Genomic DNA, 57,671 nt, shown 5'->3' with positions numbered 1-57,671 from the left:
TATCAAATGAATAGAAACAGCATATTAGGTATTCCTATTACATGTAGACAGTCAGATAAGGAGCGAGCTCTTAAACTTGCTAAGGATTTGAAGAAAAGAATAAAAAAAGGGGAATTTAAATTATAATATTATTTTATCCATTTATTTACATTATAACTATTTTTTATTATGGATTATATCCATTCATATATTTAGTTTTAAATTTCAAGAAATTACCTATTCATAATAACCCTGAAATATTACCAACATTGTATTTTTTACATTAATATATGATATTTTCATATATTTAGGTATTAATATATTACTAAATTATTTAATGAGTGTAATAATGATTTAAAATAGCAATTCTTAAATATAATATTATTAAAATAATAATTGTATTAGATTAATAAAAATAAAATGGTGGTAAAATGGTTGTAAAAATAGGAATTATTAAATGTGGAAATATTGGGATGTCTCCTGTAATTGATTTAGCATTGGATGAGAGAGCTGATAGAAAAGATATTGATGTTAGGGTTTTAGGTAGTGGGGCAAAGATGGGACCAGAACAAGTGGAAGAAGTAACTACAAAAATGGTTGAGGAAATAAAACCTGATTTTATAATATATATAGGACCAAACCCAACAGCACCAGGTCCAAAAAAAGCAAGAGAAATTTTAAGTGCATGTGATATTCCAGCAGTAATTATTGGCGATGCACCTGGTTTAAGGGCAAAAGATGAGATTGCTGAACAAGGACTTGGATATATTATTATAAAATGCGACCCAATGATTGGTGCAAGAAGACAGTTTTTAGACCCTGTTGAAATGGCTATGTTCAATTCCGATGTTTTAAGAGTATTGGCTGGTACAGGTGCATTAAGAGTTGTTCAAAATGCAATTGACGCTATGATTGAGTCAGTTAAAGAAGGAAAAGAAATTGAATTACCAAAAATAGTCATAAATGAAACAAAAGCAGTAGAAGCTATGGAATTTACAAACCCCTATGCAAAGGCAAAAGCAATGGCAGCATTTGTAATAGCTGAAAAGGTTGCAGATATAGATGTTAAAGGATGTTTCATGACAAAAGAGATGGAAAAATACATCCCAATTGTAGCCTCTGCTCATGAAATGATAAGATATGCGGCTAAATTAGTAGATGAAGCAAGAGAGTTAGAAAAAGCTATGGATGCTGTAAGCAGAAAACCCCATGCAGCAGATGGAAAAATATTAAGTAAAACAAGATTAATGGAAAAACCAGAATAAAATAATTTATTTTTTAATCATTTATTTTTTTATTTTTATTTATTTTACTCCTATCTTTTTATTTTATCTTATTTTTTTAAAGATTTTAAAATATTCATAAATTCCTCAATGGCTTCCTTTACTGTGTTTTTATCTGTTTTAATCAATATCTTTTATAAGCAATAAATAATGTCAATATGGCACTAATTACCATGACCTTTTTTCCTTTTTCAATATCCACTTTTTCACTATTAAAAAACTTAATAATAACTATTAAATAATAGTATATTAATTTTTAATTTATGAAAAATATTCTATTACTTTAAATTATCAATAAATTATCAATTTATTACAACATTATTTAATTATTACTACGGTGATTAATTTGATTTTAAGCATAGATATTGGTTCAACCACGACAAAAATGGTTTTAATGGACGATAAAAACAATATAAAAGATTATACAATAAAAAATATAGGTGTGATTATTGAAGAGAATGATATTCTAAATATAGTTAAAGAATTTGAGAAAAACTACGATATAGATAAAATGGTGGCAACAGGCTATGGGAGGCATAAGTTATCCTTTGTAGATAAAGTAGTTCCAGAGGTCATAGCACTTGGAAAGGGAGCCCACTATTTTTTTGAAGGAGCTCAGGGTGTCATAGACATAGGGGGTCAGGACAGCAAGGTATTAAAAATAAACGATAAAGGAGATGTTTTAGATTTTATACTCTCTGATAAATGTGCCGCAGGAACTGGAAAATTCTTGGAAAAATGTATCGATATTTTAAAAATAGAAGATGATATAAACAAATACAAATCAGACAGTGTGGCAAAAATATCTTCAATGTGTGCAGTCTTTGCAGAAAGTGAAATAATTTCCTTACTATCTAAAAAAACCCCAAAGGAAGATATATTAATGGGAGTTTATGAGAGCATCTCAAACAGGATTGTCCCAATGGTCAATAAATTAAATCTAAATAATATAGTATTTAGTGGAGGTGTTGCGAAAAACAGAGTGTTGATTGAATCCTTAGAAAAAAGATTAAATAAAAAGCTATTGGTTCCAAAAGAACCCCAAATAGTTTGTTGCGTTGGTGCTGGTTTAATGGTTTAATGAAAATATACTAAAAATAATAAAAATATAATCCAAAACTTTATATTTTATTATACCATATCCTTAATTATAGTAATTTTTATATGCTTTATTTAATTCATACTTTAATTCATACTTTACTTTTTTTGGTGTTAAAATGGAATATATATCCAATTTAAAGAGAGCTGTTAAGACCCTTCGAAAAAACAGAAAAAACAATATATTAATATATACACATATAGATACTGATGGTATCACTTCGAGGGTTATATTGGAGGAACTCCTAAACAGGTTAAACATAGAGGCAGAATTTAGATTTTTAAAACAGCTTGGTGTTAATTCCATTGAGGATATTCCATTTAAAGACTATGATTTAATAATTTTTGCAGATTTGGGAAGCGGGCAGATTAATCTTATAAAAGAAAAAATGGAAGAATACAATCTATTGGACAGAAAGGATAAAAATATAATCATTTTAGACCACCATATTCCTGCAAATACAGATATTCCAGAAAATATAATAAATGTGAATCCTTGGAACAACAATATCGACGGAGGAAAGGAAATTTGCGGTGCTGGTGTATCCTATTTATTTGCGAAAATGTGCAACCCCCGAAATATCGACTTGGCAAAATATGCCGTTCTTGGTGCAGTTGGAGATATTCAAAATTTAGAGGGCAAATTCACAGGATTTAATAGAATCATATTAAATGATGCAGTAGAGGCAGGAGATATTGTAGCATTTCCAGACCTTCAATTTTACGGAAAGCACACAAAACCTATTTTTGCATCTATTAAGTATTTCACAGATGTAAGAACAGATTTAATGAACAACGATTCGAGGATTATAAATTTTATAAACAATATAAATAGAAAATACAACCTAAACATCATACCAAAAGAAAGCCTATGCGATTTGTCCTTTGAGGAAAAGAGAATTCTTGGAAGCGAATTTTTAAATAAATGCAATAGATATGTTCCTTCCAATTGGGCAAGATTTCTCCCAAAGGTAATATTTGGGGAAAGCTATGAATTTAAAAAAGAGGAAATAAAAACTCCATTTAGAAATTTAGAGGAGTTTTCGACCTGTATAAATGCCTGTTCCAGATATGAAGACTACGAAACCCCCCTTAAAGTTTTAAAAGGAGATAGGGAAAAATATTACGATAAAATGAAATCACGACTAAATGCCCATAAAAGAAATCTATCAAAATCTCTCCAATATATTAAAGATAATGTTGAAATAATCCAAAAAGATAAATTCCAATACTTTGAAGTGGAAACAGGCACGATAGAAGGTAGCATAATTGGAATTGTGGCGGGAATGAGCTATTCTATAGAAGAGGTAAATTGGAAAAAGCCCATATTTGCATTAGGGGAAATGGATAATGGCTATAAAGTATCTGCCAGATGTCCAAAGCTCTTATCATTTGCCGAAGACATAAACCTTGCCGATGCCATAAGCTACGCATCTAAAAAAGTTGGAGGAAGTGGAGGAGGACATAAATTTGCCTGCGGTGCATACATTCCAGAAAAAAAGGATTTTATAAAGTATCTTGAAAATAAATTACAATATAAAAAAATAAAAAATAATATTTAAAAGTGATTTTATGTATAAAGGCGATAAATTTAAAAATACATTTAAAGAGGATACGAAATTTGCATCAAAGTATGAAATTGATGTAATTAATAGATTAACTGGTTTAAATTTTGATTATGATGATTTGATACTGCTTGAAAAACTTGCAGGAGATGATTACAGAAAAAGGGTTTATTTAGATGAAATACAAATCGGAATCCTTGAATTTGATTTAATTGATTTAGATTGGAAATTTACTCCATCCCCTTATTATTATCAGTTGGTAGATGAAAAAAAAATAATACTAAAACCTACAAAAAGAAGGTTAAAGGGGAAGTATCTGAAAGAGGAATATATCGAAAATATTGATGAATACAAAAGTATAGTGGAAAATACAGACTATTTTGTCGGTATTGACATGGGGGCATTTTTAGGAGTTGGAATAAAAAGAAACGATAAAATAAAATTGAAGGACTTAAAAAGGAAAAAAGAAGAAATCAATATCAAAAAAATAGAGGATTATTTAAAAGAAAATAAAAAAAGAATGGATTATCTTGTAAAATTGTCAAAAAACATTCTTAAAAAATATATCAACAAATATAAAAACAAAGGATATGTCATAAATGTGTCATTTAGTGGAGGAAAGGATAGTGCAGTTTCCACACTTTTGGCAAAAGAGATGATAGATGATATTGATGTTTTATTTATCGACACAGGTTTAGAGTATCCTGAAACAATGAAATATGTTAAAGATTTTGCAAAAAAATACGATTTGAATCTACACACCATAAACGGCGATTACTTCTGGGATAAACTGGATAATGAAGGCGTCCCTACAAAAGATAACAGATGGTGCAACAGCGTTTGTAAGCTGATGCCATTGAAGAACTTCTTTATGGAAAATTATCCAAATAAGAAGATATTAACAATTGATGGTTCAAGAAAATTCGAGAGCTTTGCACGGGCAAACTTGGATTATACTAGAAAAAGTGGGTTTATAGACTTTCAAGCAAATGTATTTCCAATACTTGATTGGAATGCCCTTGATGTGTGGAGTTATCTTTATTTAAATGATGTTCTTTACAATCCGATGTACGATAAAGGGTTTGAAAGGATAGGATGTTATATGTGTCCAGCCGCACTTAACAGTGAGTTTTTAAGAGTAAGAGAGCTCCACCCAAACCTATGGGAAAGATGGGCAAACTATTTAAAAAAATACTACTCAGAAGATGATATATTAAGAGGATTTTGGAGATGGGATGAGCTCCCCCCAAAGATGGTAGAAATTAAGAAAAATTTAAAATAGAATAAAAATAAATGTAATAAAAATTAATAATAAATAAAGAGAATAGGGCAATAACTAACAATAATGGTTAATAACTGGTGATATTGTGGATAAAAAAATAACAATCGTTGGAGCAGGTCCTGGAGACCCTGAGTTGATAACATTAAAAGGAAAAAAAGCCATAGAAAACGCAGATATATTAATATATGCTGGTTCTCTCGTTAATAGGGAGGTTTTAAACTACAACAAAAAGAATGCAAAGATATACAACAGTGCTACAATGGATTTGGGGGAAATTATTCAGGTAATTGTTGATGGTGTAGAAAATGGATTAAATGTAGTAAGGGTGCATACAGGAGACCCATCCATATACGGAGCAATAAAAGAACAAATTGATGAATTAAAAAAACACGATATTGATGTAGATATTATTCCCGGAGTAACTTCTTTATTTGCAGCAACCAGTTCATTGAAAGCGGAATTAACTCTTCCAGAAGTTTCCCAAACTATAATAATTACAAGACCCGAGGGAAGAACTCCAAAACCTAAAAAAGAAAAAATAAAAGATTTGGCAAAACATCAAGCCACCATGGCAATATATTTGGGCGTAGGTATGATTGATAAAGTTGTAAATGACTTAATTGAAGGTGGGTATAATGAAGATACCCCTGTTGCTGTGGTTTATCACGCATCATGGGAGGATGAAAAGATTATAAAAGGAACTTTAAACGACATATCTGAAAAGGTTAAAAATGCAGGCATTACAAAAACGGCATTGATTATTGTAGGGGATGTTTTAGACCCAAAACACTATGAATATTCAAAATTATATGATAAAGATTTTGAGACAGAGTATAGAAAAAAACATAAATAAAGTCTCTATTATTTAACCTATTTTATCCAATATTATTTTTATATCTGTCTTTCTTGTAATATTTTTTTCTGTTTCAAGTAGTTTATTTAATCTGTTTTTTAAATCTTCAATATTATTGGATTTATCTATCAGTTCTTTCAAAAATTCTATATCAGAAACATAAGCTCCAACTTCCATCAATATAGCATTTTTTTCATCTATATTCATAATTTCACCTTTTTTTCTTTTTTCTCCCTTTCTATTATTGCTATTTCTCTTACAACTGTTGTTATTTCCCTTTCAATATTTTCCATCTTAACATATATTCTATATATTAAATAAAATAATACGATAATTGCAAGATATATCAGAACATCTACGCCCCTACCAACACCAGTTAAGATTGCCAGATATCCAAGAGTATTTGGGAACACAACCGCTAAAATCACGGCTATCCATATAAATAGCCAAAATATAGCAGAATCCCTACTCATGGCATTTGCCCTTACCTGTAATATTACCCTCGATATTGCAAAGACTGCAAAAATAATTGCAAGTATTTGAATTAGTTGCATAATTCACCCCTATTATCAATAATATTAAAATTATTAAGAATATATAAAACTATTTATATATATTTAATTATTTAATATATATTATTTTGGTGATTTAATGAAAATTAAACATTTGATATCTATAAAAGATATTGGAAAAAAAGAAATTTTAAAGATATTGGATGAATCGGAAAAAATGGAAGAATTACTAAAATCCAAAAAAGTAATAGATATTATGGATGGAAAAATACTTGCCACTTTATTTTATGAACCCTCCACACGAACAAGATTATCCTTTGAAACTGCAATGAAGAGGCTTGGGGGAACTGTAATAGGATTTACAGATATAAAAAATACATCTGTTATGAAAGGAGAAAGCTTAATGGATACCATACGAGTTATTAGCGAGTATGCTGACATAATTGCCATACGGCATCCATTCGAAGGCTCTGCAAGGTTGGCAAGTGAGTATGCAACAGTTCCCGTAATAAATGCAGGAGATGGTTCAAACCAGCACCCCACTCAAACACTCCTTGATTTATATACCATAAAACGAGAAATAGGAAAAATAGATGGAATAAAGATTGCATTTATTGGAGATTTAAAATATGGAAGAACAGTTCATTCATTATGTTATGCACTCTCCCTATTTGATGATGTGGAAATAGTGTTTATTTCACCAGAAGAACTTAAAATACCAAAAGAAATAATAGAAGATTTAAAGAAAAAAGGAAATGTTAAATTTTCTGAAAAATGCCATATAGATCTAACAGATGTTGATGTAGTGTATATGACGCGAATTCAGAAAGAGAGATTTCCAGATTTAAATGAATACCAAAAGGTAAAAGGAATATACAAACTTACAAAAGAGCATATATATGATAAAAATTTAATTGTTATGCACCCTCTTCCAAGAGTTGATGAAATTGATATTTCTGTTGATGGGCTCCCGCAGGCTAAATATTTTAAACAGTCTTTTTATGGAGTTCCCGTTAGAATGGCAATCTTAAAAATGCTTTTGGAAAATGAATGATGATAAATAAAATTAAAATAATAGATATCAAAAATTGTATATTAATAGTTAATTTTTTATATTATTAACTATATTAAATAAATGCTCGCATGGCCTCTCGCTTTTTCTTAATTATTAGGGGATATAAAAACTTAAATAATATAATTAAAATAATAAAAATTAAAAAATTATAATATTATGGTGATAAAATGGGAATTTGGCAAGGTAAAAGTAAAAGAAAACCCACTGGTGGAAAATACAGATTAGTTGTTAAAAAACACAAAAAAGAAATGGGCAGAGAACCAGCAGAAACCCACTTAACCGATGAAGTAAAAATAAAAATAGTAAGAGTTGCAGGAGGGAATAAAAAGATTAAACTTTTAAAAACAAACTATGCCAATGTAATGGATCCTGCAACCAAAACTTGCAAAAAGGTATCAATATCAAATGTAATAGGAAATGATGCAAATAAACACTACATTAGAAGAAACATTATTACAAAAGGAGCCATTATTGAAACAGAAGTTGGTAAAGCAAAAGTTACATCAAGACCTGGTCAAGATGGTGTGGTTAATGCTGTTTTAATCAATGAATAAATAATATATAAAAAAATAATTAATATAAAAAATATTAAACTTATTCCTCATATTTTTCAATGTCCTCTTTTTTCTTTCTCTTTTTATGGATATAATATAAAATAGCCAATATCAATAGTCCTATTATTAATATATAATAGTAATTAATATTAGATTTAACGCCTGCATATTCCTTAAACGTTATATTAAATGTTTTTGAAATATGGTATTTATTGTGGTAATTATCAAAATATGTTAAATCAACTTTTACAGGCAGAGTTTCGTTTAATCTTCCATACACATTGTAAGATACTATATCATAATCATCTTCACTTAAATCCCCAATATATTTGATATAATTATTGTTTAATTCAGTTATCCCACTTATTTTCAAAACACAGTGTTTTACAGAAGTTGAACCCCTATTTGCCACCCCAATATCTATTTCTGAACCATCTGGTTTATACTTATAACTATTCAAATATATAAAAACACTGTTATTGTATATTTTTTTACAAACTCTTATATTTATTGGAATAGTTGAATTGTATAAGCCACCATCTTCTCCAATCCAATATATTGTTGCGATTATTGGATATATACCATCATCTGCTTTGGTGGTGGCATAAATTTTTGCTGAAATCTTGTTATTTTCACCAGGTTTTACAGATTTTAAATAAAATGTAGTAGCCCCCAATATATTGACGTTTTTAGTTCCCTTTAAATTTACAGTTAAATATTTTGCAATTCCTGTTCCTTTATTTTTTAATAAAATATCCATGGTATCTGTTTTTCCAGGTGTTAATGTAATATTTTTTGTATATATTTCGAAGTTTGCTATACCATATATTGGCAAGTGGTATATTTTTGACCATTCATAGTGCCTAGTTATATCCTCTCCATTTTCATGTTCAACTTCATCATAAGATACATTTACATCAATCCTATAATATCCAGATGGTGCATTTTCATGTATATGAAGTTTAAAGTATGCCGTATCACTTTCACCAGGATTTAGATGGGATATTGTATATGTTCCCTTTATGGAATTTACCTGCTTTATTTCAAATGGATAATGTGGCGTAATTGTTATTCTTATGTTCTTTACATTATTGTTATAATTGTTGTTTGTTATTTTAAACCATAAATCCACATCATCCCCTGGATGGATTATATTTGGAGATTTTTCATCAGGTATTAGTTTATCCACCCGATACTGGGGATTATCAATAGTTAATCCATAATTTATGGATGTTGTTAAAAATACTGCCAAAACAAAAATATAATATAGTTTTTTCATAATCCCCCTCTTTTAGTTTAACTTACACCCATATTCATTATGATATATAATTAATTATAAGATATAATTCATAGTATATAATTATAATATATATTAATTATCATAATATACCAAATTTGGTGAAATAATGAAACCAATAGATATTATTTCCTTTGCGGGAAAAAACATAACTCAAAAAAGAACTCAGAGTTTGCTAACAATTGTGGGGATTGTAATAGGCATTGTGGCCATAGTTAGCCTTATTTCTTTGGGGTATGGTGTTCAAAATTACATACAAGAGGAAACTGCAAAGTTGGGGGCAAATAAAATACAAATTTTTCCCATGAAACAGTTTGGGATTCCACCAACTAAACTTTTTAGAGATAAAGAGATTAAAGCCATTAAAAATATAAAGGGGGTGGATAAAGTTCTATATGGATGGTATGGCGGTGTTAATATTGAACATAGAGATGAAAAATATTTCGTAAATATGTTCTATGCGAAACCCTCCAATATAAAATCTGTTTATTCTGATGTGGGGGGATATGGAATTGAAAAAGGACGGTGGCTATCAGACAATGACAACTATAAATGTATAATAGGGTATGGAGTGGCACATAATTTATTTAAAAAAGAATTGGAAGTAGGGGATTCAATATACATCAATGGAAAAAAATTTAAAATTGTAGGAATCATGGCTCAAGTGGGCAATCAGCAAGATGACAATATGGTAATAATACCCATGAGCTCAGGTGAAGAACTGTTTAATAAAAAAGGGGAGTATAATTATATAATGGTGAAAATCAAAGATGGTGCAGATATCAAAAAAATATCTGAAGACATAAAAGATGCCTTGGAAAAGTCCATGGGAACTGATAATTTCAGTGTTTTAACCGCTGAACAGATGGCAAAATCTATTGGTGGAATATTAAATGTTTTAACCATGTTTGTAGCAGGGGTTGCTGGAATATCCTTATTAGTTGGTGCCGTTGGTATATCCAACACAATGCATATGAGCATACTGGAAAGAAGAAAAGATATTGGGATTTTAAAAGCACTTGGTGCAGAGACCACAACGATACTATCAATATTCGTGGTTGAAGCAGGATTTTTAGGGTTATTAGGTGGAATTGTGGGTTTAATAATTGGCGTGGGTATTGCCAAATTGGTGGAAACAATAGCTCAAAATATGGGGTATGGTATGGTTCAGGCTTGGATTTCTTGGGAGCTCATATTTGGAGTTTTGGGGTTCTCATTTATTATAGGTGTTATTAGTGGATATTTCCCCGCAAGAAGCGGAGCAAAATTAAATCCAATTGATACTTTGAGGGGGTTATAATGACATTTATAGAAGCGAGAAATCTATGGAAAGTATATGGAAAGGGAGAAGCTAAAACCGTGGTTTTAAAGGGGGTAAATTTAAAAATAAATAAAGGAGAATTTGTAGCAATAACTGGTCCCAGTGGATGTGGAAAATCCACATTTTTAAATATCCTTGGTCTCTTGGATGTTCCAAATAAGGGCATGGTTTATATTAAAGGTAAAAAAACCACACTTATGGGTGAAAATGAAAGGGCAGTATTTAGAAGAAAAATAAGCGGTTTTATATTTCAACAATTTCATCTAATAAATACATTAACTGCACTGGAAAATGTGGAGCTTCCTATGATACTGGATGAAAAAAACAAAATTTATAGAAAAAAAAGGGCTAAAAAATTGCTTGAATCAGTTGGACTTGAACAGCGTATTAATTATTATCCAAATCAATTAAGTGGTGGTCAACAACAAAGGGTGGCAATAGCACGAGCTCTTGCAAATAACCCAAAGATAATACTTGCAGATGAACCCACCGGGAATTTAGATAGTAAAAGTGGAAATAAAATTATGAAGATTTTAAAGGAGCTCCATGATAACGGAATAACTATTATAATGGTCACCCACGAGCAAGAATATACAAAATATGCTACAAAGGTTGTAAAAATGAAGGATGGTGAAATTATAGATATTGTGGAACATAATAAAACACATTGAGAGTTTATAAGCCGGTAAATTCAAAAAATTTATTTCGGTTATAGAACATCTGAATCTATATAAAATATAATTACATAATATTATATATTAACTAATAACCAAAAAAGTATTAAAAGGGGGTAATATGGCAGAATATGACTTTAAAATAGAATACAAACCTGCATATTCATTATTAAAGATAAATCTCCAAAATCAGAGCATCACGGCTGAAACTGGTGCAATGGTGTATATGGACAGCAGTATTGACATAAAAACCAACATGAGCGGGGGATTGATGGGAGCTCTAAAAAGGGCAGTTGTTGGAGAAAATATATTTTTAAATAAATTCAGTGGAACAGGAATATTGGCATTATCTCCAAATTATGTTGGAGATATAGTTCATCATGAATTGGACGGAGCTCTCTATGTTCAAAGTGGGGCATACATGGCATCATCACCAGATATAAATATCAATACAAAATTTGGAGGGACAAAATCATTCTTTGGAGGTAAAGGGTTGTTTTTAATGAAGCTTGAAGGAAAAGGAGATGTGTTTTTATCATCCTTCGGAGCTCTTGAAACTGTGGAATTAAATGATGAAAGTTTGATAGTTGATAACGGCAATCTTGTTGGATTCACGGATGGACTATCTTATTCATTAAGAAGAATTGGCGGATTAAAATCATCATTACTTGGTGGAGAAGGTGTAGTTTATGAATTTAAAGGAACTGGAAAGATATATATCCAAACAAGAAACATGGAGAGCTTTGCTGATTTTTTAATGAAATATTTGCCAATTGGTAAAAAATAAAATAGGCAGTAAATAAAACAGTGGATAAAAATAAATAGTAAGAATTAATAACAATAAAATATCTCATTAAAACATGGTGGTGATATCATGGTAAAACTTACAGAAGAAATGAAAAAATCAATAAATGAGTCTGTTGTATTCTTTGCAACATCTTCAAAAGATGGAATACCAAATGTTGCTCCTATGAAAGCACTTAAAGTAGTAGATGATGAAACTGTCGTAATATGTGATAATTTCATGCATAAGACCTTAAAGAATATTAAAGAAAACCCAAATGTAGCCCTTGCAACATCGGATTGTAGAGAACATCCATTCCAATACAAAGGAATTGCAGAATACTATACAGAAGGGGAATGGTTCGAAGTTGCAAAAGAAATAGATGAACAATACAGTAAAGTTCCAAAAGGAGCCGTTGTAATAAAAATAAAAGAAATATACAACTTAAAATCTGGAGAAGATGCTGGAAAATTAATAGAAAAAGATGAATAATTTTTTATTTATATGTGTATTTTGGTGAGCTCTATAAATCCAAAAGGATTTTTATTTAATTTTTATTCTTTTTTCTTTTAATTATAAATTATACATATTATTCTAAATCATATAAAATATAATAAATATAATAAAATACGGTAAAATAGAAAAACATAATTACAACATAAAAATACTAACTAAAAATTAAAATTAAAAATAATTAAAAAGAGGTTATAATAAGCCTGCTGTGTCCAATGCTAATTTTACTTCTTCTGTTGAAGCTCCTTTTTCAATTTCAACTTTTTTGTCTGTTGGTTCGATGTGTTTTATGTTGCATCTTCTTCTTTTAACATTTCCATCTACTACAACAAAGTTTTTATCCAATATATCTACAATAACGCAGGTTTTTCCTGCCTCTCTACCTAATGTTTTAATGCATACTCTTCCTACTTCAATTGCTGACATAAATACCTCACCTCAGTTTTTGTTGTTGTAATTGTCGCCAATTACAATTCATCCTTTAAAAGGGGAGGAGTTATTTATATACCATCTGTTTTTTAATTTATTATATTTTACTTTTATTTATTTTCTAAATTATCTATTGCTTCACAGATGATATTAAACACTCCGTTTATATTCCATGTTGAAGAATCGATTACAATATCGTATATTGATAAATCATCTATATCAATATTATATATTTCTTTATATCTCTTCTTCTCACTATTTTCTCTATTTATCATTTTAGTTAATGCGGTGTCGAGGTCTTCGTTTTCTCTTTCACTTATTCTCTCACATCTCACCATTGAAGGGGCTCTCAACCATATTGATAACGTTGGATTCACATTGTTATTTTTAAGCATCCATGCTGCAAGCCTGCCTTCAAGAACTATATTTCCTTCTTTTGCTAATTCAACCTGTTTTCTATCTATTTCCTTATCGATTTCAGGATTTTCTTCTGCATATTTGCTAAATTCCTGCAACTCCATATTCATTTCTTTTGCCATATCTCTGAATATAAAACCTGCACATACATGTTTAAGGTTGTATTTCTCAGATATTAGCTTTGACATCGTTGTAGTTCCTGTTCCCGGCAGCCCTCCAATGGTTATTATCATTACAACACCTTAATTAACTTTTTGCTTATATGTTTCTTGCTTTTTCAATCATTAACCTTTTAAGACATTTTGGGCATAAATAGCCACCATATGGTCTTTCAGGTCTTTTCTCTGTCTTTGAGAGTTTTGCAATTTCGTATGCTCTTCCTCTTGGAACGCCATTTAAAAGAGCTCCACAAGATGCACATTTCGCTTTTGAAGGTTTTTTTCTTTTGTAATGCAGTACAGTCTTGTTTCCAGGAGCTCTCCTTGATACTTTCTTAAATGAACCTGATTTATATCTTGGAGCAGGCATGTTATTACCTCCTTTTTAATAAATAACTAATTTCAGAACTATATATTTTTAAAATTATATATGAGTACTATAAAATAGTTAGATTAACTACGCATTCATACTATATAAAATTTTTTGTTAATAAATATCTCTTAGCAACTTTTAGGAAAAGTTGCATCAAAATTCCAACCTCGCTCCGCTTCGGTTGGAGCCTAAAAAATAATATATATAAATTAATAAATATTAACTTCTAAAATAAAAAGGCGCGGAGGAAGGGATTTGAACCCTTGCGGGGCAAAGCCCCACCGGATTTCAAGGACTAACACAAATTTACAATATACAATATTAAAAGAACATTGAGATATTAAATAATAAAAGGCTATTTTTAAACGGTTGATTGAATAAAGAACAATCAACTGCAATATGTGATATTAAACAAAAATAAGGAAAAAGGACTATTTTTTTAGGATTAAAACCTATCGGATTAAAATTTAAAAAATGTTTGAAAAGTTTTGTAGTGGCATTTAGTTTAGTATCTATTCATAAACAGAAATTTCGCTTGTTTTTCAGCAGATTTAAATGCTTCATCCAGGTCTTTTACATACCAACTCCTTTTTGATTTAGCCGCCCCTTGTTTGTATTTCTTAAATTTAACTTTATTATTTTCATTATCTTTTTTCTTTTTCTTCTTTTTGTAGTTATTACTTGGATACCCAATAGAACTATCAAAATAGTAAGTTGATGGTGTTGGTGTTGGATGTGGTATTGGCATTGGATAATCTGATGGAGATGGTGTTGGATATGGTGTTGGTGTTGGATAATCTGATGGAGATGGTGTTGGATATGGTGTTGGTGTTGGATAATCTGATGGCGTATATATAGAATAGTCTATTTTTGTAAGATCTCGTGGTGGATAGTTAGCAGGTTGTGGTGTGTTTATCGGATAGTCCATATTAGTAGGATATTTATAATCTTCAATATAGGAGTTAGCATAATCATTGCCATTATATTTAGTATCATAACTTGGCTTTATATAATGCAATGAACTATCGATATTTAATCGATACTTATCTTCAACATAATAGATTGCATCATCTTTTAACCTTCCATAAAACTCATCGTAGTTCATCATATTTCCTTTTTTATTTACATATCCGCTCCCTATTTTCTTACCTTGTTCATCTAATAAACTAAACTTATTCACAATTATTCTCCTATCCCCATAAGGTATCCACCCCACAGGTCCTTCATCAACAAACTTATATCCCTTATCAATCACAGCCTCATATTCCGTAGTCCCGTGTTCCATGCTCAATTTTCCAGTCGTAGGATTTTTATATTTTTGTCGTCTTATAACCCCCTGTCCAATCATACTTCTTTTTGTAAATCTAATGTTTCCTGTCCCTACAAGGTTCTCTTGACCCCATTTATTAACCGCTGAAAAACCAGGTTGTTCCAACACTTCTTTTGGAGGTTCCACAACTTTATTAACTTGTGTTTCATATACTCTCCCAGTTTTTCCATATTTTTGCCATTTTTCTTTAAATGATTCGACTGGATTCCACTTTATATCAATGCCTTTTTTAGCTTCTTTATATATTTCATTCCAACTAGCCGAATAATCTAATTTTCTTGTAAAATATGGGTTCCCTTTTCCTTTTGGAGCAACATATATACCGCTGTCTTCCAGTCCATAATAACCCTTTCTTGAGTCTCCAACAACATTTCCTGCAATTTTATTAGGGGTATATGTAATTACATTATTTCCAGATTCTTCGAAAGATTTTCTTAATTCATTGAAACTTTTAGCCGCTGGAAATACTGGTTTTGATGCATCCATTGCATCTGGATGTATATAGTTTTCAGCAGGTAATTTTGGTAGATTTCTTGTTCTATACCTATCCCCTATTTTAGACATTCCTTTCCACCCTGCTTTTGCTCCTTTAACTCCAACAAATATACTTGCAAAATTTCCCCAGTCTCTTGAGGTAACTGTCTCCCCATTATATGCCCTATATGGTGTAAAGAGCGTATGCACTGCACCGTCTATCATCGTTTCCCCCCAGTATTTTAGTGGGTCAAAGCTTCTCCGTTCTACTGACTTGCTAATTGCAAACCCCGTTCCTGCTATTGCCATACCTCCACCTGCAATCAACCCCTCCGCCAATCCTCCAGCAAATCCACCTATCCAGCCTCCTCCGAATAAATTGTTAGTATAATTATAAATATCATCCCCCCAATCCAAAGGATTTCCTACCCATGGGAGATCACCCTGACTCCTAAATTCACTGAAAAAATCATCAGATGTGTATCCCGAATTAGAACCAAAATATTCATCGATATTTGAAGATACATTCCCATATGAATATAAATCGTTAGGATTTCCTGATATGACATTGGGAACATCTAAAGAAGGAATTATGCCGAACTGAAGTACAGCATCGGGTGTGTTATTCCCTACATGCACATGATAATTTTCTTCTCTTTGCAGTATTGGATTGTAGTATTTAACATCTACCCACTTATCCTCCCATGGGTCGATGTCCCCTGTAGCTCTACTTGAAAATATATTATCCCCCGGAGCTAACTTCACAACATAGGTTCCATTTTGTAATACTTCATGTGTTTGGGCATTGCAAAAAAGTATGCCTGCTCCACTATCGCCCCCAGTACCAGGTCCTTCATACACTGAAACATTTGCAGTAATATTATTTTCCAAATATCCGTTTTCATTTGTCATTGGAGCATTGTTAAAGCTATTTAAATCATTTAAATCATCGCCTATTCCCATATTACCACCTACTGTTTTATGTAAAGATATGCACTAGCCAATAAAGACATTGCACAAATAAACATTAAAGCATATTTGCAAACCACAGGACTTACAGGAATAAGAACTAACGCAGTTAATAAACTTGCAAATGCAACTGGTAGTGGGTTTTTAAATTTAACTGCAACTGCTATCATCACAAGTGAGTAGATGTAAAGAGGATAAAAATCCCCCATTGCTGTGTGTAAAAATGTAATGGGGACCTTATAAATGAAAGTCTCATTTTTAAACGATTCTGTAATTGTCGAGGTATTAACATCATTCGGCATTACAACTGTAAAATTTTGTGGAATGTATATTTTATCCATCATAATATCACCGTAAGAATGGAATATTTCTTCTTAGGTCAATAATCCACATTGCATACAATACACCATTGAATACCCCCCACACCGATGCGATGACTGGATGCACACCTATTTGATATAAGAACAGTGCGGAGTAATAGGGGGCAAGAACCGTAACTTTTGCTATTAGAAATAAAGTATCAACTAAGTATGTAAGTGAAGATAATGCAGAGCCTCCCTCAGACGAAGCTTCTGATGCTGTTGTATTGGCAGTGGAAATATCAGTGTCGGGAACGGTCCCCTGGAATACCTGTATATTTCCTAAAACCACAAGGATGCAGTTAAAAAGCACTAATCCTAAAACATATTTAGTATAATTCATAATATCACCAATTTCGCTTCATAAAGAAATACACAAATGAACCCAATCCAATTAGTATGAATATTGATGAGCTCAGCGGGTCTAACTGTATCCAACCCAGTCGGGCTAAAATTAATAAGACAAGCGTAGCCATTGGGACAGCTATATATATTGTAATGAAACTACCTGCCAATAAGCACAATAATACAATTCCAAATGCTGTCCAATGTGCCAGTTGTGGATATTTTTGTGGAAATTCTCCCAATAACCCCCAATTCTCTTTTTGTAATATTCCTGATTTTATAGGCACTCCGTTATAATATATAGTATATGTTGTATCATACGGTTTAGTGAATGTTCGTGTTTCTCCCGCTCCAATTGTATATGCCGTGCTATCGCTGAAATTAATTGTAATGTTCTTATTTGTTGAAATTGTGAAATTTATTGAATCATTACCTAATACAGTCACAGTAGTGATTAGTTTTGGATAATACATTGGATTTAACTCGGCATACAATACATCACCACTACCTAATACAGTATATCCTTTCTTAATCGGGATGTCTTCCACATAAAAATCATATTCACCCCCTGGTGCAAGATATACTACACTATCATCATTTGCAAGTGTAACAAATGAACCATCTGTTTTATATATAAACCAGTTTTTTCCACTTGCACCTTTTAGTAAAACTGGTGCAGAGTTTCCGTTTGGTAAGTAGATTATGTTAAGGTTTGAAACATTATATTTTATTTTCCTAACTATCCCGTTTGTTGTTGTTAATGTGCATAATCCTGTATTACTTGATGCGGGAACTTCGAGTTTTCCGCCTACATAACTCCTATTAAATGAATATATCACTTGTTCCCCATTTTCAGTAATGAATTTGATTGTTCCTTTATACTCGTTCTCTTTTAAATACGTCATATCATCGAGAATTATGATTGTTACGTTTTGATAATTATTAGTGTTTGATGATAATCTTGTTATTAATGATGTATTTTGATTAAGAGATATATCTATTGAAAATTCTGGAATAATAGCCCATAATATTTGTGGATTAACCTCCTGGTTATCAAATGTATATTGTGTTCTGTCTTTCCCGTCTTTATCAATACATAAGTAAAATTCTGCATAACTATTTGGAGCTATATAAGGAATCTGCACCCAGATGGTGGCTTTTTGGTCAGCAATTGAATAATTTTCTATAAAATGTTTATAAATTGTCCCATTTGCATCTCTAAAGTAAATGTCAGTCCCCAGGGGTTTTGGAATAAAGAAATTAAAATTATTCTCATTTAATGCTATTTTTAATGGATAATTGGTGTAATTTTGGCTTGTTGGATTGGCTACTTTTATCAAATACTTGTAAGGAATTTCGCTGATATTATAAACGACTTTTACAGTCGTTGAATTTGTGGCTAAGACATTTTCTTGGCTGTAAGATGTAGCAGTTATTTTGAAGCTGTTTTCAAAGTCATACGTATGATTTGCAAGTGTTTCATTAGAATTTAGTTCAGTTATTGCTCCATCCCCCCAGTTAATTATGTATTTTGTTACATTCCCCGTAGCATTTGTTATATTAATTGTAATTGCTTGATGCGGCTTTAATTCTGTTGAAATCACATTAAATGAAAGTGTAGCATTGCTAATACCACTACCATCTGTTATCAACAAGCTATCTGTTTTAGACGATACTATTCCTGTTCCGTTTATTTTTACTTGAAAATCTGTCAAATCATAAGAATTTGGGTTGTAAATTGTGACTTTCCACGTGTCTGTAGATATTTGATCAATAGATGCAGAAGGCTCTTGGTCTGCATATTTCCGAATAATAAAATTATCAATATATTGTGCTCCCGTTAGTCCATCCACTTCCACTCCAAAGTAATCCCCATTATGCGATATTGTTGTAAAATAATTCGCGCCGTTTCCAATGTCTGCTTTTGCAGACGTTCCATCTACAACAATCACACAATGCCCCCAGGTGTTTGCTGGCACGGAGGGGGCGATTTGAGTTAGTGATGAAACCGCGCCCCCCATCCATTGATCTGTCCAAATCCTGGGTAGTTACCGCTCCTGGAATCAACCCTAAATACATATCCACATCCCGAAGCGTTGCATGCGAAAATTACATTGAATAGGGTTGATGTATTAAAGTCAAAAGATATTATATAGCTTTGTGGTAATTGTGTATTTGCATACATATATTTCCACACAGATGATGATGTTGCACAGGGTGATGGATTTCCTTCTAGCGTAGTTGAGACCCAGCCATTCGTTGTCCATTTCGACAAATCATTGAATCCGTCGAAAAACTCAAAAACTTTATCCCCGTCAGGTTGGTATCCATCAATTTTTTTAATGTAAATTACAGTATCGCCGTTTGCACTAACATTTACCTTTGTCCAAATGTAATACTGCCCGTTTCCGTCGTCTTCTATCCAATACGGATATTCAGTAGCATGAACTGCTCCAATGCCTAAAATCAATAAAAGTAATAATATTGCTTTTTTCATAATTCCCCTCAATCAATTAAATTGGTCTGGATAATTGCTCATTCTTTTGAACTTCTTGGAAATACCAATACCAGGTCCCTATGAGAAATAGCAGTGGCGAAATCCACCATGATATATTGCATGCAGTCAATAGCATAGGGCTCACCCCATTCAACTGCCCAAACTCATAAAAGAAATTATAAACTGGTGTAAGAACTATCCAACTAATCGATACCGTTAGCGTTCCCGCTAACGCTTTTAGAAATACATGTCCGCTCATAATATCACCAATAACACTAATCCAAGCACTGTAAAGGGTATTAACGGAATACTATCTTTTTTAAATAATTTCGCATAAATCATCGCCGAGATAATTCCAAATATTATTGGTATAAACGATTTATCAACCAGTGCAAAACATAAACTAATCCATATTATCACATCCCCAAAGCCCACCTTTAAGATTCTGGATGTCATTATGATATATACGACTTCTACTGCCACAATTCCAAGATTTAAGTATGAAATATTACCCATAAACATGATAATTCCAGTAATCAGCATCATCCAGCACAAAAACTTATAGATTCTTTGTTCCATCATGTCCTGCACTCCTGCAATTGCAAGAGCTCCGAAGTATATATATTCAATCAAAATTTCCCCCCTCAATAGCATTTTTTAACCTAATAGCTTTTGTTCTTCCAATGTTGTATATGCTCATTAAATATGACACATTGATACTCCCGTCTTTTTTAAATGCCCTTGCATCTGATACATGATTTTCAATAAAATCATTGACCATGTATGATAATGACTTATCCTTTGATAAGTAAGATAAATCCTTTTCTATTCTTTTTAAATCACTTTGCCCAATGTGTTCGTCTCTGCTTTTCTCATATTCTTTTGCAATCTCACTATCTACCCTTGGAACATGCCATTTTGTAATTATATATCTATTGTGTTCATCTTCATGCTCATATCTTAATGCTTTTGTGACTGTTTTATCCTTTTCAACATCGTAATATGATTTCAACCTGAACACATCGCACTGTTGCACATCGAATAAGTTTATTAAATGCGTGTATCTTTTCCTTGCCCGTGAAAGTGCGTCTTTTATATCTCTTGCCGTGAAAATTGTCGTTAATCGTAGATATCTAAACTTTTGTATGTATTCGTCAAATAAGATATTTTCCTCATCTTGCCATTTGTATGCGTTTGCACCCCCTCCAAACTCATCATAGATTATTACCTTACCCCATAGTCCGTTTTTATGAAATTCGTTGCAGAGTTTAACGAAATCTTTGTTATTATATACGATTTGTTTTTCTAAATTGAATGTTTTATCTAGTTCCATTGCGAGATGCAGTGCAGTGTATGATTTTCCTGCCCCATGCTCGCCCCCTATAAAAATTACATTGTTAGAATTTCTCTGTAAATTATATCGAAGATTTTTAAAGAAGGTATTCTGGCAATGTTCATCATTATTAGATAGTTCCGCTTCAATCTCAACTTGTGGTTTTGGAAGGATATTTCTTTCATGAAGTATATCAATGAGTTCCAAAAGTTCCGATATGTCCCCACTCACATCCCATTTTTCTATTTTTGTTGTGAGCTCACATACTGCGTATGCCATTTTTACCATTAATGGGAGATGTTTTTTATTAGGAACCCTAATCACATAGGCATTAATTGCACTAACTGCTTTAAGTGCTATTCCTGAACGCAACCTCCTACTATATATTATGTTTTTTTCTCTGATAGTTTTGCATGCTTTGTATAGCGTTTCATTCCATGTTCGCCCTGTCTCGCTTCTTACATATTTTGCAAGTAAGTTTGCTGATGATGTCAATGATTTTTCAATTGTTGCTGATGTGTTTTCGAGATTTTTGAAATCAGTTGCATGCTCAATTGTATCCGCCAATATGTGTTTTATGAGCTCTGCCTTGTTGAAGTATGGAACTGTTTCGATATAGTGTTCTGCTCTCATAGTATCACATCATTAGTTCTATTTTTTGTTCTATCTTGTTTTTCACATCCCTCATCGAGAGCCTTGCATATATCTCCGTATTCCCTAAATGAGCATGTCTAAGTATTGCCTGCACATCCAAGAGGTCTAATCCTACCACATGGTATAGATACACGCCACAACTATGCCTTAAATCGTGTGGGGAGTGATGCGTTCTAAGAACATCATATGATATTTTTGAAACTCGCTTCTGGATTGCTGAGGCACTTACAGATACTAACTTATCATCATCCGATAGTGCAAATTTTTCAAAATATAATTTCCAAAGTTTTAAATGTTCGTTTGGAGTGTAATTGAGAGGTATTTTAACATATTTTGTTAAGTTTAGGCTATGTCTTTCAAGTGGGGTCATATAATCCACATCTACAAGTTTTTTCTTTTTCAATTCCTTTCTCCAATAATCTCTTTTTAACTGCGGAGCGAATAATTCCTTATTTTCAAAATCTATACATTTTACCTGCGTTAATAAAAACTCACTTAATCGCAATCCTGAAAAGAACAAAAATGAAAAAATAAACGCATCTCTTAAATGTATGCGTTTATTTGTTGCATTATACATCGACAATCGAGTGTTTATTATTTTATTGAGCTCATGCACTGAAATATATCTTGTCATGTTTCCTGTTTTGTAGTCAATTAACTCCATACTAATCACATAAATTGTTGATATACTATAAATCCTACAATTGCCATGAATGCCAGCCCAATAATCCATTTCATACTTGACAATCCTAGTGGGTTGAATATTTCATCTCTTCTTGCTAACTGCATACCTGCTGTTAATGCAGTTTCAATTGCCAATGTCTTTAAATGCGAGTTCTCATTGCTTATAAAGTTAGTAACTGCATCAAGGTTAAGGAATTGTATGCAGAATGGCTGTGTGTTATCTTCAATTAGCTTCTTTGTATTTTGCAATTCTTCCAGCTGTTTTGAGAGTTCCTTTATTTTATCCTCTTTATTTTTTATCTTTGCAATTTCCAGTTCATTTTTCAACTTTTCAATGTGTGTTTCCAATGTCTTCACTTGCTTGATGAAATCAAACTTAGATTTGAATCCCATCTCATGTATTTGTTGCAATACTCCGAGTTTTAAAGGGTTTAGTGCTGTTCCAATTCCGTTATATACAACAAGTGCGGGGAATCCCTCAAACATAAACACATCTTTATCCGTATAATTGTATGCAAAATTTATACTTGGGTCAATGACTTTTTTTAAAGTGCCATCTGCAATTCCAATTTTCATAGTGAGCATTCCAGATGCATCGATTGTAAATAATATACATTTGTTTTTCTCTTTTTTGAGTTTTAATTGGAATAAATCGAAAACAATTGGTATAGTCATAGACCTAAAAACCCAAACTCCTACCATGCTACCGAGTATGTAAATTGTTGGAATTAATGCTGCTATAAATGAATAAAGCAGATATTGTGGGGCAAAGGCATATACAATCAAAGGAATAAAAGAGGACAATATGCTTAAAATTCCTAAAATATAATAATAAGACTCATAGGATTTGTTTTTAAAAGACATCCCTATGTTTTGTATCCTTTTATACATTTCAATAGCTTTACTGCTCATATACATCACATAATTTTTTCTTCATCCTTTTTGAGGACTTTAATATCAGTAGTTTGTGCTATCTTATTAACCGTGAAACCATGTATCGACTTCATTGCCCTGATATAGGTTGCTATAATATCATTATAGTGTTTGTTGATTTTTTCCTCTGTAAATTCAGTTAGTGGTAGTTCAGTTAATTCCATTAGTTTTATTGCACGATGTAAATTGAAAACACCCATGATATTCGAGTGGTTTAATCTTGAAGTTGCCACATCCTTGTTGTGAAACGCCCAGTTTTCTTTTAATGAGTCCTTTGGGATTTCTGCTGATGATGCAATAAAGGTAAGGAACTGCTCCCGATTGTCGATGTTATGAACTTGACCTGTTCCAAGAGTTGCATGCAATTGTGCCGCAACCATTGTTTTATCAATTTCATTCTCCATTATAATCACCGCTTACTTGTAATTGTCATAATATTTTTGTGAGTATATCCTAAAAACCTCCATGATTGCGAATATTATGACAATTACTCCAAATAACAATAATACATAGTTAAATGGAACTAAATTATAGGATATAGTTTGGAGCATAGCACCATCTGTGGTTGATAAGTAGATGTGAGAATTTACTTTTGTAATCATTCCCAGGGAAATCATAATTAATGATGATGAAAACATCCATACGATTTTATATTGTTTCCATACCATCCCTATGACAAATAGAATAAATCCAAATATGACCATTGCCTTTGCCTGCCATGTCAGTAAATCCATATTCCACCATTTGTTGTTTTAGGGAAATAATTCAGTAATTAAAAAAATAATGGGGTTAGATTTTACATAGTGCCTTGTCCTTTTCCACCACCATTTACAATGTCTATGATGAACTTTGCAGCAATTACAAATCCTGCAAGCACTGCGAAGAACAGTGCAATTGATGCAATACCTGAAACCCTGTCTATCTGTGTTAGCATCTCAGTATCATTACCTGCAATGTCTTTTGCAGTGTTTATCATATACATAAGTATTATCATCCCAATGAGAACTGCAACCACTGTTGCTACTATAAATCCAGCCATATTCCCTGCGTATGTCCCAAAAATTGGAGTCATTATTCTTGTCAATGCTGGATTTAACATTGAATTTACTTTATTGTGTGTGCTAATTATTGCTGATTTTGTAAAGAGTTCTGCATCTTCTACGGCATTTTTAAGTGAAGTGCATGAGTTTGAAAGAACTCCTTTGACTTGTGCAATCTCTTTTATATACATCATCCTAATACGCCTCCTCCATGTTCAATTATCAATTCAACAATATTATTTATGCAATTGTAAATTTCTCGTGCAATTTTCATTCTTTCATGTTCAATCATTGCCTTTTGAAGGTCAATTGATATTTCATCTACATCGACAGTTGGATTATAGAACTCTGAATACAGTTTAGACAGCTTTTCTTGATGTGCTTGTAATAATTCTAATGCAGCTTTGTCTTCAAATTCTGTCTTAATTAACGAGATAAGAAAATTTGTATTATTAACTCCAACAGGAATATTCCCTTGCGTTATCGCTTCTTGAATTGTAAATAATGTCTTCTGAACCACACCTGAACGTATATCTATGCTATCACCCCATGCGTATAATTATATCAATTAAAATACTTAAATAATGCAGAATATGGATTCAACGGATAAAACATCCCGAGTGGCTGTTTTTTCATGCTCCCATCCATATTGGCATTTAAATTTGAGTTGAATAATTCAGCGAACTGCGGAAAACTTCGAAAAAAGGAAATAAAAAAAGTAGGAGAATATAAAAAAATTCCATATAATACCTAAAATGTGGAAAAAAAGAGTGAAAGTATAATGCTGAGTATGAGCTCACCCATTATATTTGTATGCCGTGCTTTTCTGCAAACAATTGCAATGCTTCGTCTAAAATATCTGTATTAGATACTTTTTTGAATTTTTTATTTTCTTTAAGGTGTCTCAGTGCAACCTTTGACCTCATAAGGTCTAGTTTTACAACAATTTCCTCATTTACTTGTATTCTTGCCATGCTATCACCTCTGGAGTTTCAATAGTATGTATGTTATTATAAATCCAATTATAGCCATGCAAAAATCGACTATTTTATCATATAATTTTAGATAGATACACGCCCCGAGCATCATGCACAGTTCAATGATTATAATTAAATAGTGTCTTTCGAGTCTTGCCTTTACCTCTTTGTCCATGCTATCCCTTAATTACATATATATCGTTATAGTTATATAAATATATCTATTGATTTTAGATGACATTTTTTTGAAAAAATGTTAAAATTAACATATTAAAATATTTGCATTCACTTATTCACAAAACCGCACTTTTTAAAAAGGAGCATAAACAGAGGAGAAAACATATAAAATAAGGGTTCTCCTTACGATTCACACAGACCTTAAAATTTTAGGTATCATCATCCAGGTTTCTATCACAACATTATCATTATGTTCCAGGAGCTCCTGCTGTGGTGGTGGGGTGCCTATACTATGGACCATAATTTTTGTGAATGGGGGGTGGCTGATTGATGTTGAAAAATAGGGGGTCGTGTGAATCGGCAGGAGCATAGGGTATTAAGGCTATAAAAAATAATCCTTTCTCTTTTTGCTCTAAATCGATTTTGTGAATGCGTGAATTTAAGTTTATAAATATTGTATTTTAATGTATTGCATTTTAAAAAATTAACATATATTAAAAAGAAGTATAATCAAGGAGTAAATTTAGTTTGCTAAGTAGGTATATATCCTTCCAGAACCCCCATTATCTTCAACTTTTACCCATATGTATTTCCAACTTTCAAAGTTTATTTTTTCAAGTTTTTCATTTTTGTATTTTTCAGTTAAAGTTAAGTGTCCGCTTAATCTCCTATCTAACCATCTCGCATATTGCTCTTCAAATTCAGGATGTAGATTACACTCGTAAGGTTGATAAACATATGTTCCTTTTTTAAATCCCTGGGGAAGGTATTCCATTTTTTCCATATTATTAATTTTAGGATTAGGTATTAAGTTGTATTTTTTTGAAAAATAGTTAATAATATCTTCCTCAATTTTCTTTTTTTCTTCCAAGGTTAGCTTTTTATTTATTGGATGATATTGCCATCTGAACATATCTGCATGCACTTCATAAATCTTATCCTTGGGTATGTAAAAATGATAAACTCTAATTTTTGATGCAGTTAAATCAGGATGTTCTATTATAAAATTTTTTATATGGTTATCTACATCAGTTATTGGAGCATTTTGGTCTATGGCATAAAACTTTCCACTGACATTTACTGCACAAAAGGCATGCCCTCCAGAGTTAGGGTTTTTACTGTCTATAACGAATATATAAGCATCATTATGAAGTCCCAACAATAAGCATGCAGTTAATAGAGTATAATCAATACAAACCCCTGAATGTTTTTGATAAGTTTCTGTGGGGGATTGAATGTAATTACTATAACTAAACATTTTACGGTAGTCATAACCAATATTATCTTCCTGCCAAAATATTATATTCCAAATTGTTTCATACATATCTTTACCCTGGAAATGATATGCCCATGGTTGTAATTCAACAATCTCATTTTCATTAAGTTTAGATAACATTTCATTTCCTAATTCGTCCAATACAAAAGAAGTTTCATGTGTGTGGATATAATAAAATGCTACTATTACTACCATTAAAAATATAAGATATTTTTTAATGCTCATAATATCCCCAATTAATTATCGTTTATATTTTCCTTTTCCATCGTTTCCATCTTTTTATATCTTCTAAACTGTATTTTTTGACTACTAAAAGAATATGATTTTCAATAGTTCCTTTCGATATATGGTTATTATCAAACTCCGTGGTTTCAACAATAGTTGTTTTTTTATAGAATTCTACATTTTTTATAGGTAATATCATATTCTTATTTTTGCCCCTTATTTCACACCAATTTCTTGTGCAGTAAAAACTACCCTTGACCTTAACATTATCAAAGACAATATATGTATAATTGATATATAGATAAAACATATCTTCATACCACTGTCCATAGGCATATTTGTGGTATTTATCTGGAGTCCAACTTTTATATCCTCTAAGTAAAAGCTTTAATGTATTTAATACCATATTTCCCCCTATTCTTTAATATTAATATGAAAATGAACCGTAGTATTATCAGAGCTCCAATACTATATTAATATCGAATAAAATATATAGAAGTTATGATATATATACCATAAAAGGTGAGAATATGGCAACAACTTATGAGTTAAAAATATATGGTAAAGTCCAGCATGTTGGTTTTAGAGATAGGATAGAAGACATTGGGAGAGGTTTGGGGATTGATGGGGTAGTTTATAATTATGGAGATGGAACGGTTAGGATTTTAGCAAACTTTGATGATGAGGAGATAAAGGATTTATTTAAAAAGAACATAAAAACATTGGCAAAAAAAGATGAATTGATTAAAATAGAAGAGATAGAAGAAAAAGAGCTAAACACATACATTGAATTTCCAAAAGGGATTAATAGGATTTCAGCAGATGATTTGTTAGAGCTCAATAAAAAGTTAGATGATGGAGTTAAATACATTAAAATGATATTTGGAGTTTTGGAAGAAGTTAAAAAAGGACAAGAGGAAATGAAAGAAATTTTAAAAGAGATTAGGGATGAATTGAAAAATAAAAATTAAATGCTTTTCTTTTTGGATTTAATAATTTAATGAATATTATTGTGTGTTCTACTTATTTTTATTCAATTTTTCCTTATTAGAAAATTTCATATTCACATGAATAAGTGTCTGTTCATTCACACAATCCAACGAATTTTATAAGAGATTTTAGCATTTACTTAATGATAATAACTTATTCACTTATTCACGCAATTTTTTTAATGAGGTAATTTTTAGGTTTGAGTATGTAATTTTTTAGGTTTTGGAGGTAAAAATTTACTCCTAAAATTTTTTTGCGTGAATGTGTGAATACGGATTTATATCTATTATTTTTAATTATGCTCTTTTAAAATTACTTATTTTATGTGAATGAACAAGTCATTATTCACATGAATTGATTAATATAAATTTAATTTAACTTTAATTACAAAATTTTATGTTTTCTTAAAAGAAACTATTATTGCAATAGGGACAATGATTATTTTTTAAAAGAGATATGGGAATTTTGGATGTTGTTGGCTATGATGTTGTTGTCTCCTATAATAATGTTTGATTTTTCTTTTTCTAATTTTTCTTCAAGTTCATATAATTGGATTATTTTTTTTCCAAGTGGCGTTAATTTAAAATATGAACGTGGAATTCTTCTATCCATAATTATTTCCTTCCGTGAAATTATCTGATTATCTTCCAATTCACAAAGTAATCTACTTAAATAACTTTTATCAACGTTTAATTTACTTTTTAGTTCTGAAAATCCAATCTCACCTTTTGTATTTAATATTTGTATAATGTCTTTAACATACTTTTTTGATAATAGCCTAAATAGCATAATCCTACCTTTTTTCTTTTTGACTGTTGATTAAAATTAGAAATGATTGATATATATACCATCGTTGATTGATAGATTAAATCGTTGATAAAAATAGTAAAGTATATATACTAATATATATCATATCATAGTTTAACAAAAATATCAACGGTGGATATTATGGATAAAATATTAACTAAAACAATTAAGCCATTCTCAACATCTGGACATGTAATCTTACCTAAAAAATTCATTGGAAAGCAAGCCAGAATTATAATAGAAAATGACACAGACAAAGAAAAAGAAAAGGGGGGTAAAAATGACTGGGAAAATAATCAAAAATGAAACTGATTTTTTAAACTGGTGCAGAAAACATGACATAGACCCACTGCGGATTAAAGATATTTTCCTAAATTGTAAGCTTTCAGATGGAACCGAAAATTATATAGTTTGTGTTGAATGGGGCAGGGGGAACGGAGCTCACTATTCAATAGTGGTTCCAGAAGGATATCATTATATTGCTAAGAATTGGTTGCTGGTTAAAAATGGATTACACAAAAGATACCTCGCTGAGGTGTAGATGCTAATAAATGGAGGTGTATGAAGGTGTTGTTCTACTTAGTCTATAAAGGAGACAGGGTTGAAAGTTATGGTATTGTTTCAGGGGAAAAGGAATTCCAGAAAGTAAAAGAAGTGTTGGAAATTCTCGGGGGAGATATTAAAGTTAAGAAAGTAAGCAGAATGGAATTTGAAAAGCATAAAAAAACAGTTGATTTTAGAGATATGATTAATAAAAAAACCTTAAAAATAGTAGTAAAGGGATAATATGACAGTAAGGGATGAAATATTAAAAATTCTAAAATCAAATAATAAAATTGAATGGAATAAAGCACAGAATATATTATTGGAAAAGAAGTATAAAAAGAATACTATTGCAATGGCTAAAAAAAGAATGATAGAAAATGGAGAGATAGAAGAAACAATGGAGGATGGTAAAAAATACATTTCCATCCTTAAAGTTCAAAATCATAATTACTTCGATGAGACGGAATTTAAAAACCAGTATGAAGAGTTTTTAAAAGAATATTTTAAGGCAAAGATAGGTGAAAATCCAAGATACTATGTTTTAGATGTTAGGGAATTTATCACATTATGCCCCCATCTTGCAGAACTTAACGATGAAATTATTAACAACCCCTTCAAAGCAAGAACAGTTATTTCGAATATTCTAAAAAGAACATACAAAGAACTCGGAATGGATGAGGATATTGAAAATTTGAAAATTACATTTACAAATTTAGTTGGAAGGCACAAATTACTTTCACAAATAACATCAAAAGACATAGGAAAACTTGTAGAGTTCGAAGGAGCAATTATACAATCATCAAAAATGATGACAAGGACAACAAAAGCAACATTCCTATGTCATGAATGTGGAAACACAACCCAAAGGGAAATTGGATTATGGGATAATCCACGGAAATTAAAAGTTCCATGTAAATGCGGAGCTCAAAATATGTCTTATATGGAAGAAGATTCAGAACATACAAACTTCCAGGAGTTATTAATCCAGCAAACCGAAGTGTCAAAAGATGGGAAACAGCACTCTGCAACTGTATTCATAGAAGGAATGGGGAAGGGAATATTTAGCGGTAGGGTAAAAATTACAGCAATTCCAATTAAAAAGTCAAGAACAAACTCATCAGTTTCAGATATATGTTTATACGGAATATACTGCGAGCCAATAGATGAGTATGAAGTGAATATTACAGAAGAAGACATTGAAAAAATACACAAAATCGCAGAGGATAAAAATGCGTCAGATAAACTGGCACAATATATGTTTAGGAAAATTTATGGACATGATACTATTAAAAAGGCTATTTTTTTACAGCAAATTAAAGGGGCAAAAAAAGGAGATGACAAGCAGAACATAAACATTCTTTTAATCACAGACCCAGGAAGTGGTAAAACTACAATGATGAGAGAACTTGAAAAATATCCACATGTTAAGTATGCATCTTTAACAACTGCGTCAGGTCCAGGTTTAACTGCTGCGGTTGTAAGGGAAAAAACAGAATTTGGAGACGGTTGGGTTGTTAAACCAGGAGTGTATGCATTAGCTGATGAAGGGACTGCATGTATAGATGAGCTCACTGCAAATAAATCTGTTTTTCCTGTTTTGTTAGAGCCATTAGAGAGCCAAAAAATAACACTGGATAAAGCAGGTATTAATATTACTCTTCCTGCAAGGTGTGCTACACTTGCAGCATGCAACCCTAAGCGTGGAAGTTTTGACCCCAACCTATCAGTAATGGAACAAATTGACATTCCATCGCCACTTTTAGACAGGTTTGATTTAATTTTTCCACTTAAAAGGGATAATGATTTAGATAAAAACAGGATGCTTGCAAAACACATTATTAAGCAAGGGAATAACATAATCAAAGGAGTTAAGGAAAAACACGAAATTAACGGCGTAGAATTGAGTATAGAATTAGTTTCAAAATATATAGTATATGCTGAACAAATCCAGCCAATCATAGGGGAGGAAGCGGAAAAAATAATTGTTGATTACTACCTGAAAATGATAGAATTAAGTAAAGGTAAAAGTGCTCTTCCAATATCACCAAGGCAGTTGCAAGCAATATTAAGACTCGCAGAGGCACATGCAAAAGCAAGACTAAGCGATATTGTAGAGGAAGAGGATGCAAGGGAAGCTGTAAGAATTATGGATGAATGTTTAAAAGAAGTGGCATATGACCCTGAAACAGGAAGTTATGATTTAGGTAAAATGTATGGTGTTCCAAAATCAAAAGCGGAAAAGATGGACAGAGTAGTTGAGATTATAAAAGAACTATCTGAAACATCAGATAATGAACTGGCTCATGAAGATGACATCATGGAGATTGCAAAAGAAAAATACAAAATAAGCGAGGAAGAGGTTGAAAATATTCTTGAAATGCTCAAAAAATCAGGTGAAATTTACAGCCCAAGATTTGGGTATTATAAATTAACTTGACAAGAGGTGTAAATATGGAAGTAAATGAACAAATGCTATCAAGTATGATAAGAAAAGGCATGGGATGGGTATTGGCACTATTGGAAGAAACAGATGATAAAAAAATAGCAATGGTAATAACAAAACATAAGGAAAAAAGGCATATTTAAGAATGGAACTTGAAGATAAGAAGGAACTATATGATAAAGTATTGGACTATTTCATGAGCTCAGATAATAAGGATATTTTCTTTGAAGAATTAAAAAAAGAAATTCAAGTTGAGGATATTTTCTTAGTGGATACATTGGAAGAACTAATTGAGGATGGAGAAATATACGAGCCAAGAGATGGGGTTTATAGGGTATTATAACAATGTGAATACCATCGGGCTGATTGATGTTGAAAAATAGGGGGTTGTGTGAATCGGTAGGGGCATAGAGTATTAGGGCTATAAAAAATAATTCTTCCCCCTTTTGCTCTAAATCGATTTTGTGAATGCGTGAATTTAAGTTTATAAATATATGGTGATAAAATGAACATACATGATATTACGCACAGGATGGGAATAATATATCAGCATGTTTTAGGTGACGATAATGACTTGGAAAAATGCTTTTTAAGGTGGGGTGCTGAACTTGATGAAGATAATTGGGAAGAATATAGTAAAGCATTGGCACAATGGAAGGCAATTAAGGAAGGAGTTGAGATGGCAATGGAGGAGTTAAAACTATTACAAAAATGGATGGAAGAAATGGGGTATGATGAAGATATTGATGAAGAAGATATTGAGGATGAGTAATACTACCAACCCCAGAGCTCTGCAAGTTTAGTAATACTGATGAGTCGGAGCTCCGGGAACATAATATGATATGTGGTGATGTTATGTATAAACGATTTAACCTATACAAAAAACTTCCAGCAAGGAAGGTTAGGTTCTTTCTGCATGAACTTTTAAAATTGGATGTGGTGGATGTTAATTTATTAGTTGAGGTGGCAGATTTACCTAAAAAATACCAATCAAGATTGGTATTAACAGAAGAGGAAGAAGAGATAATTAAAAGATACGGGAACAAAACATCAGAGTTATTAAATTATGCAATTTACAAGTATGAGAAGGGATTATATGGAACCGAGAATAGAGACACTATTTATCAGGAAGGCTAAGAAAAAACCAAAAGAAGAAAGAGAAGAGGAAAACAAATGGCTGGAACAATTCAAGGAAGAAAGACTATATGATAAAGTTTCTAAAAAGACATTAGGCACTGATTTATCCAGATTGGATATTTTTTTAACCTTTTGTAAGGAGCGATTGAAAAAAGAACCTAACGAACTAACAACAAAAGATTTTATTTCATTTTTTAACTATTTAGACACAGAAAGAGGGATAAGTCTTAATACCCAAGATAAATACTTCAAATTATTGAAAGTATTTTATAGATATTTCAAACTAAACAATATTGATGAATTTATAAGAGATTCAATGGAAAGGGGACGGTTCAGAAGGATAGATAAAAAGCATTATGATGCCATTACTGCTGATGAATTTGATAAAGTTTTAAAGAAAATAATACAATCAAAAAGAAAATGTAAAGAAAGGGACATACTAATTCTTAGATTCCTGTGGGATACTGGAGCAAGAGCTGGGGAAGTGTTGGACATTAAGTTTAAAGATGCAGATTTGAAAGAGGGCACATTTAAATTAAGAAAGACTAAGACAAAAGAGGAACGGACTGTGGTATGTGCAAAAGACACACTTGAATTTTTAAAACATCATATTAGGTTTAATATCAATCAGTCTCCTGATGCCTATTTGTTCCAAAACGATAGGGGGGAAAAGGTAAGAAGAGACCATTTAAGCAAGTTGTTTAAATGGGCTGTTGATGAACTCAAAAAAGAAGGTAAAATTGCAAAAAATAGGGATTTGGTTCTTCATTCAATAAGACATGGTTTTATTACAAGGATGTTAGATTCAGGAGTTCCATTAGAAGTAATAAGTGCCTATGTTGGACATTCAACTATCAACACTACAATGATATATGCTCATGCAAAAGAGAGGGTTGGCATCCACATGGAAACAATTAAATCAAAAATTAATGAAGTCCGATAGGTTTAAAAGCATTTGGTTTTAATAGACTATCGGATTAATCCAAGTGATTAATTACCTTGAAAATAGGGAGTTTTTGACCTTGAAATGGTAAAATAAAAAGGCGCGGAGGAAGGGATTTGAACCCTTGCGGGGCAAAGCCCCACCGGATTTCAAGTCCGGCGCCATAGTCCAGGCTCGACCACCTCCGCACTTAACCTATTTATTAAATGCATAAAGTAATATATATACTTTTTGGTTAAAAGATATATGGGAGATTATATTTATTTTATTCCCATTACCTTCCTCAAAATCATTGATGTAGCCATTGAACACAAAATATACCATCCAAGCCATCCAAGTGCTTCATTGGAAACTGTACCAAATCCACCGTGATAAAATATACCACCAAGCCAGTGGAAAATTGATACAAATAGTATTTTTGATAATATTAACGGTAAATGAACTACCACTCCATTCCATGTAGGATTTAACTGATGAACAATCCCTCCAAAACCATAAACATGCCTTAAATATGCAAATATTGCTATAATTGGAACCCATGTGTAAATCATAGGTTTGAAGCTCATCTTCATCATTTCCATCTGCATTGCCATCATTTTTTGCTGTTCTTCCTGCAATTGTTTCATAAGTTCGGGGTCTTTTGCTGCTTTTTTTGCTTTAACTTGGAATTCTTGAATTTCCTTTTTCAATTCTGCCATCCTATCTTGATTAACAAGCAATTTTGTAGCCAAATTTATTATAAGCGAAACTATAAATGCTATAATTAATATAGCAATGGCAGGATGCATATGTGTAATAAGCGGCATAAATACAGCATCTAATGAAGTATAGTATATGTTAAAAATAGATTCAAACATTTTATCCCTTATTATTTTTATTTTTATAATAAACCTAAATTAAATATTAAAATATAAAATTTATTTTAAAACTGAAATTAGCTCTTCAATAGCATCATCCAATAATTTATCTTTATTTTTAACTATTTTCACGGTAGCTCCTGTTAAAACCCCATAAGCCATTGCGGCACATCTATTCATAAATTGGTGCTCTTCTATGCTGTTAGTCATTTCTAAATCCCTATTTCTTGTTTCATCGCCCAATCTCCTCATTAAAATTTCATCACCTGTTGTCTCAACAACTACAATTGTATCTGGATTGAGCTCATCCAATACCCATTTTGGAAGTCCTGGTAAATATCCCTTAGGTGTTTTAACTGTGCTGTGAGTATCTACTGCAACAGGTGAATCCATAGCCATTTCTGCAATTTTTCTTCCAGCCATTTTTTGAATTCTTTTTTGAGTATCGGGGTCTAATTTTCTCATTTGGTCTCTATTCTCCACAAGATTTTCAGATTTTGCCACTTCAAACATTACAGTTCCAAAATTAACCATTTTGTAATTAATGCCTTCTTCTTTTAATTTTTCCATAGCTTTCTGCGTAATTGTGGTGCCACCTACACCCGGGACTCCTGTAACCACTACCAATCTATTTTTCATGTACTCTCACCTTTTTAAGTTATTATTATAATAATTTTTTAAAAATCTTAAATAAGATATATTTATATTTTACAGAAACTAAAATAAATATACATTTTGGGCTTATCTAATATATAATATTTATTATTATTTATCTTCTATTTTTATATTACATACATTTTTTAATTTAATTAGTAATTCAATAGCATTTCCTATTTCAATTATTCTACTTACATCTGTTTCGCTGTCCAATTTTTTTAATAAATAGTTTATTTTTTTATCTATAATTTTATTATTTTCTTTTGAAGGGGATGATTTAAAACAAGATACATTCTCTTCCTTCACTTCTTTTTTAAGAGAGTCGTTTTTATTATAGTTATGATCATTATAATTACAATTTGGACAATATATATTGCCATTTTTATCTTCAAACAGTGGAAAACCGCATTTTTTACAGTGTTTTCCAAGCATCTTAGAACCTTTGAGCATTTCCTTAGATGCAACTTTTATAATATTATCTTCTTCATTTGCATTCTCATATTCCATGAACTCACCAAATTAAATAAAATATATAATTTAGAAATAATCTTAAATAAACATTAATTATAAAAGGGTTTTATATTATTATCTTATATTTTATTATTTCTCGTATAAAAAGGATATATATTTATGATTATTATTTATAATTTATAATCCTATATTTATAGGATGATAATTATAAGCATTGGTGATAAAATGGAAATAGATTATAAAAATTTAGGATTAAAGGTAGGTTTAGAGATACACCAACAACTAAATACAAAAAGGAAGCTTTTCTGCAATTGTCCAACAATAATAAGGGATGATGAACCAGATGGTGAGATTAAAAGGGTATTGAGAACATCTCAAAGTGAGATGGGAGAGATAGATAAAGCAGCACTTATTGAATCTAAGAAGGGTAAAACGTTCATCTACCAATATTACAACGATACAACATGTTTGGTTGAATTGGATGAAGAACCGCCACATCTACCATCAGAAGAAGCCATAAAAACCGCATTGCAGGTATCTTGTTTAATGAATATGAATATAGTCGATGAAATCCACACAATGAGGAAAATAGTAATTGATGGTTCAAATACATCAGGATTTCAAAGAACCATGTTTGTTTCAAATGATGGATATATTGAAACAGAATACGGAAAAGTAGGAATTACAAGCCTATGTTTAGAGGAAGATGCTTGCAGAAAGATAGAGGATGGAAAAGATTATATAATATACCGTCTCGACAGATTGGGAATACCATTATTGGAAATTACCACAGAACCGGACATCACATCCCCAAAGATGGGAAAGGAGGCTGCAAGACGAATAGGTATGATATTAAGGGCAACTGGAAAGGCAAAGAGAGGGCTTGGAACAATAAGACAGGATGTAAATATATCAATTAAAAATGGAGCAAGAATAGAGGTTAAAGGAGTTCAAAACCTTGATTTGATTGAAAAAATAATTGAAAATGAAGTAATTAGACAGATTAACTTACTGGAAATAGCGCGCACATTAAAGGAAAGAAATGCCGAAATTATAGATGAAATAGTTGATATAACGGAACTCCTAAAAGACACAAAATCAAAGGTAATTAAAAATGCGTTGAAGAAGAAAAATGGAAAGATAAAGGCAGTATTGTTAAAAGGATTTGGAGGACTCGTTGGAAAAGAAATCCAGCCAGGTAGAAGGTTGGGAACTGAATTATCAGATAGAGCAAAGGTGATTGCAGGAGTGGGTGGTTTGTTCCATACGGATGAGCTCCCAAACTATGGAATTACCCAGGAGGAAGTGGATAAATTAAAAGAATATGTTGGAGAAAAACTTAAAACAACCTTTACTGAAAAAGATGCCATTGTTCTTATAGCTGATGAAGAAAGTAAGGTAGATAGGGCATTATATGCAATTGTTGAAAGAGCTCAGGAGGCAATTGTTGGAGTTCCTGAGGAAACTAGAAAGGCTCTTGAAAATGGAAACACATCATATTTAAGACCACTTCCAGGCTCTGCAAGAATGTATCCAGAAACCGATATTCCAGCCATAAAGATAAATGAGGAAGTTATTGAAGATATAAAAAACAATTTACCAGAGATGCCTGAGGAAAAATTGGAAAGATTTATGAAAGAATATGGATTAAACAAGGACTTGGCAGGAATTATGGTAATGTCTCATCGTGTTGAAATATTTGAAAAATTATGTAAAAAATATAAGGATAAAAATATAAAACCAACGCTCATTGCCACAACATTGGAGGGAACATTGAGGGAAATTAAAAGGGAAGGTTATGATATAGATGTTTTAATGGAAAGACACTTTGATATGGTATTTGAAGGATTATCCAATGAAAAAATGTCAAAAGAGGCGGTTATTGAAGTATTAAAAGGATTTGCAGAATATCCTGAAAAGGATTTAGATGAGATTTTGGAAATAAAAGGTCTTAAATCACTATCAAAAGAAGAGGTTGAGAAGATAATAGAGGATATAATAAACCAAAACATTGATGTTGTAAAAAGCAAAGGTATGGGAGCTATGGGAATGTTGATGGGTAGATGTATGGCAGTTTTGAGGGGTAAAGCTGATGGAAAGTTAATAAACAGCATATTGAAGGAGAAGTTAATGAATACGCAATAAATAATAAAAAATAATAAAATATACTTTTTTATAATATTATACGATATTAATCATTTAAGGAGATATTATGAAAGAAATTTTAGGATATATTGTTGGAAAAACCACAAACACCGAGCTCTCATTTTTATCGGATAAAATTCCAGAAATTGGTAGTTATGTTTCCATAAAATACGACGATGGAAAGGAAATTCTTGGGATGGTTGAGGGAGTAATACAAGGATGTCCAGTTTTTGATGAGATTTTAAATGTAAAAGATCTATTAAAGTTAAAAAAATTGGAAATAGAAGATTCATTTTACATAATGGGTAAGATAAAAGTTTTAGGAGATACTGATAATAAGAAAATTCCAAGAACTCCACCAAAACCAGGAACTGAGGTATGTGTAGCCGATGATAAATTATTAAAAAAGATGTTTTCAAATGGACATATTGAAATAGGAAAGCTCATTTCAAAGAATGTTCCCGTTAAATTGGATGCAAACAAATTATGTTCAAGACATTTGGCAATACTTGCAATCACAGGGATGGGGAAGTCAAATACCGTTGCTGTGTTGCTCTCTGAGTTAAATAAATTAAATGCCACTGTGCTTGTGTGTGATGTGCATGGGGAGTATAAGTATATTCAATCTCGCGACTCAAATAATAAATTAAAAACACATATTATAAAGCCAAAAATAAATATTTACAATATTGGTAGCGGTAGTTTGGCAGATTTAGCCGGCGTAGATGTTCAGGCAACAAAACAAAGACCCTATATTAGAAAGGCGATAAAAAATGTAAAAAACCGATACAAAGAAAGTGATTTCAATTCTGCGGAGGAGTATATAAACGAAGTGATAGCAGAACTGGAATCATTTATAGAAATTAATAAAAAAGATGCCGACAGCATTCAAACCGCAATTTTTAGATTGGAGGATATGTTGCAATTTAAAAAGCATTTAATAGCTCTTCATTATAATCCAATAGATGAAATAAGGGATAATCACATAAACATACTTTCACTTGAAAGATTGGATGAAAACGACATGGATATAATTGTATCATATTTCTCAAAGGAAATATTGCGAGATAGAAAGGACTCTTTAAGAAGCGGAGCTCCAAAACCTATATTTATAATATTTGAAGAGGCTCATCTCTTTGTTCCGCAGAACCGACATACAAAATCGAAATTATATATATCGAGAATAGCCAGAGAAGGTAGGAAATTTGGGGTTGGAATATGCCTTGTGTCTCAAAGACCAAAGACCCTTGACCAAGAGTCATTATCGCAGTGCAATAATTTAATAATTTCAAAATTAATAGAACCTTCTGACCAATCCCATGTGCAGCATGCCTCTGAAAATCTAAGTGAGGACTTGCTTAAACAGCTTCCTGGGTTGAATGTTGGTGAGGCTGTAATACTGGGTCCTGCATTAAAGATTCCTGCAATAGTTAAGATAAATAAATTTAATGGAGACTACGGCGGGGAAGATTTAGATATTGTAGGTATATGGGTTAATGATAATAAACATAATAATGAAGAAAGACTTTCATCCGATGATATGTTTGGAGGTTTGGATTAATAATTTTTTTATAAAAGAGGTGGGACTTACGAAATGGGAAATTACTTTCGACGGCATAACTTATGAATGCATCAATTGTGGATATTGTTGTAGCTGTAAGGATTGGAGAATATACTTATCATATTTTGACGCCTTGAAGTTAAAGGAATATGCAGAATATATTGAAAAGACAGGAGACATAAACGAGTTAGGATTCACTAAACGATTGAAGATAAATAAGAGAGGATGTGTCTTTTTGAATAAAGATAAGTTGTGTAATATCCAGATTGAAAAAGGATATGATTTTAAACCCACCATGTGTAAATTATTTCCATTTAGTTTTATGGTCAAATGGAATGGGGATTTGCTTTTAATAATTAAACATTACTGTAATGGTATTAAAAAAGGAAAATGCGATGATAAAATAATTAAACATGCCATAGAATGTTGTGAAGAGCTATATCTTGATGAGTTGGATAAAATAAGGCTTATTGGCATGGAATCTTCTGCAAAAACCAGACTAAACAAAGATACATTAATCACATGGGAGGAAAGGGAGGAGCTTGGAAGATATATTTTTGATAGCAGTAATTTAGATGAACTCTCTGAAAAATGTTGGGAACTATTAAAACTAAATATCTCCAAAGAAACAATCCATATGCACAATAATATACATAAATTAAACCTTAAAAGCGAAATCTTTATTAAAAATGAGAAAGAAATAATAAGATATTTAGGTGAGCTCAATAAAAGAGAGCATTTTAGAAAACTAAATTTTAAAAAAGAAATATGTTATTTAATAAATATTGGAAAAGAATTGAGCAAATATCCAAATGTATTTAGAGGTGAGGGAATCATCGATTCAAAGATTTTAAATTATAACATACGATAATTTCGCGAAAATTTACGAAAATAAATAATTATATATTAATATATAATTAACTCCAGTTAAATGAATATTATAATTTAAAATATACAGGAATACTGAGATATTGGGCTTTGATGCCGATATAAAAATATATCATCATCGTAAAATAATTAAGAGTGATGAGTGTTAAAGATGTAGATATTCCATATTGGAGGAGAGTTGATTATGACTGCAATAACACCAATTAATGAAGAAGAAAAAATGAGTATCTTAGCAGGACTCAGAAGCCATGTGCCTGCTACAAAATTAATAACTTTAAAGAAAATTGCAGATATAGCAGACATGAGACCTGAATCATTACAGTATATGGACATGACCGATAAAAGGACAATACAAGAAATAATAAATTCAATTGAGAAGATAGCCAATATAGACCAGGATGAAGTATTAAAAAGGGAAGCATTAATAAGCCTTGAAAAAATAAAGAATGCCTTAGGAACAAAATTTACCAAAGATTTGATAACCTGTAAAAATTGCGGAAAGATTATAGACTTAGGATGGGAATTCTGTGCAAACTGCGGAGCAAATATTAATAAAATGGAGTTTAAAGGAATAAAAAGATGCAAAAATTGTAATAAAAATATTTCTGAGGAATGGATATACTGTGCCCATTGTGGGATTTTACTAAGAGAAAAAGAAAAAAATTTAACATGTCCTAATTGTAAAAGACCTATTGACCCCTCGTGGATGGTTTGTCCATACTGTGGATATAGACTTAAAAGAATAAAAAATTAATTTTTCAAATTTGACACAATATATGATTCTTCCGTTAACTCAATTTTTAACCCTATTTTTGCAGGGATTATATTAATATCGGTATTTTTTGATATATACTCGCACTCTTTAATAGGATTGGTCATTTTCAATCCCATATGATTCATAACCACAATTTCTGGCTTTTTATTCATTTCATTTAACAAATCTATTAAATCATTTGAACATAAGTGACCTTTTATACGCTCATTTTTTTTCCTGACAACATTTGCCACAAGAACCCTTACCCCATTGAAATCATCAACTAGTGATTCTATAAACTCAGTATCACTTGTATATCCAATGTCGCCTTTTTTAGTGTTTACCCTTAAACCAATTCCAAAAGGATCTCCATGTTTTGTTTTTGTTGCAGTTAAATTAACATCCAAAATATCCACAGAATCCTTTGGATTTAATAAATAAACCTTTTCAGGTTTTGATTGGTGGTATTTTGATATTGCATTTTCATAATTTCCAAATCCTTCCAACACTGAAATATTACTTATTAAATAACCTCTTTTTTTTATCATGCCCCCAGTCATTGCCTCTATCATAATCTCGGCATCGGTATAATGGTCAGGATGGTCGTGAGATACAAAAACGGCATTTGTATTCCACGGGGATATTTTTAACTCATTCATCCTTACCAGAGCTCCGGGACCTGGGTCTATGTGCAATTTTGTTTTTTCCGTGTGTATCCTAAAACCACCTGTTCCCTTATTCTGTGAAATGGTTTCCCATCTACCTCCTCCAGCTCCTAAAAATATTATTTCAACACGCAAATTTACCACATCCTAAAATTATTTAAATCTAATAAAAAATAAGGTATCCAAATATAAATAAATTTTTAAAATTTAAAATATTAAAGAATTAATTGTCTACAAATTTAACATCTTTAAATATGCCATCTACTTCCACAATTACATAAGGGGATGTAATTAGCATACTACTGTTATTTTGAACGCTTTTATTTATATAAACTGTTATACTATTATTGCTATTTTTAATATTGTAATCAACAGGTTTTTTCCCGGCATAAACTGCTATAATAGTTTTATTTTTGTTTATCGATGTATAACTACAATAATATTTTTTGTCCTGTTCTCCATATTTTCCATATTCTATTATATTATACTCAATATATGTGGGATGTTTGTTCTCGCATTTATTATTGGTATTATTTATAGAGTTATTGTTAAAATACCCTAAATTATTGCTTTTATTATTAGATAAATTGTAAATCCCCATTTTATTAGTAGCATTGGTATTTTGATTATTTTGAATGTCTTGATTATAAATTTAAAATTTTTTGATATAATCATTAAAATCTAAACATGCAGATAAACATACCATTAAAAAAATTGAAAATAATACCAAAAATTTATTTTTTATTAAATTACCCATAGTATTCCCCTATTCACTTTCCAAATCTTCTTTGTCTCCTTTGATAGTCCCTAATAGACCTTAAAAAATCTATTTTTCTAAATTTAGGCCAGTATGTTTCACAAAAATAAAGTTCAGAATAGCTTGACTGCCATATTAAAAAATTACTTATTCTTTCCTCACCAGAAGTCCTTATTATTAAATCAGGGTTTGGATGGGGCAAATGGGATGTATATAAATGTTTAGATATGGTTTCCACAGTTATATCTTCAACATCCATCTCATTATTTTTTATTTTCTGAGCAATCTTTTTTATAGCATCCACAATTTCCTGCTGACCTCCATAGGCAATTGCAACATTTACAAAATAATTATCATAATCCTTTGTTTTATTTTCCGCATAATCTATTGCTTCCCTAACTCTCTCTGGTAGGAGCTCTATTCTACCGATGGCTTTTATATGTATTTTATATTTATGAACATCCTTATCATCTGCAATTTTCCTAAATTCCCTTTCAAATAAATCCATCAATTCATCAACTTCATCTTTTGGTCTATTAAAATTTTCAAGTGAAAATGAATACAAGGTTATTATTTTTATATTTAAACCTACACACCACCCTACAAACTCCCTTACCTTTTTTGCACCAATATAATGACCTCTTATAGGTTTATCCCCCATTATTTTTGCCATTCTTCTATTGCCATCCATTATAACCCCTATATGTTTTGGAACATTTTTTTTATTAATTTCCCTCTCAAGCATTTTCTCATAAAATTTAAATATTCCTATTTTATTAAAAAAATCGTAAATTTTAATTAAAATCAAATTCACCACCAAATCTTTAAATTTTTAAATTAAAGTTATTTAAATTCAAATTCTAATATTTCCCGCTAAAAATTTTATTGCATTATAATATCTATCCCAAGTTCCATTTCTACTGGTATCTATAAATTTTATATTGTTTTTATTTAAGACTACCGCACCGCATCCTTCAATACCGCAGATTAATCCCAAACATCTGAAAATTAAGTTCCCAGATATTCCATCAGGAGCTACAATTATATTGTATCCATCTTTTAGATATTCCTCTATTAATATGCCCTTATGTTTTATTATCAAGTCATTGTATTTATTATTAATATATTTAACAATATTTTCACATTCATCTATTGAACTGCTGATTTTTTTACTTCTACCATAATCTGAAAGTCTTCCTGCTGATAAAATTCCAATTTTCGGATTGTTTTTAGTATTAGTATTTAGAAAATTTATTGCATATTCTATTATATTTATTTTATCGTTGAAACTATTCTCATCATCCACTTCATCAACACCAACAGGAGAAAGTAAAAAATAATCATTTGTAAAGGGATTTTTTAAAATCGATGCCCTGTAAAACTTTCCAATATGTTCTTTTAAATATGGTATAACCTCGGAAGATGACAGCGTGCCTCTTATGGACCCATGCACTTTCTTTTTTACAGTTAATTCCACGAGTTCCTTTGGGTCGTCTATCAATTCGACTTCTATATTTTCATCTATCAATTTATTGTATGCCTTTAAAACTTCCTCCTCATTGGTTTTGCCAATTCCCATTAAATATTTCATAGTTTCCCTAATATAACTTAATTATATCAATTTTTATAATTAAAAGGTTTAAATTTAGAGTTATTTTAATTTTTATTATTATATTATTATTTTTTACTATTTTATTATTTATTACATTTTTTTATATCCAATCTATCTCCAACCTTTAAATCCAAATTACAGCTCTTCACTTCAATCATTGCATTTGAATAAACATTGGATTTATAGGTTTTCCATGGTTTTAAATTCTTAACAATACCTACAACTTTATTATCCCATAGAAAAATAACATCTATTGGATATTTCATAAAAAATGTGTGTATGTGGAGCTTTCTTTTATTATAATAGAATATAAACCCCTCATTATCATCTATATCCTTAAACATCAAACCAAAGGCTCTTTTTAAAAAATTATCTGCAATATTTAAATGATATAATTTGTTATTTAATTTTACCTCTAACATAATCCACCTTTTTATAAGGGATTGGTATATATTGAACAGAAGGTCGTTGAGTTACAGGTTGCTTATATAAATCAAACAGTTTATAAACCTTATTTGGAACCTCTGTATTTACGGATATTCCCAATTCTTTTAACTTTTTAACAGTTAATGGATAATCATGAGTCCATTTACCTGTTGAAAGTGTTTCAGAAATTTCCTTTGCTTTTTCATCAGGCATTTTATCCTTTAATAAATCATATACAAATTCTTTTACTTGTTGAATGGCTTTTTTTGAAACATCTGCAAGTATTAATGTTTCATCGTCGAGCTCATCAATATACTTGGAATTTACTGTATTTAATATAGATGCCGCAGGATATTGTCCTATTTGTGGGTCTACTGGACCCATTACTGCATTTTTATCCATTATGATTTCATCTACGGCTAGAGATATTAAACTACCTCCGCTCATTGCATAGTGCGGTATTATTACAGTTGTTTTTGCCTTATGTTCCTTTAACGCCATGGCTATTTGCTCGCTGGCAAGAACCAAACCACCAGGTGTGTGGAGTATTAAATCAATAGGCATATCATCGGGCGTCATTCTGATTGCCCTTAAAACCTCTTCACTATCCTCTATATTTATAAATCTATATATGGGTATTCCAAAAAGAGCCAGTTGCTCCTGCCTATGTATCATTACTATTACTCTAGTTTTTCTCTCCTTTTCCAATTCCTTGATACAATTATATCTTTGCAATAATTTCAATCTAAACATGAATTGTGGGTACATAAATAAAAATATAAAAAATATCCAAAAAAGACTTGATAGGTCCATGATTACACCATTGTTAAATACATATTTACTTAGAATTTTTTATTTTTCAAATTAAATGAACTTATAATTTATTTATAAAAGTTATTTATAAATATACCTATAACTATATAATATAAAAATACATTAATATATGGTGTATAAATATTATAATTATTATAATTATACATAATTTATTTATATAAATTGAGGTGTTCCAATGAACAGAATAAATATAAACACCATCAAAATAAAGCCATTACTATCAGAATCTTCAAAATTATCCGATGATGTTATGGCTTTAAAATATGTTATTATAGAACCTACGGGATTTCCCATTAAAATAAATAGCGAGAATTTAAAAATCACTATTGACGATCCAAAATTATTCAACGTATATGCGAGAGAGCAGTGGGAAGGCGAGAGTGTAAAAGAAGGGGATTATTTATTCGATAATACAATTATTCCTGATTACGCATTTAAAGTAATCTCGACATATCCCAAAGAAGGAGGCATTATCACGCGAGACACTTTGTTTAAATTAAAAACAGCGAGAACCCACAACAGCAAAGAATTTAAAAAAGCAAGATTTGACGAAGTAATAGGTCAGGAAAACGCAAAGAAAAAATGCAAAATAATTATAAAATATCTCGAATGTCCAGAACTATTTGGAGAATGGGCACCGAAAAATGTATTATTTTACGGACCTCCCGGGACTGGAAAAACACTTCTAGCAAGAGCTCTTGCAACTGAAACAGATGTTCCACTTTATCTTATAAAGGCAACAGAGCTCATAGGGGAACATGTGGGCGATGGTTCAAAGCAAATCCAAGACCTATACAATAAAGCATTAAATGATAGACCCTGTATTATATTTATAGATGAGCTCGATGCCATAGCACTTAGTAGGCAGTATCAATCATTAAGAGGGGATGTCTCAGAGGTCGTAAATGCACTATTAACTGAACTGGATGGAATACATGATAATGAAGGAATTGTAACAATTGCAGCCACAAACAACCCTGAAATGCTTGACAATGCCATAAGAAGTAGATTTGAAGAAGAGATAAAATTCGAGCTCCCAAATGATGATGACAGGTTGAAAATTATAGAGCTCTACACAAAAAAGATGCCGATAAAAGTCAAGGCAAATTTGAAGAAATATGTTGAAAAAACAAAAGGTATGAGCGGAAGGGACATTAAAGAAAAATTCTTAAAACCTGCACTCCATAAGGCGATATTGGAGGATAAAAAGGTTATTGAAGAAAAAGATTTAGATGACGCATTGACTAAATTATATGGGGATAAAAAAGAAATGCCTTTAAATCTGTATAGATAAAAAATTAAAAAATATAAAAAATAAAAATTAATTATCCCTTTTTAAAGAAATCTTCTATTTTTACCTGCTTATTTTTATCATTTTCAAATAAATTATCTATCCCTTCTTTAATTAATTCCAATCTCTGTTTTATATAATCACTTGCGTTGTATTTTTCAGCCATTTTCTGAGAAACTTCCATATACTTTTCCACAGCACCTTTTGAAACTGTTAATATCAATTTACTACCACATTTTGGACATACTCCTTTTAATGGAACTCTTCTAAATTTTGCCCCACATTTACATCTTACACTCTGTCTTGAAAATGCCCTTAAATTTCCAATTAAATCAGGGATGAAATGGGACTGAATTACCTTTTCAGCAACATCTCTTTCATCAGTTGCCCTTATTTTTTTTGCAACAGCTAATTGAGCTTCTGTTTTTTCAAGCATGGAACCTAATGTTTTATATGCACAAACCAACGGTCCAGCGTCAATACATGAAGTTTCATGGGTGTACCCAATACCTTCATACTGAGATGGCGTGCCCAATCTATCCTCAACAGTCTCTATTAATTCCTTTACCTCTTTTGGAGAAGGCATTTCAAGGGTTTTTTCATAGAATTCCAATGGATATTCCCAAACTGTATCCATATTATGAACTTCCCCATCAACCTCTTTTGGGTCAAGAAGTGTGGTTAATACAAGGGGGGCATCCATTTGTCCTCCTCTTTTATCTGGCAAAAATCGTTTGGAGAAGTTCAAAAATGCGTCTAAAAGTAAGAATATAGCGTCTTCGTCCCCATCACATTGGTAAGTTTGAATATTTGAATTTATAACTACATTGTGATACTTCTTTGCATTTAGGGAATATACAAATTCATCCTCTGCCTTGATGATGGTTTTATTTCTAACCTTAACAATGCAACCGTATTCTTTTAAGCCTTTTTTCGCTTTAAAATTCTTATGTGTATGTAATTCATAGATATTTTGTTTTTTAGAAGATGTAAATCCTATATTTTCAAAATATTTCATTGCCTGTATTCCATTGTAATCAATTCTATAAACTGTCGATTTTGGAATTTCAGTTCCTCTTTTTTCATGATATTTCATTGCAACATTTTCCCTTCTCCCATTTGCATTTTTATCCACGCCCCAGTTCCCATACAGTCCAAATTTTGATATCATTAATGTATCAATATCTTCCAATAATTTCTTATTTGCACTATATATTACTACAATAGGTCTTGTTTTTACGGCACTTCCATCTACTGTGAAGTATGCCGAAAGTATTAATTTAACCTTTTCCTTTGGGAGTTTAAATATGAATGAAGGCACTCTTTTATTGTGTGTATTTGTTCCTGTCTTTAATATCTCAGTGAATAATAAATGGATTATTCTTGAACCAACGGTTATTTTTCCGTCTCTTTCATATATTCCAAATCCATTCCCAAATGCCTCATTTAACGCATTTTTAAGGTCTTTATTTACCTCCTCATCGTAATTTGAGAAGTTTATTTGATAAACGCTACTGGTTTTTCTTACATATCCCTCTGCCAAATAATAGCCAATTATTTTTAATAGCGGTTCAATTTTGATGATTCTTTTTATATTTACCTTATCTCGCTTAACTGCAATAAATATATCTTTTGGAATATCAGATATATTCAATTCTGCATTTTTTAAAATTTTTAACAGCAAATTCAATGGTATTGTGTCCTGTTTTATATATTTAGTAATATTTTTAATCAGTTTTTCTTTTCCATTCTCACTTTTTTCATTTAAACAGTCTTTTAGAATATTATTTATTATCCAGTCAGATATTCCCCTAACCCTTATGAGTTCCCATATATTTTTATACTCATCCTTTGAGAGCTCCTCTAATAAATCAATATACTCAATATCCTCTTCCTCAAAATCCAATTTTGGAATTAGCATTAAGTCGTTTTCTTCAACATCCATTGCATTCTTTTTTATAAATTTATCCTCTTTTTCATTATATATCATTACTGGATGGTCTGGCGTGGTTTCAAAACTTCTTCCTGTGTCGAGCTCTATATTTATGAGATGGTTTGGAGAAGGTATTTTTAAAACTTCCTCAATATCTGTTAAAACTATTTTTTTATTTAATGTGTCAAAGGAATAAACCTTAATATTGTTGTTATTTTTAGGGTCTTTTTTAATATATGCCATATTTTTGTAATATTCATTATTATACAGGTTGTAGAGCTCTTCAATGGTAATTCTTTTTACTTCCCCATTGATATTTACCAATATACTCGTATTTGGTGGGAAGCAGTTTCTTCTCTTTGATGCATGGAAATATGGATGGGCATATCCAACATTTGCCTTACAATATCCTATAATCCTACCTACCATTCCCGCAGAAGTGTGCGGAGCCATTCCTATTACTAAATGACCTATCAAGTCCTCTTTATTTTTTACATTGTAAAATCTGGCTGTTTTATAGAATTTTTCAAGTAAATCATCAATAAACTTTGTTGCATTTACAAAATATTCTGCACAAGAATTCGGAATAATTACATCCTGCACTTTTAATTCTATCACTTGATTTTCATTAGTTATTGGATTGCCGTCTATATCCTTATCATAACCCAATTCCTTCAATTTTTCAATAGAAACATTTATTTCACAAGGTTTGAAATGAGTAATTGGCACATCTGTGCAATCAAATCTAAGGGTTCCATCTTTAAACACAAATACATTATTCATAGCTCTAAGTATGGCTTTTTCAAGTGGTTCAACTATTTTATCCTTTGATGTCATACCTTTAATACATTTTACATCTCCAGGTTTGTTTATTTTTAGATTTTCAAGTGCCTTATACCAATAATCCTTTAATGGGAGCTCCACTCTGTTAGGTCTTGATAATTCTACAAAAGTTCCACAAAATGGACATCTATTGTATAAACTTATTTTTCCACATTTTGGACATTTTCCATAAGATACCTCTATTGTACCAGTTTTTCCTTCTTCTACTGCCTTATTTATTAGTCTAACAACATTTCCCGCATTTCCTATTGGGAACAGACCATTTACTGGAGGTTTCATTTTTCTTGCAGCGGCTTTTTCAGGTCGTCCCATACGAGCCCCTATATAAATATAAGCTTTTCTTTTAATCTCAAATGGAGCAAGTAAATTTATAAGATGCATGGGATTTTTTGATTTATTATATATTTCGTTTATATCATCTACTGAATCTTGGTTTTTTTCAACATCGTATCCCATTGAGTATAGCAACGGATAATATTCATCTATTGAGATATATTTATTAATAGCATTATCCTTATTATCTCCTATATTATGATTAGTTAAAACATTATGACAACATCCTATAAGTTCTAAGATTCTCTTTGCCTTTACACTTTCTTCATCCTTTGGATTGTAGGGAACTAACCATATATCATGCTCTTTATCATTATATCCACTTAAAATCCATTTTCTCAATAATAATATATCATCTTTTGATACATCGTGCCAGTGGTATGTGTATCTTGGATGTAGTGGTGTTTCAGTTTCTATTGCAAATTTTACAGCTTCTTTTTGGTCTGGATTATCTATAAATTCTTTTTTATAAGTAATATCTCTTGAAATAAGTATTTTTTCATACCACTCCTCACACCAACTGCTTGGAAGTATTGGATGGTTGTTTTCAAGAAAATCTCCAAAATTAACTAAAATATCCCCTAAGAATAATATTTCTTCTACGGAGCTCCTATACTCCAATGCCTTTTCAATTGTGTCTATCCTTATTACATTTCCATTTTTTAACTTCACAATAGGCGGTTCTATACTATCTACTGGAACAACACATGTTGCCTTTCCAGGCCTTTCCGTTTTTAGCTGAGTTCCAACAGCCATGAAGTCATCTACTAAATACATAAGTGCTGGATGGAATCCATCCGTTGCAAATCCTGTATTTCTGCTTCTTCCATATCTTAATCTAAATCCACCTGTTTTTGAAGGATGAGCAAAAACTGGCCTTCCTGCAATGACCTCTCCTATAAATTTAGTGATGGCCTCAATTTCAATATCGTCATATAATTTACTGTATTCTTCAAATTCTTCATTATCAATTTCATTATCATTATCTTTTAATTCATCATCCTTTTCACTTTCATTTCCTTTTTCTTCTTTTTTACCTTTTAACTCCTTTAACCAATCCCATCCTTCAATTCCAAGTTTATCAACGTGCCTTAAAATTTTTGGAGCTTTTAAAAGCACACCTTCAACAAGTGCAAGGAGAGCTCCCCCTCTTATCTGGTTGGTTTCTACCCTGTCTAAATCCCTGTGTCCGCTGACTTCAACATCGTCTGTGGCTTCTCCTGTAATTTCTATTGATATATTTTTTACTGCTGTTCTCATTTCCTCAGCTTTTGGAGAATACTGAAAGCTACCTACTTCTGATTGATATAAATCAACCTCTTCCACATATCTTTCTATTTCATCCTCACTAGGTAGGTATCTATTTAATCCCATGTTTTTTCGGACATAATCACCAACAAGAACGGCTAGTGCCTGAGCCGTCCCTCCTGCACTTCTAATTGGTCCTGCAAAATATATTGCTAAATACTCACTTCCATCTTTGTTCTTTTTTATTTTAACATGGGCAATACCTTCAAGGGGGGCTGCCACAATTCCTTCTGTGATTATGGCTAACGCTGTTCTTACTGCCTGTTCTGCCAATTCCTCCCTATTTCCTCCATTTCCAAATTTTCCTTCAACTATTTCCTTGGCAATTTCCAATGCAGCAGGTTCTTTACCGAGCTCTGAAACTAATTCCCTAATTCTCTCAGATACTCCTTTTGGACCTACAAGCCCTTCTACCCTATCAGCCATATCTTTTGCCAAGGGTATCTCTACAAAATCCGTGGGGTCATATCCTTTTTTTCTGCATACCTCTGCAATACTGTAAATTTTTTTAACATTATCTAAAATATTTTTAAAATAAGATTCCATATCCTTAGAGGAGCTCACATGAAACATATCTTCACCATATTATCAAATTGTAAAATTGTAAATTTAGTAAAAATAATATATCCATCAAATATATAATATTAAAGTAAGTATTAGATATATCTAAATATATAAATACACATTTAAAAAATAATGGGCATGGGGACTATAGCCCGCCTTCTGTAATTTCGGCGACATTCAGCTAAGCGCCAAATGCTTGCACCCGTGCAGAATGGCCTCGTTTCACCGGTTCCTTGAAACTCCTCAATTTTCATATCATTGTCATCTGTTTCAAGGCCGTGTCGTTTCTATACGCCATTCAATCCTTCTCAGGATATTATGCACATAATGGGTGGGCGGAGCTTCCTCCTAAATGGGAGTCGCCAGTCCTCTTGCCCATAGTTTATATATTAAAAAGTCATATTGCACTCGAAAACTCGAAACTATACAGGATAAAAAAATGGCTAACGGCGTCACCCTGTTCCCACCAAAAGGCAGTAATTAGGGTATCGCTGGAGGGCTTAATTTCCGAGATCGGAACGGGATCGGATGTGGCACCTCCGCTATGACCGTTATGCCAAGAAAAATAAAGCGGGCATAAGCCCCTATATCTTTAAGTGTCCAAGTATCCCAATATCCCTCGGGCTTTTAGTACTAGCGAACTAAACACCTCGGGCGAACCCTTGGTGCTTACATCCCTAGCCTATCAAACCCGTCTTCTACGGGAGCCCTCGTCCCCGAAGGGACTGGCTGCCTGTTTTCAGGATGGGTTTCGGGCTTAGATGCTTTCAGCCCTTATCCCTTGGTGCGTGGCTGCTCGGCAATGCCCTGTCGGACAACCGATAGACTAGAGGCACCGGCGGTTCGTTCCTCTCGTACTAGAACCACCTTTCCCTCAGGCAGCCAACACCTCCAGCAGATAGCAACCAACCTGTCTCACGACGGTCTAAACCCAGCTCATGATCCCCTTTAATGGGCGAACAGCCCCACCCTTGGATCCTGCTGCAGATCCAGGATGGGAAAAACCGACATCGAGGTAGCAAGCCGCGGGGTCGATATGGGCTCTTGCCCGCGACAACTCTGTTATCCCCGGGGTAGCTTTTCTGTCATCCCTGGCCCCCATCGGTGAGGCACAGGGGTTCGTTAGGCCCGGCTTTCGCCTCTTGGTTGCGTATTTTGGGCAACCAAGTCAGGCCGGCTTTTGCCCTTACACTCAACAGCGGAGTCCTGACCCGCCTGAGCCGACCTTTGGGCCCTCCTGATGCATTTTTAGGAGGGTACCGCCCCAGCCAAACTGCCCACCTACCGGTGTCCCCCTACTTGGGTGAGGGACATGATCGTGGGAGGGTGGTGTCCCATGGTTGCCTCCACCTCCCCTGGCGAGGAGGTTTCGACGGCTCCCACCTACACTGTACACCCACAACCATGCCCCAACGGCAGGCTGCAGTAAAGCTCCACGGGGTCTTCGCTTCCCACTGGAGGTCTCCGGCCTTTGCACCGGAATGGTAGGTTCACCGGATTCCAGTCGGGGACAGTGGAGGTCTCGTTACGCCATTCATGCAGGTCGGAACTTACCCGACAAGGAATTTCGCTACCTTAAGAGGGTTATAGTTACCCCCGCCGTTTACTGGCGCTTCGCCCGGTTGTACCCGGGGTTCACGTACCAGCACTGGGCAGGCGTCGGCCTTAGTACACATCTTTTCAGACTAGCTAAGACCTATGTTTGTATTAAACAGTCGGACCTCCCTGGTCACTGCGACCAGCAACCCCACATATAAGTAAGGTCACTGGCACCCCTTCTCCCGAAGTTACGGGGCCATTTTGCCGACTTCCCTCGACTGGATTCATCCGATACGCCTTAGGATACTCACCTAGGGGCACCTGTGTCGGTTCTGGGTACGGTCATCTAAAATCCATGCCAGTTCCCTTTTCACGGGCTCCAGAGCTCGACCAAACCATCCTAACGGACAGCTCATCGTGCTTTCATCCGGTTCTCGTTATTACAACTCTCCCCGGACTTATACACTTGACTACCCAGACAAAAGTAGTTGGTCTACCCTGAAGCGTCAGAAACTGGCCTTGCGTTGCCGCGTGTATTTAGATGGCACAGGAATATTAACCTGTTTCCCTTTCCTTCCAAAGGAGTTACCTCGGAAGTTAGGACCGGCTTACCCACAGCTGACGAACATTGCTGTGGAACCCTTGCCCCTTCGGCGGTGGGGATTCTCACCCCACTTATGCTGTTACTACTACCGGGATCTTCATTTCTACGAGGTTCACCTGACTTCACAGCCAAGCTTCTGCCCTCGCAGAACGCCCCCCTACCGGATCACCTTTCGGTGCCCTCAGGTCTCGGTGGCCGATTTAGCCCCGTCCATTTTCGGGGCCCCTGACCTCGACAGGTGAGCTGTTACGCACTCTTTTAAGGATGGCTGCTTCTAAGCCAACCTCCCTGCTGTCTTAGGCCAAGGACACCCTTCGTGTTCACACTTAACCGGCACTTAGGGACCTTAACCTGAGTCGCGGCTATTCCCGTCTCGGACATACAGCTTACCCGTATGCCCTTACTCAGAGGCTGCAGCGACAACAGGTTCGGAGTTTGACAGAACGGCGAGGGCTTTCGCCCCCTAACCACCCTATCAGTGCTCTACCCTGCCGTCTACCTAACCTCCGGCTAACCTTAGGGTTACTTCGGGGGGAACCAGCTATCTCCGGGCTCGATTGGCCTTTCACCCCTAGACCGAGGTCAGAAGAGCGCTTCGAACGGCAGCACCTCTGCAGGCCTCCATCCCTCTGATGAGGGACTTCACCTTGCCCCGGCCTAGATCGCCCGGTTTCGGGTCGTATGGCTGTGACTCCGGGCCCTTAAGACCCCGTCCCTCGGCAAAGCCTGCGGACTTGTCGGTTTCCCTACGCCTCCGACCTTTAAGGTCTTAGGCTCGCCACAACCATACACTCCCCGGCCCGTTTTTCGAAACGGACGGCACAACCCTGGACTCTGCTCCTCGTACTACCCTTTTGCAAGGGATTCCTTTGGAACAGTTGCCTTTGGGGCCATGCCATACTATCCCTATCTGGTTTCAGGCTCTTTTCACACCCGATTAAGGGTGCTTTTCAGCTTTCCCTCACGGTACTAGTACGCTATCGGTCTTGGAACGTATTTAGGGTTGGAAGTCGATGCCTCCCAAATTCCCGCGCGATATCCAACGCACGGTACTCAGGGATACCTCAAACCCAGGTCGGTTATACCTACGGGACTTTCACCCTCTATGGTGTGCCGTTCCAGGCAACTTCGGCATCTCTTCCTGAGTTTTGAAGAGGGCCCTATAACACCACATCTCCCTTGCGGGATTCAGTTTGCCCTGTTCCGCGTTCAGTCGCCCCTACTAACGGAATCCCTATTGGTTTCTTTTCCTGCGGGTACTAAGATGCTTCAATCCCCCGCGTTCCCGATCCTTATGGATCGCCCAAAAGGGCAGGAAGTCCCATTCGGAAATCCCATGTTCTACGGCTGTATGCGCCTCGCATGGGCTTATCGCAGCTTACCACGTCCTTCATCGGCGTTCCAAGCCAAGCCATCCCCCAGATAGGATAATGGATATATGGGATACTTGGATATCACCAGATATAGAGGCTTATGCAACCATCATCTTAAATCAGGTTTAGTTCATAACCCTGTGGATTATGAACCTCGTTATGGACCCGGCGGGATTTGAACCCACGGCCTCCGCCTTGCAAGGGCGGCGCTCTCCCAACTGAGCTACGGGCCCAGTCCTCAGCCCGCAACCATTTAGTGCTTAGTAACGACCTTTTTTTCTTAGGAGGTGATCCAGCCGCAGGTTCCCCTACGGCTACCTTGTTACGACTTCACCCCCCTTGCTGAGCCCAGGTTCGACCCTAGCCAAAGGCTAGGGCCTCACCTCAACCCAACTCGGGTGGTGTGACGGGCGGTGTGTGCAAGGAGCAGGGACACATTCACCGCAGTATGTTGAACTGCGATTACTACGGATTCCAGCTTCACGTGGGCGAGTTACAGCCCACGATCCGAACTACGATTGGGTTTAGGAGATTTGCTTCCCCTTTCAGGGTCGCATCCCATTGTCCCAACCATTGTAGCCCGCGTGTAGCCCAGGGGATTCGGGGCATGCGGACCTATCGTTGCCCGCTCCTTCCTCTGGTTTAACACCAGCGGTCCCCTATGAGTGCCTTCTCCCCGGAGGAAGAAGTCGCAACATAGGGCACGGGTCTCGCTCGTTACCTGACTTAACAGGACGCCTCGCGGTACGAGCTGACGATGGCCATGCACCACCTCTCAGCGCTTCAGGTAAGGTCGTCAACCTGACCGTCATCATGCTGTCGCCCCTGGTGAGATGCCCGGCGTTGAATCCAATTAAACCGCAGGCTCCACCCGTTGTGGTGCTCCCCCGCCAATTCCTTTAAGTTTCAGTCTTGCGACCGTACTCCCCAGGCGGCGGACTTAATGGCTTCCCTTCGGCACCACCTGGGCCCAAGGCCCAGGTGACACCTAGTCCGCAGAGTTTACGGCCAGGACTACCCGGGTATCTAATCCGGTTCGCGCCCCTGGCTTTCGTCCCTCACCGTCGGACCCGTTCCAGACGAGTGCCTTCGCCATAGGTGGTCCTCCAGGGATCAACGCATTTCACCGCTACCCCTGGAGTACCCTCGTCCTCTCCCGGTCCCAAGTCCAGCAGTATCCCTGCCAGCCCTACGGTTGAGCCGTAGGATTTAAACGGGGACTTACTGGACCGGCTACGGACGCTTTAGGCCCAATAAGAGTGGCCACCACTCGGGCCGCCGGTGTTACCGCGGCTGCTGGCACCGGACTTGCCCAGCCCTTATTCCCCAAGCTATTTACACTTGGGAAAAGCCTATGCTGTGCATAGGCACTTGGGGTCCCCCCATCGCACTTTCGTGCATTGTGGAGGTTTCGCGCCTGCTGCGCCCCGTAGGGCCTGGGGCCGTGTCTCAGTCCCCATCTCCGGGCTTCCTCTCTCAAGGCCCGTACCGATCGTAGGCTTGGTGGGCCATTACCCCACCAACTACCTAATCGGACGCAGCCCCATCCTCAGGCGGATGTCCTTTCAGGGAAGGATCATTCCAGACCTCTTCCCCTATGGGGTATTATCCTCAGTTTCCCAAGGTTATCCCCCACCTGAGGGTAGGTTAGCCACGTGTTACTGAGCCGTCCGCCATGGACCGAAGTCCATAGACTCGCATGGCTTAGTCGAACCCCAATAGCAGTGGCCTCCGGCGGGATCAACCGGAATTATTTGCTAAGCAAAGCTTAGCAAACACTCTTTAGAGTCGGTCAAAAAGTTTTTGGAATTGACTCGGTCGTTACTAAGTATCACTTGGTTGCGGGCTTACATCAAACCTGAGCTCCTTTTCTCTCAGGCTATCATTGACTGCATAATATGATGGTGGTTTGGATAATGTATTGTTTTTAGGTTTGGAACAATATTATTT

62 protein-coding genes, 2 tRNA genes, 3 rRNA genes and 1 other RNA gene (1 of these 68 running past the window's edge) are annotated in these 57,671 nt (G+C 33.5%); 27 read left to right on the top strand and 41 right to left on the bottom strand.

Going from position 1 to position 57,671, the window contains the following annotated elements:
- From F7B34_RS00340 to cobM, 6 genes are all read left to right on the top strand, one after another.
- On the top strand, positions 1-126 hold the 3' end of the coding sequence (locus F7B34_RS00340) for a methanogenesis marker 16 metalloprotein (RefSeq protein ID WP_292459394.1). Its footprint begins 1,059 nt before the window's first position; only the last 126 of its 1,185 coding nucleotides appear in the window; its start codon lies beyond the left edge, outside the window; it ends in the stop codon at positions 124-126.
- A 284-nt stretch (positions 127-410) separates the two neighbouring features.
- The gene (locus F7B34_RS00335) at positions 411-1,244 is read left to right on the top strand and encodes a F420-dependent methylenetetrahydromethanopterin dehydrogenase (RefSeq protein ID WP_292459392.1); all 834 of its coding nucleotides are present in this window, start codon (positions 411-413) and stop codon (positions 1,242-1,244) included.
- A 364-nt stretch (positions 1,245-1,608) separates the two neighbouring features.
- Positions 1,609-2,343: an acyl-CoA dehydratase activase gene (locus F7B34_RS00330; RefSeq protein WP_292459390.1), complete on the top strand. Its 735-nt coding sequence runs from the start codon at positions 1,609-1,611 to the stop codon at positions 2,341-2,343.
- Between the two features lie 136 nt (positions 2,344-2,479).
- A complete protein-coding gene (gene recJ, locus F7B34_RS00325) occupies positions 2,480-3,922 on the top strand; it encodes a single-stranded-DNA-specific exonuclease RecJ (RefSeq protein ID WP_292459388.1) in 1,443 nt (480 codons plus the stop codon).
- A gap of 10 nt (positions 3,923-3,932) precedes the next feature.
- On the top strand, positions 3,933-5,207 hold the full coding sequence (locus F7B34_RS00320; RefSeq protein ID WP_292459386.1) for a phosphoadenosine phosphosulfate reductase family protein: 1,275 nt from the start codon (positions 3,933-3,935) through the stop codon (positions 5,205-5,207).
- Between the two features lie 85 nt (positions 5,208-5,292).
- On the top strand, positions 5,293-6,060 hold the full coding sequence (gene cobM, locus F7B34_RS00315; RefSeq protein ID WP_292459384.1) for a precorrin-4 C(11)-methyltransferase: 768 nt from the start codon (positions 5,293-5,295) through the stop codon (positions 6,058-6,060).
- A 12-nt stretch (positions 6,061-6,072) separates the two neighbouring features.
- Here the strand turns inward: cobM and F7B34_RS00310 are convergent, their stop codons facing one another.
- Entirely contained in the window at positions 6,073-6,267 is a 195-nt protein-coding gene (locus F7B34_RS00310; RefSeq protein WP_292459382.1) for a hypothetical protein, read from the bottom strand.
- A complete protein-coding gene (locus tag F7B34_RS00305) occupies positions 6,264-6,614 on the bottom strand; it encodes a DUF2304 domain-containing protein (protein ID WP_292459380.1) in 351 nt (116 codons plus the stop codon). The genes F7B34_RS00310 and F7B34_RS00305 overlap by 4 nt, the downstream gene beginning before the upstream one ends.
- A gap of 103 nt (positions 6,615-6,717) precedes the next feature.
- On the opposite strand from F7B34_RS00305, the gene pyrB reads away from it, so the two are divergent.
- Together pyrB and F7B34_RS00295 are read left to right on the top strand one after the other, a co-directional pair.
- Positions 6,718-7,626, top strand: a complete 909-nt coding sequence (gene pyrB / locus F7B34_RS00300; RefSeq protein WP_292459395.1) for an aspartate carbamoyltransferase — start codon at positions 6,718-6,720, stop codon at positions 7,624-7,626.
- A 188-nt stretch (positions 7,627-7,814) separates the two neighbouring features.
- On the top strand, positions 7,815-8,201 hold the full coding sequence (locus tag F7B34_RS00295; protein ID WP_292459379.1) for a 30S ribosomal protein S8e: 387 nt from the start codon (positions 7,815-7,817) through the stop codon (positions 8,199-8,201).
- A 40-nt stretch (positions 8,202-8,241) separates the two neighbouring features.
- Here the strand turns inward: F7B34_RS00295 and F7B34_RS00290 are convergent, their stop codons facing one another.
- Positions 8,242-9,480, bottom strand: a complete 1,239-nt coding sequence (locus F7B34_RS00290; RefSeq protein ID WP_292459377.1) for a COG1361 S-layer family protein — start codon at positions 9,478-9,480, stop codon at positions 8,242-8,244.
- A gap of 127 nt (positions 9,481-9,607) precedes the next feature.
- Here F7B34_RS00290 and F7B34_RS00285 point away from each other — a divergent pair, with 127 nt between their 5' ends.
- From F7B34_RS00285 to F7B34_RS00270, 4 genes are all read left to right on the top strand, one after another.
- On the top strand, positions 9,608-10,798 hold the full coding sequence (locus F7B34_RS00285) for an ABC transporter permease (protein WP_292459375.1): 1,191 nt from the start codon (positions 9,608-9,610) through the stop codon (positions 10,796-10,798).
- Positions 10,798-11,490, top strand: coding sequence for an ABC transporter ATP-binding protein (locus F7B34_RS00280; RefSeq protein WP_292459373.1), 693 nt, complete (start codon positions 10,798-10,800; stop codon positions 11,488-11,490). Before F7B34_RS00285 ends, F7B34_RS00280 begins: the two co-directional genes overlap by 1 nt.
- 124 nt (positions 11,491-11,614) lie before the next feature.
- The gene (locus tag F7B34_RS00275) at positions 11,615-12,280 is read left to right on the top strand and encodes a TIGR00266 family protein (RefSeq protein ID WP_292459371.1); all 666 of its coding nucleotides are present in this window, start codon (positions 11,615-11,617) and stop codon (positions 12,278-12,280) included.
- Between the two features lie 87 nt (positions 12,281-12,367).
- Positions 12,368-12,769 carry a pyridoxamine 5'-phosphate oxidase family protein gene (locus F7B34_RS00270; protein ID WP_292459369.1) on the top strand — a complete coding sequence of 134 codons (402 nt, stop codon included), beginning with the start codon at positions 12,368-12,370 and terminating at the stop codon, positions 12,767-12,769.
- Positions 12,770-12,982: 213 nt separating this feature from the next.
- Here F7B34_RS00270 and F7B34_RS00265 read toward each other — a convergent pair whose 3' ends face one another.
- From F7B34_RS00265 to F7B34_RS00165, 21 genes are all read right to left on the bottom strand, one after another.
- The gene (locus tag F7B34_RS00265) at positions 12,983-13,216 is read right to left on the bottom strand and encodes a 50S ribosomal protein L14e (RefSeq protein WP_292459368.1); all 234 of its coding nucleotides are present in this window, start codon (positions 13,214-13,216) and stop codon (positions 12,983-12,985) included.
- Between the two features lie 113 nt (positions 13,217-13,329).
- Positions 13,330-13,869 (bottom strand): (d)CMP kinase, encoded by a 540-nt coding sequence (gene cmk / locus F7B34_RS00260; RefSeq protein WP_292459366.1) that lies wholly within the window; start codon positions 13,867-13,869, stop codon positions 13,330-13,332.
- Positions 13,870-13,894: 25 nt separating this feature from the next.
- Entirely contained in the window at positions 13,895-14,164 is a 270-nt protein-coding gene (locus F7B34_RS00255; protein ID WP_292459364.1) for a 50S ribosomal protein L34e, read from the bottom strand.
- Between the two features lie 508 nt (positions 14,165-14,672).
- Positions 14,673-16,934: a hypothetical protein gene (locus F7B34_RS00250; protein WP_292459362.1), complete on the bottom strand. Its 2,262-nt coding sequence runs from the start codon at positions 16,932-16,934 to the stop codon at positions 14,673-14,675.
- 8 nt (positions 16,935-16,942) lie between these two features.
- Positions 16,943-17,284 carry a hypothetical protein gene (locus F7B34_RS00245; RefSeq protein WP_292459361.1) on the bottom strand — a complete coding sequence of 114 codons (342 nt, stop codon included), beginning with the start codon at positions 17,282-17,284 and terminating at the stop codon, positions 16,943-16,945.
- 4 nt (positions 17,285-17,288) lie between these two features.
- Positions 17,289-17,642: a hypothetical protein gene (locus F7B34_RS00240; protein WP_292459359.1), complete on the bottom strand. Its 354-nt coding sequence runs from the start codon at positions 17,640-17,642 to the stop codon at positions 17,289-17,291.
- Positions 17,643-17,646: 4 nt separating this feature from the next.
- Complete coding sequence (locus tag F7B34_RS00235) at positions 17,647-19,596, bottom strand: DUF2341 domain-containing protein (protein WP_292459358.1); 1,950 nt, start codon at positions 19,594-19,596, stop codon at positions 17,647-17,649.
- A 44-nt stretch (positions 19,597-19,640) separates the two neighbouring features.
- A complete protein-coding gene (locus tag F7B34_RS00230) occupies positions 19,641-20,141 on the bottom strand; it encodes a DUF2341 domain-containing protein (RefSeq protein ID WP_292459356.1) in 501 nt (166 codons plus the stop codon).
- Between the two features lie 16 nt (positions 20,142-20,157).
- Complete coding sequence (locus F7B34_RS00225; protein WP_292459354.1) at positions 20,158-20,400, bottom strand: hypothetical protein; 243 nt, start codon at positions 20,398-20,400, stop codon at positions 20,158-20,160.
- Positions 20,397-20,774 carry a hypothetical protein gene (locus tag F7B34_RS00220; RefSeq protein ID WP_292459353.1) on the bottom strand — a complete coding sequence of 126 codons (378 nt, stop codon included), beginning with the start codon at positions 20,772-20,774 and terminating at the stop codon, positions 20,397-20,399. Before F7B34_RS00220 ends, F7B34_RS00225 begins: the two co-directional genes overlap by 4 nt.
- A complete protein-coding gene (locus tag F7B34_RS00215) occupies positions 20,767-22,107 on the bottom strand; it encodes a hypothetical protein (RefSeq protein WP_292459351.1) in 1,341 nt (446 codons plus the stop codon). The genes F7B34_RS00220 and F7B34_RS00215 overlap by 8 nt, the downstream gene beginning before the upstream one ends.
- Positions 22,108-22,111: 4 nt before the next feature.
- Positions 22,112-22,792, bottom strand: coding sequence for a site-specific integrase (locus F7B34_RS00210; RefSeq protein ID WP_292459349.1), 681 nt, complete (start codon positions 22,790-22,792; stop codon positions 22,112-22,114).
- Positions 22,793-22,797: 5 nt separating this feature from the next.
- On the bottom strand, positions 22,798-23,724 hold the full coding sequence (locus F7B34_RS00205; protein WP_292459347.1) for a hypothetical protein: 927 nt from the start codon (positions 23,722-23,724) through the stop codon (positions 22,798-22,800).
- Positions 23,725-23,729: 5 nt separating this feature from the next.
- On the bottom strand, positions 23,730-24,149 hold the full coding sequence (locus F7B34_RS00200) for a hypothetical protein (protein WP_292459346.1): 420 nt from the start codon (positions 24,147-24,149) through the stop codon (positions 23,730-23,732).
- A 12-nt stretch (positions 24,150-24,161) separates the two neighbouring features.
- Positions 24,162-24,479 carry a hypothetical protein gene (locus F7B34_RS00195; RefSeq protein ID WP_292459345.1) on the bottom strand — a complete coding sequence of 106 codons (318 nt, stop codon included), beginning with the start codon at positions 24,477-24,479 and terminating at the stop codon, positions 24,162-24,164.
- A gap of 62 nt (positions 24,480-24,541) precedes the next feature.
- Positions 24,542-24,979 (bottom strand): hypothetical protein, encoded by a 438-nt coding sequence (locus tag F7B34_RS00190; protein WP_292459343.1) that lies wholly within the window; start codon positions 24,977-24,979, stop codon positions 24,542-24,544.
- Positions 24,976-25,305: a hypothetical protein gene (locus F7B34_RS00185; protein WP_292459340.1), complete on the bottom strand. Its 330-nt coding sequence runs from the start codon at positions 25,303-25,305 to the stop codon at positions 24,976-24,978. The genes F7B34_RS00190 and F7B34_RS00185 overlap by 4 nt, the downstream gene beginning before the upstream one ends.
- 283 nt (positions 25,306-25,588) lie before the next feature.
- Positions 25,589-25,759 (bottom strand): hypothetical protein, encoded by a 171-nt coding sequence (locus tag F7B34_RS00180; RefSeq protein WP_292459339.1) that lies wholly within the window; start codon positions 25,757-25,759, stop codon positions 25,589-25,591.
- Between the two features lie 4 nt (positions 25,760-25,763).
- The gene (locus tag F7B34_RS00175) at positions 25,764-25,937 is read right to left on the bottom strand and encodes a hypothetical protein (RefSeq protein ID WP_292459337.1); all 174 of its coding nucleotides are present in this window, start codon (positions 25,935-25,937) and stop codon (positions 25,764-25,766) included.
- A gap of 525 nt (positions 25,938-26,462) precedes the next feature.
- On the bottom strand, positions 26,463-27,440 hold the full coding sequence (locus F7B34_RS00170; RefSeq protein WP_292459335.1) for a transglutaminase-like domain-containing protein: 978 nt from the start codon (positions 27,438-27,440) through the stop codon (positions 26,463-26,465).
- A 22-nt stretch (positions 27,441-27,462) separates the two neighbouring features.
- Entirely contained in the window at positions 27,463-27,846 is a 384-nt protein-coding gene (locus F7B34_RS00165) for a hypothetical protein (RefSeq protein ID WP_292459333.1), read from the bottom strand.
- Positions 27,847-27,970: 124 nt separating this feature from the next.
- On the opposite strand from F7B34_RS00165, the gene F7B34_RS00160 reads away from it, so the two are divergent.
- Entirely contained in the window at positions 27,971-28,411 is a 441-nt protein-coding gene (locus F7B34_RS00160; RefSeq protein WP_292459331.1) for an acylphosphatase, read from the top strand.
- A gap of 457 nt (positions 28,412-28,868) precedes the next feature.
- Here F7B34_RS00160 and F7B34_RS00155 read toward each other — a convergent pair whose 3' ends face one another.
- The gene (locus tag F7B34_RS00155; RefSeq protein ID WP_292459329.1) at positions 28,869-29,219 is read right to left on the bottom strand and encodes a MarR family transcriptional regulator; all 351 of its coding nucleotides are present in this window, start codon (positions 29,217-29,219) and stop codon (positions 28,869-28,871) included.
- 159 nt (positions 29,220-29,378) lie between these two features.
- Here F7B34_RS00155 and F7B34_RS00150 point away from each other — a divergent pair, with 159 nt between their 5' ends.
- From F7B34_RS00150 to F7B34_RS00110, 9 genes are all read left to right on the top strand, one after another.
- Positions 29,379-29,543, top strand: a complete 165-nt coding sequence (locus tag F7B34_RS00150; RefSeq protein ID WP_292459328.1) for a DUF2080 family transposase-associated protein — start codon at positions 29,379-29,381, stop codon at positions 29,541-29,543.
- Positions 29,518-29,778: a hypothetical protein gene (locus F7B34_RS00145; protein ID WP_292459327.1), complete on the top strand. Its 261-nt coding sequence runs from the start codon at positions 29,518-29,520 to the stop codon at positions 29,776-29,778. The genes F7B34_RS00150 and F7B34_RS00145 overlap by 26 nt, the downstream gene beginning before the upstream one ends.
- A gap of 20 nt (positions 29,779-29,798) precedes the next feature.
- Complete coding sequence (locus F7B34_RS00140) at positions 29,799-30,023, top strand: hypothetical protein (protein WP_292459325.1); 225 nt, start codon at positions 29,799-29,801, stop codon at positions 30,021-30,023.
- A gap of 1 nt (position 30,024) precedes the next feature.
- Positions 30,025-32,220, top strand: a complete 2,196-nt coding sequence (locus F7B34_RS00135) for a minichromosome maintenance protein MCM (protein WP_292459323.1) — start codon at positions 30,025-30,027, stop codon at positions 32,218-32,220.
- Positions 32,221-32,234: 14 nt separating this feature from the next.
- The gene (locus tag F7B34_RS00130) at positions 32,235-32,369 is read left to right on the top strand and encodes a hypothetical protein (protein ID WP_292459322.1); all 135 of its coding nucleotides are present in this window, start codon (positions 32,235-32,237) and stop codon (positions 32,367-32,369) included.
- A gap of 2 nt (positions 32,370-32,371) precedes the next feature.
- The gene (locus F7B34_RS00125; RefSeq protein WP_292459321.1) at positions 32,372-32,569 is read left to right on the top strand and encodes a hypothetical protein; all 198 of its coding nucleotides are present in this window, start codon (positions 32,372-32,374) and stop codon (positions 32,567-32,569) included.
- 162 nt (positions 32,570-32,731) lie between these two features.
- Complete coding sequence (locus F7B34_RS00120; protein WP_292459319.1) at positions 32,732-32,998, top strand: hypothetical protein; 267 nt, start codon at positions 32,732-32,734, stop codon at positions 32,996-32,998.
- Between the two features lie 83 nt (positions 32,999-33,081).
- Positions 33,082-33,363, top strand: coding sequence for a DUF2540 domain-containing protein (locus tag F7B34_RS00115; protein WP_292459318.1), 282 nt, complete (start codon positions 33,082-33,084; stop codon positions 33,361-33,363).
- Positions 33,323-34,306 (top strand): site-specific integrase, encoded by a 984-nt coding sequence (locus F7B34_RS00110; protein WP_292459316.1) that lies wholly within the window; start codon positions 33,323-33,325, stop codon positions 34,304-34,306. The genes F7B34_RS00115 and F7B34_RS00110 overlap by 41 nt, the downstream gene beginning before the upstream one ends.
- A 101-nt stretch (positions 34,307-34,407) precedes the next feature.
- On the opposite strand, the gene F7B34_RS00105 is transcribed toward F7B34_RS00110, so the two are convergent.
- The 4 genes from F7B34_RS00105 to F7B34_RS00090 form a co-directional block, all read right to left on the bottom strand.
- A tRNA-Ser gene (locus F7B34_RS00105) sits at positions 34,408-34,494 on the bottom strand.
- Positions 34,495-34,566: 72 nt separating this feature from the next.
- Positions 34,567-35,163, bottom strand: coding sequence for an EMC3/TMCO1 family protein (locus F7B34_RS00100; protein WP_292459314.1), 597 nt, complete (start codon positions 35,161-35,163; stop codon positions 34,567-34,569).
- A gap of 60 nt (positions 35,164-35,223) precedes the next feature.
- On the bottom strand, positions 35,224-35,802 hold the full coding sequence (locus F7B34_RS00095; protein WP_292459312.1) for an adenylate kinase: 579 nt from the start codon (positions 35,800-35,802) through the stop codon (positions 35,224-35,226).
- A 126-nt stretch (positions 35,803-35,928) separates the two neighbouring features.
- Entirely contained in the window at positions 35,929-36,327 is a 399-nt protein-coding gene (locus tag F7B34_RS00090) for an Sjogren's syndrome/scleroderma autoantigen 1 family protein (protein ID WP_292459310.1), read from the bottom strand.
- Between the two features lie 189 nt (positions 36,328-36,516).
- On the opposite strand from F7B34_RS00090, the gene gatE reads away from it, so the two are divergent.
- The 4 genes from gatE to F7B34_RS00070 all read left to right on the top strand — a co-directional run bounded on the left by gatE (position 36,517) and on the right by F7B34_RS00070 (position 41,639).
- Positions 36,517-38,436, top strand: a complete 1,920-nt coding sequence (gatE, locus tag F7B34_RS00085) for a Glu-tRNA(Gln) amidotransferase subunit GatE (protein ID WP_292459308.1) — start codon at positions 36,517-36,519, stop codon at positions 38,434-38,436.
- Positions 38,437-38,503: 67 nt separating this feature from the next.
- Positions 38,504-39,997 carry an ATP-binding protein gene (locus F7B34_RS00080; RefSeq protein WP_292459306.1) on the top strand — a complete coding sequence of 498 codons (1,494 nt, stop codon included), beginning with the start codon at positions 38,504-38,506 and terminating at the stop codon, positions 39,995-39,997.
- The gene (locus F7B34_RS00075; RefSeq protein WP_292459305.1) at positions 39,981-40,868 is read left to right on the top strand and encodes a YkgJ family cysteine cluster protein; all 888 of its coding nucleotides are present in this window, start codon (positions 39,981-39,983) and stop codon (positions 40,866-40,868) included. The genes F7B34_RS00080 and F7B34_RS00075 overlap by 17 nt, the downstream gene beginning before the upstream one ends.
- 201 nt (positions 40,869-41,069) lie before the next feature.
- Positions 41,070-41,639 carry a zinc ribbon domain-containing protein gene (locus F7B34_RS00070; RefSeq protein WP_292459303.1) on the top strand — a complete coding sequence of 190 codons (570 nt, stop codon included), beginning with the start codon at positions 41,070-41,072 and terminating at the stop codon, positions 41,637-41,639.
- Here the strand turns inward: F7B34_RS00070 and F7B34_RS00065 are convergent.
- From F7B34_RS00065 to F7B34_RS00040, 6 genes are all read right to left on the bottom strand, one after another.
- The gene (locus F7B34_RS00065) at positions 41,636-42,439 is read right to left on the bottom strand and encodes an MBL fold metallo-hydrolase (protein WP_292459302.1); all 804 of its coding nucleotides are present in this window, start codon (positions 42,437-42,439) and stop codon (positions 41,636-41,638) included. The genes F7B34_RS00070 and F7B34_RS00065 overlap by 4 nt on opposite strands.
- A gap of 88 nt (positions 42,440-42,527) precedes the next feature.
- Positions 42,528-42,905: a hypothetical protein gene (locus F7B34_RS00060; protein ID WP_292459300.1), complete on the bottom strand. Its 378-nt coding sequence runs from the start codon at positions 42,903-42,905 to the stop codon at positions 42,528-42,530.
- Positions 42,906-43,074: 169 nt separating this feature from the next.
- On the bottom strand, positions 43,075-43,869 hold the full coding sequence (uppS, locus tag F7B34_RS00055) for a polyprenyl diphosphate synthase (RefSeq protein ID WP_292459299.1): 795 nt from the start codon (positions 43,867-43,869) through the stop codon (positions 43,075-43,077).
- A gap of 45 nt (positions 43,870-43,914) precedes the next feature.
- Positions 43,915-44,652, bottom strand: a complete 738-nt coding sequence (gene mtxX, locus F7B34_RS00050) for a methanogenesis marker protein Mmp4/MtxX (protein ID WP_292459297.1) — start codon at positions 44,650-44,652, stop codon at positions 43,915-43,917.
- 104 nt (positions 44,653-44,756) lie between these two features.
- Positions 44,757-45,095 (bottom strand): DUF192 domain-containing protein, encoded by a 339-nt coding sequence (locus tag F7B34_RS00045; RefSeq protein ID WP_292459295.1) that lies wholly within the window; start codon positions 45,093-45,095, stop codon positions 44,757-44,759.
- Positions 45,073-45,912: a hypothetical protein gene (locus F7B34_RS00040; protein WP_292459294.1), complete on the bottom strand. Its 840-nt coding sequence runs from the start codon at positions 45,910-45,912 to the stop codon at positions 45,073-45,075. The genes F7B34_RS00045 and F7B34_RS00040 overlap by 23 nt, the downstream gene beginning before the upstream one ends.
- 196 nt (positions 45,913-46,108) lie before the next feature.
- Between F7B34_RS00040 and F7B34_RS00035 the strand changes: the two genes are divergently transcribed.
- Positions 46,109-47,227 (top strand): AAA family ATPase, encoded by a 1,119-nt coding sequence (locus F7B34_RS00035; RefSeq protein ID WP_292459292.1) that lies wholly within the window; start codon positions 46,109-46,111, stop codon positions 47,225-47,227.
- 31 nt (positions 47,228-47,258) lie between these two features.
- Here the strand turns inward: F7B34_RS00035 and F7B34_RS00030 are convergent, their stop codons facing one another.
- The 6 genes from F7B34_RS00030 to F7B34_RS00005 all read right to left on the bottom strand — a co-directional run bounded on the left by F7B34_RS00030 (position 47,259) and on the right by F7B34_RS00005 (position 57,472).
- Entirely contained in the window at positions 47,259-52,214 is a 4,956-nt protein-coding gene (locus F7B34_RS00030; RefSeq protein ID WP_292459290.1) for a DNA-directed DNA polymerase II large subunit, read from the bottom strand.
- A gap of 127 nt (positions 52,215-52,341) precedes the next feature.
- Positions 52,342-52,580: RNase P RNA component (gene rnpB, locus F7B34_RS00025), an RNA gene on the bottom strand.
- A 66-nt stretch (positions 52,581-52,646) separates the two neighbouring features.
- Positions 52,647-52,761: ribosomal RNA gene (gene rrf, locus F7B34_RS00020) — 5S ribosomal RNA — on the bottom strand.
- Between the two features lie 51 nt (positions 52,762-52,812).
- Positions 52,813-55,791: ribosomal RNA gene (locus tag F7B34_RS00015) — 23S ribosomal RNA — on the bottom strand.
- Between the two features lie 90 nt (positions 55,792-55,881).
- Positions 55,882-55,954, bottom strand: a tRNA-Ala gene (locus tag F7B34_RS00010).
- A 49-nt stretch (positions 55,955-56,003) separates the two neighbouring features.
- Positions 56,004-57,472, bottom strand: a 16S ribosomal RNA gene (locus F7B34_RS00005).
- Together the 16S, 23S and 5S rRNA genes with 1 tRNA gene alongside form the textbook arrangement of a ribosomal RNA operon.
- Between the last annotated feature and the right edge of the window lie 199 nt (positions 57,473-57,671).

It is taken from the genome of Methanothermococcus sp. (assembly GCF_015523155.1).
In the GTDB taxonomy this organism is placed as follows: domain Archaea; phylum AGJL01; class Methanococci; order Methanococcales; family Methanococcaceae; genus Methanofervidicoccus.
Note: the sequence above shows the minus strand (reverse complement) of the source record. Positions and strands in the feature narration are given on the sequence as shown.

Bases quoted from the DNA above. Each gene is read 5' to 3' on its own strand.
- F7B34_RS00335 (WP_292459392.1), top strand. From the start codon at position 411: ATGGTTGTAAAAATAGGAATTATTAAATGTGGAAATATTGGGATGTCT.
- recJ (WP_292459388.1), top strand. From the start codon at position 2,480: ATGGAATATATATCCAATTTAAAGAGAGCTGTTAAGACCCTTCGAAAA.
- F7B34_RS00320 (WP_292459386.1), top strand. From the start codon at position 3,933: ATGTATAAAGGCGATAAATTTAAAAATACATTTAAAGAGGATACGAAA.
- F7B34_RS00310 (WP_292459382.1), bottom strand. From the start codon at position 6,267: ATGAATATAGATGAAAAAAATGCTATATTGATGGAAGTTGGAGCTTAT.
- F7B34_RS00305 (WP_292459380.1), bottom strand. From the start codon at position 6,614: ATGCAACTAATTCAAATACTTGCAATTATTTTTGCAGTCTTTGCAATA.
- F7B34_RS00295 (WP_292459379.1), top strand. From the start codon at position 7,815: ATGGGAATTTGGCAAGGTAAAAGTAAAAGAAAACCCACTGGTGGAAAA.
- F7B34_RS00290 (WP_292459377.1), bottom strand. From the start codon at position 9,480: ATGAAAAAACTATATTATATTTTTGTTTTGGCAGTATTTTTAACAACA.
- F7B34_RS00285 (WP_292459375.1), top strand. From the start codon at position 9,608: ATGAAACCAATAGATATTATTTCCTTTGCGGGAAAAAACATAACTCAA.
- F7B34_RS00280 (WP_292459373.1), top strand. From the start codon at position 10,798: ATGACATTTATAGAAGCGAGAAATCTATGGAAAGTATATGGAAAGGGA.
- F7B34_RS00275 (WP_292459371.1), top strand. From the start codon at position 11,615: ATGGCAGAATATGACTTTAAAATAGAATACAAACCTGCATATTCATTA.
- F7B34_RS00270 (WP_292459369.1), top strand. From the start codon at position 12,368: ATGGTAAAACTTACAGAAGAAATGAAAAAATCAATAAATGAGTCTGTT.
- F7B34_RS00265 (WP_292459368.1), bottom strand. From the start codon at position 13,216: ATGTCAGCAATTGAAGTAGGAAGAGTATGCATTAAAACATTAGGTAGA.
- cmk (WP_292459366.1), bottom strand. From the start codon at position 13,869: ATGATAATAACCATTGGAGGGCTGCCGGGAACAGGAACTACAACGATG.
- F7B34_RS00255 (WP_292459364.1), bottom strand. From the start codon at position 14,164: ATGCCTGCTCCAAGATATAAATCAGGTTCATTTAAGAAAGTATCAAGG.
- F7B34_RS00250 (WP_292459362.1), bottom strand. From the start codon at position 16,934: ATGGGAATAGGCGATGATTTAAATGATTTAAATAGCTTTAACAATGCT.
- F7B34_RS00245 (WP_292459361.1), bottom strand. From the start codon at position 17,284: ATGATGGATAAAATATACATTCCACAAAATTTTACAGTTGTAATGCCG.
- F7B34_RS00240 (WP_292459359.1), bottom strand. From the start codon at position 17,642: ATGAATTATACTAAATATGTTTTAGGATTAGTGCTTTTTAACTGCATC.
- F7B34_RS00230 (WP_292459356.1), bottom strand. From the start codon at position 20,141: ATGAAAAAAGCAATATTATTACTTTTATTGATTTTAGGCATTGGAGCA.
- F7B34_RS00225 (WP_292459354.1), bottom strand. From the start codon at position 20,400: ATGAGCGGACATGTATTTCTAAAAGCGTTAGCGGGAACGCTAACGGTA.
- F7B34_RS00215 (WP_292459351.1), bottom strand. From the start codon at position 22,107: ATGAGAGCAGAACACTATATCGAAACAGTTCCATACTTCAACAAGGCA.
- F7B34_RS00210 (WP_292459349.1), bottom strand. From the start codon at position 22,792: ATGGAGTTAATTGACTACAAAACAGGAAACATGACAAGATATATTTCA.
- F7B34_RS00205 (WP_292459347.1), bottom strand. From the start codon at position 23,724: ATGAGCAGTAAAGCTATTGAAATGTATAAAAGGATACAAAACATAGGG.
- F7B34_RS00200 (WP_292459346.1), bottom strand. From the start codon at position 24,149: ATGGAGAATGAAATTGATAAAACAATGGTTGCGGCACAATTGCATGCA.
- F7B34_RS00195 (WP_292459345.1), bottom strand. From the start codon at position 24,479: ATGGATTTACTGACATGGCAGGCAAAGGCAATGGTCATATTTGGATTT.
- F7B34_RS00190 (WP_292459343.1), bottom strand. From the start codon at position 24,979: ATGATGTATATAAAAGAGATTGCACAAGTCAAAGGAGTTCTTTCAAAC.
- F7B34_RS00180 (WP_292459339.1), bottom strand. From the start codon at position 25,759: ATGGCAAGAATACAAGTAAATGAGGAAATTGTTGTAAAACTAGACCTT.
- F7B34_RS00175 (WP_292459337.1), bottom strand. From the start codon at position 25,937: ATGGACAAAGAGGTAAAGGCAAGACTCGAAAGACACTATTTAATTATA.
- F7B34_RS00170 (WP_292459335.1), bottom strand. From the start codon at position 27,440: ATGAGCATTAAAAAATATCTTATATTTTTAATGGTAGTAATAGTAGCA.
- F7B34_RS00165 (WP_292459333.1), bottom strand. From the start codon at position 27,846: ATGGTATTAAATACATTAAAGCTTTTACTTAGAGGATATAAAAGTTGG.
- F7B34_RS00160 (WP_292459331.1), top strand. From the start codon at position 27,971: ATGGCAACAACTTATGAGTTAAAAATATATGGTAAAGTCCAGCATGTT.
- F7B34_RS00155 (WP_292459329.1), bottom strand. From the start codon at position 29,219: ATGCTATTTAGGCTATTATCAAAAAAGTATGTTAAAGACATTATACAA.
- F7B34_RS00150 (WP_292459328.1), top strand. From the start codon at position 29,379: ATGGATAAAATATTAACTAAAACAATTAAGCCATTCTCAACATCTGGA.
- F7B34_RS00145 (WP_292459327.1), top strand. From the start codon at position 29,518: ATGACTGGGAAAATAATCAAAAATGAAACTGATTTTTTAAACTGGTGC.
- F7B34_RS00140 (WP_292459325.1), top strand. From the start codon at position 29,799: ATGAAGGTGTTGTTCTACTTAGTCTATAAAGGAGACAGGGTTGAAAGT.
- F7B34_RS00135 (WP_292459323.1), top strand. From the start codon at position 30,025: ATGACAGTAAGGGATGAAATATTAAAAATTCTAAAATCAAATAATAAA.
- F7B34_RS00130 (WP_292459322.1), top strand. From the start codon at position 32,235: ATGGAAGTAAATGAACAAATGCTATCAAGTATGATAAGAAAAGGCATG.
- F7B34_RS00125 (WP_292459321.1), top strand. From the start codon at position 32,372: ATGGAACTTGAAGATAAGAAGGAACTATATGATAAAGTATTGGACTAT.
- F7B34_RS00120 (WP_292459319.1), top strand. From the start codon at position 32,732: ATGAACATACATGATATTACGCACAGGATGGGAATAATATATCAGCAT.
- F7B34_RS00115 (WP_292459318.1), top strand. From the start codon at position 33,082: ATGTATAAACGATTTAACCTATACAAAAAACTTCCAGCAAGGAAGGTT.
- F7B34_RS00110 (WP_292459316.1), top strand. From the start codon at position 33,323: ATGGAACCGAGAATAGAGACACTATTTATCAGGAAGGCTAAGAAAAAA.
- F7B34_RS00100 (WP_292459314.1), bottom strand. From the start codon at position 35,163: ATGTTTGAATCTATTTTTAACATATACTATACTTCATTAGATGCTGTA.
- F7B34_RS00095 (WP_292459312.1), bottom strand. From the start codon at position 35,802: ATGAAAAATAGATTGGTAGTGGTTACAGGAGTCCCGGGTGTAGGTGGC.
- F7B34_RS00090 (WP_292459310.1), bottom strand. From the start codon at position 36,327: ATGGAATATGAGAATGCAAATGAAGAAGATAATATTATAAAAGTTGCA.
- gatE (WP_292459308.1), top strand. From the start codon at position 36,517: ATGGAAATAGATTATAAAAATTTAGGATTAAAGGTAGGTTTAGAGATA.
- F7B34_RS00080 (WP_292459306.1), top strand. From the start codon at position 38,504: ATGAAAGAAATTTTAGGATATATTGTTGGAAAAACCACAAACACCGAG.
- F7B34_RS00070 (WP_292459303.1), top strand. From the start codon at position 41,070: ATGACTGCAATAACACCAATTAATGAAGAAGAAAAAATGAGTATCTTA.
- F7B34_RS00060 (WP_292459300.1), bottom strand. From the start codon at position 42,905: ATGGGGATTTACAATTTATCTAATAATAAAAGCAATAATTTAGGGTAT.
- mtxX (WP_292459297.1), bottom strand. From the start codon at position 44,652: ATGAAATATTTAATGGGAATTGGCAAAACCAATGAGGAGGAAGTTTTA.
- F7B34_RS00045 (WP_292459295.1), bottom strand. From the start codon at position 45,095: ATGTTAGAGGTAAAATTAAATAACAAATTATATCATTTAAATATTGCA.
- F7B34_RS00040 (WP_292459294.1), bottom strand. From the start codon at position 45,912: ATGGACCTATCAAGTCTTTTTTGGATATTTTTTATATTTTTATTTATG.
- F7B34_RS00035 (WP_292459292.1), top strand. From the start codon at position 46,109: ATGAACAGAATAAATATAAACACCATCAAAATAAAGCCATTACTATCA.
- F7B34_RS00030 (WP_292459290.1), bottom strand. From the start codon at position 52,214: ATGTTTCATGTGAGCTCCTCTAAGGATATGGAATCTTATTTTAAAAAT.